This window comes from Nocardia sp. NPDC058518, assembly GCF_042719655.1.
Classification (GTDB): Bacteria; Actinomycetota; Actinomycetes; order Mycobacteriales; family Mycobacteriaceae; genus Nocardia.
On sequence record NZ_JBHXNJ010000016.1, the window covers coordinates 106,885 to 162,134 of the forward strand.

Annotated in this window: 57 protein-coding genes, 1 pseudogene and 1 riboswitch (2 of these 59 only partly in view); of the genes and pseudogenes, 27 read left to right on the plus strand and 31 right to left on the minus strand. The window is 66.6% G+C overall.

Features of this window, described 5'->3' with window-relative positions; genetic code table 11:
• Positions 1-424, minus strand: partial view of an FxSxx-COOH system tetratricopeptide repeat protein gene (gene fxsT / locus ACFWPX_RS25170; RefSeq protein WP_378929577.1) — the beginning only. The gene continues 3,248 nt to the left of window position 1, outside the view; only the first 424 of its 3,672 coding nucleotides appear in the window; it begins with the start codon at positions 422-424; its stop codon lies off the left edge, out of view.
• A gap of 309 nt (positions 425-733) precedes the next feature.
• Here fxsT and ACFWPX_RS25175 point away from each other — a divergent pair, with 309 nt between their 5' ends.
• Positions 734-925, plus strand: a complete 192-nt coding sequence (locus ACFWPX_RS25175) for a hypothetical protein (RefSeq protein ID WP_378922430.1) — start codon at positions 734-736, stop codon at positions 923-925.
• A gap of 229 nt (positions 926-1,154) precedes the next feature.
• On the opposite strand, the gene ACFWPX_RS25180 is transcribed toward ACFWPX_RS25175, so the two are convergent.
• Positions 1,155-3,311 carry an elongation factor G-like protein EF-G2 gene (locus ACFWPX_RS25180; protein WP_378929580.1) on the minus strand — a complete coding sequence of 719 codons (2,157 nt, stop codon included), beginning with the start codon at positions 3,309-3,311 and terminating at the stop codon, positions 1,155-1,157.
• A gap of 560 nt (positions 3,312-3,871) precedes the next feature.
• Between ACFWPX_RS25180 and ACFWPX_RS25185 the strand changes: the two genes are divergently transcribed.
• Positions 3,872-4,087 (plus strand): hypothetical protein, encoded by a 216-nt coding sequence (locus ACFWPX_RS25185; RefSeq protein WP_378929582.1) that lies wholly within the window; start codon positions 3,872-3,874, stop codon positions 4,085-4,087.
• A gap of 46 nt (positions 4,088-4,133) precedes the next feature.
• Here the strand turns inward: ACFWPX_RS25185 and ACFWPX_RS25190 are convergent, their stop codons facing one another.
• From ACFWPX_RS25190 to prpD, 6 genes and pseudogenes are all read right to left on the minus strand, one after another.
• Entirely contained in the window at positions 4,134-4,550 is a 417-nt protein-coding gene (locus ACFWPX_RS25190) for a hypothetical protein (RefSeq protein ID WP_378929584.1), read from the minus strand.
• Between the two features lie 201 nt (positions 4,551-4,751).
• Positions 4,752-5,192 (minus strand): pyridoxamine 5'-phosphate oxidase family protein, encoded by a 441-nt coding sequence (locus ACFWPX_RS25195; protein ID WP_378929586.1) that lies wholly within the window; start codon positions 5,190-5,192, stop codon positions 4,752-4,754.
• A 140-nt stretch (positions 5,193-5,332) separates the two neighbouring features.
• Positions 5,333-5,497, minus strand: a pseudogene (locus ACFWPX_RS25200) (biotin carboxylase N-terminal domain-containing protein); the annotation flags it as partial.
• A 136-nt stretch (positions 5,498-5,633) separates the two neighbouring features.
• Complete coding sequence (locus ACFWPX_RS25205; protein ID WP_378929588.1) at positions 5,634-6,758, minus strand: bifunctional 2-methylcitrate synthase/citrate synthase; 1,125 nt, start codon at positions 6,756-6,758, stop codon at positions 5,634-5,636.
• Positions 6,758-7,672 (minus strand): methylisocitrate lyase, encoded by a 915-nt coding sequence (gene prpB / locus ACFWPX_RS25210; RefSeq protein WP_378929590.1) that lies wholly within the window; start codon positions 7,670-7,672, stop codon positions 6,758-6,760. The genes ACFWPX_RS25205 and prpB overlap by 1 nt, the downstream gene beginning before the upstream one ends.
• Entirely contained in the window at positions 7,672-9,174 is a 1,503-nt protein-coding gene (gene prpD, locus ACFWPX_RS25215; RefSeq protein ID WP_378929592.1) for a 2-methylcitrate dehydratase PrpD, read from the minus strand. The genes prpB and prpD overlap by 1 nt, the downstream gene beginning before the upstream one ends.
• Positions 9,175-9,330: 156 nt before the next feature.
• Between prpD and ACFWPX_RS25220 the strand changes: the two genes are divergently transcribed.
• Positions 9,331-10,773 (plus strand): short-chain fatty acyl-CoA regulator family protein, encoded by a 1,443-nt coding sequence (locus ACFWPX_RS25220; RefSeq protein WP_378929594.1) that lies wholly within the window; start codon positions 9,331-9,333, stop codon positions 10,771-10,773.
• A gap of 67 nt (positions 10,774-10,840) precedes the next feature.
• On the opposite strand, the gene ACFWPX_RS25225 is transcribed toward ACFWPX_RS25220, so the two are convergent.
• Both ACFWPX_RS25225 and glyA read right to left on the minus strand, forming a co-directional pair.
• Positions 10,841-11,824: a methylenetetrahydrofolate reductase gene (locus ACFWPX_RS25225; RefSeq protein WP_378929596.1), complete on the minus strand. Its 984-nt coding sequence runs from the start codon at positions 11,822-11,824 to the stop codon at positions 10,841-10,843.
• Positions 11,825-11,850: 26 nt separating this feature from the next.
• Positions 11,851-13,152: a serine hydroxymethyltransferase gene (gene glyA / locus ACFWPX_RS25230; RefSeq protein WP_378929598.1), complete on the minus strand. Its 1,302-nt coding sequence runs from the start codon at positions 13,150-13,152 to the stop codon at positions 11,851-11,853.
• Positions 13,153-13,299: 147 nt separating this feature from the next.
• Positions 13,300-13,469: riboswitch (cobalamin riboswitch) on the minus strand.
• Between the two features lie 305 nt (positions 13,470-13,774).
• Between glyA and ACFWPX_RS25235 the strand changes: the two genes are divergently transcribed.
• From ACFWPX_RS25235 to ACFWPX_RS25245, 3 genes are all read left to right on the plus strand, one after another.
• Positions 13,775-14,248 carry a hypothetical protein gene (locus ACFWPX_RS25235; RefSeq protein WP_378929600.1) on the plus strand — a complete coding sequence of 158 codons (474 nt, stop codon included), beginning with the start codon at positions 13,775-13,777 and terminating at the stop codon, positions 14,246-14,248.
• Positions 14,249-14,390: 142 nt separating this feature from the next.
• Positions 14,391-15,611 carry a lipase family protein gene (locus ACFWPX_RS25240; RefSeq protein WP_378929602.1) on the plus strand — a complete coding sequence of 407 codons (1,221 nt, stop codon included), beginning with the start codon at positions 14,391-14,393 and terminating at the stop codon, positions 15,609-15,611.
• A 51-nt stretch (positions 15,612-15,662) separates the two neighbouring features.
• Positions 15,663-16,361 carry a lysoplasmalogenase gene (locus ACFWPX_RS25245; protein ID WP_378929604.1) on the plus strand — a complete coding sequence of 233 codons (699 nt, stop codon included), beginning with the start codon at positions 15,663-15,665 and terminating at the stop codon, positions 16,359-16,361.
• A 9-nt stretch (positions 16,362-16,370) separates the two neighbouring features.
• Here the strand turns inward: ACFWPX_RS25245 and ACFWPX_RS25250 are convergent, their stop codons facing one another.
• Together ACFWPX_RS25250 and ACFWPX_RS25255 are read right to left on the minus strand one after the other, a co-directional pair.
• Positions 16,371-17,000, minus strand: coding sequence for a TetR/AcrR family transcriptional regulator (locus tag ACFWPX_RS25250; protein ID WP_378929606.1), 630 nt, complete (start codon positions 16,998-17,000; stop codon positions 16,371-16,373).
• Between the two features lie 129 nt (positions 17,001-17,129).
• Positions 17,130-17,714 carry a TetR/AcrR family transcriptional regulator gene (locus tag ACFWPX_RS25255; RefSeq protein WP_378920608.1) on the minus strand — a complete coding sequence of 195 codons (585 nt, stop codon included), beginning with the start codon at positions 17,712-17,714 and terminating at the stop codon, positions 17,130-17,132.
• A gap of 114 nt (positions 17,715-17,828) precedes the next feature.
• Between ACFWPX_RS25255 and ACFWPX_RS25260 the strand changes: the two genes are divergently transcribed.
• The 3 genes from ACFWPX_RS25260 to ACFWPX_RS25270 are packed head-to-tail and all read left to right on the plus strand — an operon-like array spanning position 17,829 to position 19,889.
• The gene (locus ACFWPX_RS25260) at positions 17,829-18,644 is read left to right on the plus strand and encodes an SGNH/GDSL hydrolase family protein (protein ID WP_378929608.1); all 816 of its coding nucleotides are present in this window, start codon (positions 17,829-17,831) and stop codon (positions 18,642-18,644) included.
• 27 nt (positions 18,645-18,671) lie between these two features.
• Positions 18,672-19,469, plus strand: a complete 798-nt coding sequence (locus tag ACFWPX_RS25265; protein WP_378929610.1) for an SGNH/GDSL hydrolase family protein — start codon at positions 18,672-18,674, stop codon at positions 19,467-19,469.
• A gap of 9 nt (positions 19,470-19,478) precedes the next feature.
• Positions 19,479-19,889 (plus strand): nuclear transport factor 2 family protein, encoded by a 411-nt coding sequence (locus tag ACFWPX_RS25270; protein WP_378920614.1) that lies wholly within the window; start codon positions 19,479-19,481, stop codon positions 19,887-19,889.
• Between the two features lie 4 nt (positions 19,890-19,893).
• Here the strand turns inward: ACFWPX_RS25270 and ACFWPX_RS25275 are convergent, their stop codons facing one another.
• On the minus strand, positions 19,894-21,324 hold the full coding sequence (locus ACFWPX_RS25275) for an MFS transporter (RefSeq protein WP_378929612.1): 1,431 nt from the start codon (positions 21,322-21,324) through the stop codon (positions 19,894-19,896).
• Between the two features lie 83 nt (positions 21,325-21,407).
• Here ACFWPX_RS25275 and ACFWPX_RS25280 point away from each other — a divergent pair, with 83 nt between their 5' ends.
• From ACFWPX_RS25280 to ACFWPX_RS25290, 3 genes are all read left to right on the plus strand, one after another.
• Positions 21,408-22,184: a helix-turn-helix domain-containing protein gene (locus tag ACFWPX_RS25280; protein WP_378929614.1), complete on the plus strand. Its 777-nt coding sequence runs from the start codon at positions 21,408-21,410 to the stop codon at positions 22,182-22,184.
• 128 nt (positions 22,185-22,312) lie between these two features.
• A complete protein-coding gene (locus tag ACFWPX_RS25285; protein ID WP_378929616.1) occupies positions 22,313-24,187 on the plus strand; it encodes a TetR/AcrR family transcriptional regulator in 1,875 nt (624 codons plus the stop codon).
• 155 nt (positions 24,188-24,342) lie between these two features.
• Positions 24,343-26,175, plus strand: coding sequence for an acyl-CoA dehydrogenase (locus ACFWPX_RS25290; RefSeq protein WP_378929618.1), 1,833 nt, complete (start codon positions 24,343-24,345; stop codon positions 26,173-26,175).
• Between the two features lies 1 nt (position 26,176).
• Here the strand turns inward: ACFWPX_RS25290 and ACFWPX_RS25295 are convergent, their stop codons facing one another.
• Complete coding sequence (locus ACFWPX_RS25295; RefSeq protein ID WP_378920623.1) at positions 26,177-26,653, minus strand: nitroreductase family deazaflavin-dependent oxidoreductase; 477 nt, start codon at positions 26,651-26,653, stop codon at positions 26,177-26,179.
• A 254-nt stretch (positions 26,654-26,907) separates the two neighbouring features.
• Here ACFWPX_RS25295 and ACFWPX_RS25300 point away from each other — a divergent pair, with 254 nt between their 5' ends.
• Both ACFWPX_RS25300 and ACFWPX_RS25305 read left to right on the plus strand, forming a co-directional pair.
• On the plus strand, positions 26,908-27,900 hold the full coding sequence (locus ACFWPX_RS25300; RefSeq protein ID WP_378929740.1) for a catalase family peroxidase: 993 nt from the start codon (positions 26,908-26,910) through the stop codon (positions 27,898-27,900).
• Positions 27,897-28,553, plus strand: coding sequence for a cytochrome b (locus ACFWPX_RS25305; protein WP_378929620.1), 657 nt, complete (start codon positions 27,897-27,899; stop codon positions 28,551-28,553). Before ACFWPX_RS25300 ends, ACFWPX_RS25305 begins: the two co-directional genes overlap by 4 nt.
• Here ACFWPX_RS25305 and ACFWPX_RS25310 read toward each other — a convergent pair.
• The 3 genes from ACFWPX_RS25310 to ACFWPX_RS25320 are packed head-to-tail and all read right to left on the minus strand — an operon-like array spanning position 28,489 to position 30,870.
• Complete coding sequence (locus ACFWPX_RS25310; RefSeq protein WP_378929622.1) at positions 28,489-29,511, minus strand: sensor histidine kinase; 1,023 nt, start codon at positions 29,509-29,511, stop codon at positions 28,489-28,491. The two genes, ACFWPX_RS25305 and ACFWPX_RS25310, sit on opposite strands and share 65 nt — an antisense overlap.
• Positions 29,504-30,193, minus strand: a complete 690-nt coding sequence (locus ACFWPX_RS25315) for a response regulator transcription factor (RefSeq protein ID WP_378929624.1) — start codon at positions 30,191-30,193, stop codon at positions 29,504-29,506. Before ACFWPX_RS25315 ends, ACFWPX_RS25310 begins: the two co-directional genes overlap by 8 nt.
• A 32-nt stretch (positions 30,194-30,225) precedes the next feature.
• On the minus strand, positions 30,226-30,870 hold the full coding sequence (locus ACFWPX_RS25320; protein ID WP_378929626.1) for a TetR/AcrR family transcriptional regulator: 645 nt from the start codon (positions 30,868-30,870) through the stop codon (positions 30,226-30,228).
• Between the two features lie 81 nt (positions 30,871-30,951).
• On the opposite strand from ACFWPX_RS25320, the gene ACFWPX_RS25325 reads away from it, so the two are divergent.
• From ACFWPX_RS25325 to ACFWPX_RS25340, 4 genes are read left to right on the plus strand one after another with little or no spacing between them, the layout of a single operon-like run.
• Positions 30,952-31,842: an SDR family oxidoreductase gene (locus ACFWPX_RS25325; RefSeq protein ID WP_378929628.1), complete on the plus strand. Its 891-nt coding sequence runs from the start codon at positions 30,952-30,954 to the stop codon at positions 31,840-31,842.
• Positions 31,839-32,957, plus strand: coding sequence for a hypothetical protein (locus ACFWPX_RS25330; protein ID WP_378929630.1), 1,119 nt, complete (start codon positions 31,839-31,841; stop codon positions 32,955-32,957). Before ACFWPX_RS25325 ends, ACFWPX_RS25330 begins: the two co-directional genes overlap by 4 nt.
• Positions 32,954-33,205 (plus strand): hypothetical protein, encoded by a 252-nt coding sequence (locus ACFWPX_RS25335; RefSeq protein WP_378929632.1) that lies wholly within the window; start codon positions 32,954-32,956, stop codon positions 33,203-33,205. The genes ACFWPX_RS25330 and ACFWPX_RS25335 overlap by 4 nt, the downstream gene beginning before the upstream one ends.
• Positions 33,172-33,723 (plus strand): alpha/beta hydrolase, encoded by a 552-nt coding sequence (locus ACFWPX_RS25340; protein ID WP_378929742.1) that lies wholly within the window; start codon positions 33,172-33,174, stop codon positions 33,721-33,723. The genes ACFWPX_RS25335 and ACFWPX_RS25340 overlap by 34 nt, the downstream gene beginning before the upstream one ends.
• A gap of 60 nt (positions 33,724-33,783) precedes the next feature.
• On the opposite strand, the gene ACFWPX_RS25345 is transcribed toward ACFWPX_RS25340, so the two are convergent.
• Positions 33,784-34,329 carry a hypothetical protein gene (locus tag ACFWPX_RS25345; protein ID WP_378920638.1) on the minus strand — a complete coding sequence of 182 codons (546 nt, stop codon included), beginning with the start codon at positions 34,327-34,329 and terminating at the stop codon, positions 33,784-33,786.
• 449 nt (positions 34,330-34,778) lie between these two features.
• On the opposite strand from ACFWPX_RS25345, the gene ACFWPX_RS25350 reads away from it, so the two are divergent.
• The gene (locus ACFWPX_RS25350; protein ID WP_378920639.1) at positions 34,779-35,486 is read left to right on the plus strand and encodes a response regulator transcription factor; all 708 of its coding nucleotides are present in this window, start codon (positions 34,779-34,781) and stop codon (positions 35,484-35,486) included.
• Positions 35,473-36,891, plus strand: coding sequence for a sensor histidine kinase (locus ACFWPX_RS25355; RefSeq protein ID WP_378929634.1), 1,419 nt, complete (start codon positions 35,473-35,475; stop codon positions 36,889-36,891). The genes ACFWPX_RS25350 and ACFWPX_RS25355 overlap by 14 nt, the downstream gene beginning before the upstream one ends.
• A 338-nt stretch (positions 36,892-37,229) precedes the next feature.
• Here the strand turns inward: ACFWPX_RS25355 and ACFWPX_RS25360 are convergent, their stop codons facing one another.
• The 4 genes from ACFWPX_RS25360 to ACFWPX_RS25375 form a co-directional block, all read right to left on the minus strand.
• Entirely contained in the window at positions 37,230-37,895 is a 666-nt protein-coding gene (locus ACFWPX_RS25360; protein ID WP_378920642.1) for an MspA family porin, read from the minus strand.
• Positions 37,896-37,933: 38 nt separating this feature from the next.
• Positions 37,934-38,596 carry an MspA family porin gene (locus ACFWPX_RS25365; protein ID WP_378929636.1) on the minus strand — a complete coding sequence of 221 codons (663 nt, stop codon included), beginning with the start codon at positions 38,594-38,596 and terminating at the stop codon, positions 37,934-37,936.
• A gap of 326 nt (positions 38,597-38,922) precedes the next feature.
• Positions 38,923-40,173 (minus strand): NADH:flavin oxidoreductase/NADH oxidase family protein, encoded by a 1,251-nt coding sequence (locus ACFWPX_RS25370; protein WP_378929638.1) that lies wholly within the window; start codon positions 40,171-40,173, stop codon positions 38,923-38,925.
• A gap of 307 nt (positions 40,174-40,480) precedes the next feature.
• Positions 40,481-40,660, minus strand: coding sequence for a hypothetical protein (locus ACFWPX_RS25375; protein ID WP_378920650.1), 180 nt, complete (start codon positions 40,658-40,660; stop codon positions 40,481-40,483).
• A 142-nt stretch (positions 40,661-40,802) separates the two neighbouring features.
• On the opposite strand from ACFWPX_RS25375, the gene ACFWPX_RS25380 reads away from it, so the two are divergent.
• The 4 genes from ACFWPX_RS25380 to ACFWPX_RS25395 all read left to right on the plus strand — a co-directional run bounded on the left by ACFWPX_RS25380 (position 40,803) and on the right by ACFWPX_RS25395 (position 44,831).
• Positions 40,803-41,324, plus strand: coding sequence for a GtrA family protein (locus ACFWPX_RS25380; protein ID WP_378929640.1), 522 nt, complete (start codon positions 40,803-40,805; stop codon positions 41,322-41,324).
• Between the two features lie 85 nt (positions 41,325-41,409).
• Entirely contained in the window at positions 41,410-43,353 is a 1,944-nt protein-coding gene (locus ACFWPX_RS25385) for a potassium transporter Kup (protein WP_378929642.1), read from the plus strand.
• Between the two features lie 129 nt (positions 43,354-43,482).
• Positions 43,483-44,064, plus strand: a complete 582-nt coding sequence (gene cysC, locus ACFWPX_RS25390) for an adenylyl-sulfate kinase (protein ID WP_378929644.1) — start codon at positions 43,483-43,485, stop codon at positions 44,062-44,064.
• On the plus strand, positions 44,061-44,831 hold the full coding sequence (locus ACFWPX_RS25395; RefSeq protein ID WP_378929646.1) for a sulfotransferase family protein: 771 nt from the start codon (positions 44,061-44,063) through the stop codon (positions 44,829-44,831). Before cysC ends, ACFWPX_RS25395 begins: the two co-directional genes overlap by 4 nt.
• Before the next feature lie 14 nt (positions 44,832-44,845).
• Here ACFWPX_RS25395 and ACFWPX_RS25400 read toward each other — a convergent pair whose 3' ends face one another.
• Positions 44,846-45,787, minus strand: coding sequence for an SDR family oxidoreductase (locus tag ACFWPX_RS25400; protein ID WP_378929648.1), 942 nt, complete (start codon positions 45,785-45,787; stop codon positions 44,846-44,848).
• Positions 45,788-45,923: 136 nt separating this feature from the next.
• Between ACFWPX_RS25400 and ACFWPX_RS25405 the strand changes: the two genes are divergently transcribed.
• A complete protein-coding gene (locus tag ACFWPX_RS25405; protein ID WP_378929650.1) occupies positions 45,924-46,769 on the plus strand; it encodes a helix-turn-helix transcriptional regulator in 846 nt (281 codons plus the stop codon).
• Here the strand turns inward: ACFWPX_RS25405 and ACFWPX_RS25410 are convergent.
• Both ACFWPX_RS25410 and ACFWPX_RS25415 read right to left on the minus strand, forming a co-directional pair.
• A complete protein-coding gene (locus ACFWPX_RS25410; protein WP_378929652.1) occupies positions 46,750-47,565 on the minus strand; it encodes an ABC transporter permease in 816 nt (271 codons plus the stop codon). The genes ACFWPX_RS25405 and ACFWPX_RS25410 overlap by 20 nt on opposite strands.
• Entirely contained in the window at positions 47,562-48,500 is a 939-nt protein-coding gene (locus ACFWPX_RS25415) for an ATP-binding cassette domain-containing protein (RefSeq protein WP_378929654.1), read from the minus strand. The genes ACFWPX_RS25410 and ACFWPX_RS25415 overlap by 4 nt, the downstream gene beginning before the upstream one ends.
• Before the next feature lie 119 nt (positions 48,501-48,619).
• On the opposite strand from ACFWPX_RS25415, the gene ACFWPX_RS25420 reads away from it, so the two are divergent.
• A complete protein-coding gene (locus ACFWPX_RS25420) occupies positions 48,620-49,258 on the plus strand; it encodes a PadR family transcriptional regulator (RefSeq protein ID WP_378929656.1) in 639 nt (212 codons plus the stop codon).
• Positions 49,259-49,405: 147 nt separating this feature from the next.
• Positions 49,406-50,695: a DUF1214 domain-containing protein gene (locus ACFWPX_RS25425; RefSeq protein WP_378929658.1), complete on the plus strand. Its 1,290-nt coding sequence runs from the start codon at positions 49,406-49,408 to the stop codon at positions 50,693-50,695.
• A gap of 31 nt (positions 50,696-50,726) precedes the next feature.
• Here ACFWPX_RS25425 and ACFWPX_RS25430 read toward each other — a convergent pair whose 3' ends face one another.
• The 6 genes from ACFWPX_RS25430 to ACFWPX_RS25455 all read right to left on the minus strand — a co-directional run.
• On the minus strand, positions 50,727-51,386 hold the full coding sequence (locus tag ACFWPX_RS25430) for a CoA transferase subunit B (protein WP_378929660.1): 660 nt from the start codon (positions 51,384-51,386) through the stop codon (positions 50,727-50,729).
• On the minus strand, positions 51,383-52,126 hold the full coding sequence (locus ACFWPX_RS25435; protein WP_378929662.1) for a CoA transferase subunit A: 744 nt from the start codon (positions 52,124-52,126) through the stop codon (positions 51,383-51,385). Before ACFWPX_RS25435 ends, ACFWPX_RS25430 begins: the two co-directional genes overlap by 4 nt.
• Positions 52,123-52,707 (minus strand): RBBP9/YdeN family alpha/beta hydrolase, encoded by a 585-nt coding sequence (locus tag ACFWPX_RS25440; protein WP_378929664.1) that lies wholly within the window; start codon positions 52,705-52,707, stop codon positions 52,123-52,125. Before ACFWPX_RS25440 ends, ACFWPX_RS25435 begins: the two co-directional genes overlap by 4 nt.
• 27 nt (positions 52,708-52,734) lie before the next feature.
• The gene (locus tag ACFWPX_RS25445) at positions 52,735-54,030 is read right to left on the minus strand and encodes an MFS transporter (protein WP_378929666.1); all 1,296 of its coding nucleotides are present in this window, start codon (positions 54,028-54,030) and stop codon (positions 52,735-52,737) included.
• Positions 54,031-54,108: 78 nt separating this feature from the next.
• On the minus strand, positions 54,109-55,161 hold the full coding sequence (locus tag ACFWPX_RS25450) for a 3-keto-5-aminohexanoate cleavage protein (protein ID WP_378920671.1): 1,053 nt from the start codon (positions 55,159-55,161) through the stop codon (positions 54,109-54,111).
• Between the two features lie 45 nt (positions 55,162-55,206).
• Positions 55,207-55,250, minus strand: the 3' end of a protein-coding gene (locus tag ACFWPX_RS25455; RefSeq protein ID WP_378929668.1) for a TauD/TfdA dioxygenase family protein. 823 nt of this gene lie beyond the right edge of the window; only the last 44 of its 867 coding nucleotides appear in the window; its start codon lies beyond the right edge, outside the window; it ends in the stop codon at positions 55,207-55,209.

Genomic DNA, 55,250 nt, shown 5'->3' on the forward strand with positions numbered 1-55,250 from the left:
TCCCGGTCACCACCACCGACACCGGTGACGTGGCCGCACTCTGCGCGAGCATGCGCAATTGCTCACGCGCCACGAAATGGACAGGCTCAGCGGGGATCTTCCCCACCACTACAACGTCCCGGGGTTCTTCGGCAGGTGACACGATGACCGAGGAGAGCGCGGCCTCGTCTCCGGAACGGGTCACGCCGGTGTCGAATGCCCGGGCATGTTCGGATTTCGGCGACGTAGTGCGAGCTTCGGCGTAGGCGTCGGCGCGACGTTGCTTCCACCGTTCGAGCGCCTCGGGCGATAGCGGCCATGGTTTGCCCGCCATCGCATGCAGGCATTCCAGCACCAGCAGGAACTTCTCGGAATCACGCGGAATCACCGGATCGGGTTTGAGCCATTCCGCGATCGTGTTGGCCGAGATCCTCCGGTTCCTCATGCTCGAAATCCAGGATGAGACATCCTGGGGATGGGGAGATTTCGCCTCGAGTTGGAGTGTGAAGAACGCCTGGATGTAACTCGTCCGCGTGTACTTCCGGCCTGCGGGCTGGCTGTCCGTCACGGTCTGATCCCTTTCCGACTCGGCCGACTCAGAGCAGACCCTCGATGCTCAGCAAAATCGAGAAAACCCCGCTGACATGGCCTTTCAACGCGTGTTGCGATGGAGCTCACTGGACGAGGTCGGGCTCGGTCGGGCTTGCTGTTCTCGACCGACAACCCCCGGCCGAATACGGAGAACGACACACTCATGCCCACCATCACCAAGGCCCTGCTACTCACCACAGCCGTGCTGGCGGCCACCCTCGTCGCCCTCACCGCTGGCCTGCTCGCCCACACCGACGGCGCCACCCTCGCGGCCACCGCCTGCGCCGCCGGTATCGGATTCGGCAGCACCCTCACTCTGATCCTGCTCGCCATCACCACCTACAAAACCTTGTGACCCTTGCGAACCCACCCGATGCAAGTCGCTACCACACCGGACCGTACCGCTGCTCCGGCCATCACTGCGAACGATCGCGGTGATGGAAGGTATCCACAGCGGGCCAGCTGCCGAAACCCTGCCAGGGTCGGCAGCGGATCGCCTGCCGACCGGGTCCGCCGGTACACGTGCCTGTTCGGCGGTCAGATCCGGATCGTAGCCACCCCGTTTCCACGCTCGGCCCGGCGATTCAGGCCGACGCCACGGCGCTTTCCTTGCGTGCCCGCTCCGCGACGGCGGTCGGCATCGGCTCGTGCCGCAGATACCCGCGGGCGAACGACCCCGCCCCGTGGGTGAGCGATCGCAGGTCGATGACATACCTGCTCAGTTCGAGTTCGGGTACCTCGGCCCGGATCTGGGTGCGGCAGGTCTCGGCCGGTTCGGTGCCGAGAATGCGGCCGCGCCGGGTGGACAGGTCGCTGAGGACGGCGCCCAGATGGTCGTCGGGGACCGTGACCCGCACCGCGGCAACCGGTTCGAGCAGCAGGGTCCCTGACACGTCCGCCGCGTCGCGGAGGGCGAGGGCACCCGCGGTCTGGAAGGCGGCGTCGGAGGAGTCCACCGAGTGCGCTTTCCCCTCCACCAGTGTCACCCGCACATCCACCAGCGGATATCCGGGAGTGACCCCGCGGGCGGCCTGTGCCCTTGCCCCTTTCTCCACCGATCCGATGAACTGCCGCGGCACCACCCCACCGACCACCCGGTCGACGAACTCGAATCCCGTCCCCGTCGGCAGCGGTTCCACCTGGATCTGACACACCGCGTACTGCCCGTGCCCGCCGGACTGCTTCACCAGCCTGCCGCGCCCCTCGGCCGCCGCGGCGAGCGTCTCCCGTAACGCCACCCGATACGGTTCCACGTCCACCCGCACCCCGAACCGCCCGCGCAACCGTTCCAGCGCGACATCCCGGTGGGCTTCCCCCAGACACCACAGCACCAGCTGATGGGTGTGTTCGTTGTGTTCCAGCCGTAGGGTCGGATCCTCGGCGACGAGCCGGGTCAGGCTCTGCGAGAGCTTGTCCTCATCGGCCTTCCCCTGCGCCCGGATAGCCACGGGCAGCAGGGGTTCCGGCAGCTGCCACGGCTCGATCAGCAGGGGTTGCCCGGTGCCGGAGAGGGTGTCACCGGTTTCCGCGTGGCCGAGTTTGCTCACGAACGCGATATCGCCTGCGACGGCCTCGGTCAGTGGCCGCTGTTGTTTCCCCAACGGCGCGGTGACCCCGCCGACCCGGTCGTCGGCATCGTGTTCGGGTCCGCAGACGTGGACGGTGTCCTCGCTGTGCAGCGTGCCGGAGAACACCCGCACCAGCGATACCCGTCCCACATACGGGTCGGACGAGGTCCGGATGACCTCCGCGGCGAGTTCCCCCGCCGGATCGCAGCGCAGTGCGGTGGGCGCGGCGCCGTCGCCGCGCGGCACGGCCGAGAGCAGGTGTTCGATCGGTGTCGGGAACCCGGCCGTGACCAGTTCCAGCAGTTCGAGCGTGCCGAGGCCCTGTTCCGCTTCCTCGGCTGCCGGTGCCGCGAACAGCACCGGATGGAAGCTTCCGCGCGCCACGGCTCGTTCCAGGTCGTCGACCAGGGTGTCGAGGTCGACGGGTTCGCCGTCGAGGTACCGGTCCATCAGCGTTTCGTCTTCGCTCTCGGCGATGATCGCCTCGATCAACCGATCGCGGGCCGGGTCGATCACCGCGAGCTGTTCCGCGGAGGGTTCGGTGCGCACCCGTTTCCCGCTGCGATAGTCGGCGACCCGTCGCTCGAGCAGTTCCAGCAGTCCGATCGCGGGCCGGTGCCCGTCGGGGCTCTTCTGCCCGTAGACCGGCAGGTGCAGGGGCAGCACGGTATCGCTCGCTCCGTCGGTCAGCAGCGCCTGACAGGTCTGCACCAGTTCCTCGTACTCCGCCCGCGCCGTGTCCAGATGTGTCATCACGATCGCCCGCGGCATCCCCACCAGCGCGCATTCGGCCCACAGCTCCCGCGTCGCGCCCGCCACACCCTCTACTCCGTCGGCCGCCGACACCAGGAAAAGGGCCGCGTCCGCCGCCCGCAACCCGGCCCGCAGTTCGCCGACGAAATCCGGGCATCCCGGCGTATCGATCAGATTGATCTTCACCCCGCCCCACATCACCGGGACCACCGACAGCTGCACAGATCTGTGCTGTCGCCGTTCGACCTCGTCGTAGTCCGACAGCGAGGTCCCGTCCTCCACCCGGCCTGCCCGGTTCACCGTCCCGGTCGCCAACGCCAGCGCCTCCACCAGCGTCGTCTTCCCCGCACCGCTGCTGCCAACCAACGCCACGTTCCGGATGCTCTCCGGTCGCTGCGCCCCGTTCGTCCGTTCCACCATGTCGCACGCTCCCTCTGGTTAGGGCCCCGGCTCCTTCGAGCTTCCCACCGCAGGTAGGGGCACGTCCACGGTTCTGGCCGATCGATGCTGCAACCCAGCACGGAGGTCGATTGCCTCGGCACCAGCCGGCAGATCCTGGTCCGCCTCCCGCCACCTTCGTGCCTGACCGCTTCGCCGGCCAGGTCGCGGCATTCGCCGACGGTCCAGTCGACATCCAGGCAGAGGGTCTCGTCCACGCCGCCCGGCAATGTCCGGTGTTGCTCGCGGTCGACGTCGCCGGGCGGCGAAACGGTCGACCTGGTGACCGATGGCATCAAGCCTCGATTGCAGAGTGGTACTCGACAGCAAGGACCAACCGGGTTCGAGCAACACCTCTATGACGTAAGTCATATCGAGCCGACGGAACCGCGAACCGCACTCTCGCGTCAAATTCTGTAGCGGCACAACGGGATACGTTGCGGCGCGGCTGGGGTGGCAAACGCCAGGTCTAGATGAGGATCCTCAACAAGCAGAAGTGTGGACGCAAGTAGCAGTTCGAGTCGCACCGGAGGGAACCGACCATGACATCCACCGAATACAAGTCGCTGCACTTCTCTCGAGCAAACCCGGCTGGCCCCGGCCGAGCTGATGTGTCGACCCTGCTGCGTAGCGTCGCGTCGACGATCGAAGAGCTCGGTCCGGTGACCGTCTCGGACCTGATCTTGCACAACGAGGTCACGGCAGACGGAAATTGGCCGTCGATCACCGTCTACTACAGCAAGGGCACTATCGAGTAACGCGCCATCGTTGAATACGAGGGGCTGACGTGGTCAGTGCCTCCACTCAGCTGGGCCTCTGAGCTGTCGGGTCAGCCGAAGCCGGAAATCTCTTCCGGAAACGCTCGACCTCCTCCTCATCGAGTTCAGCGGAGGAACTGCCCCAGGGAATGGAGGTGGGATCGCCGACTTTCGGCCGACCACCATCTCGGTAGAATTCTGCCAACGCGGCATCTATCGTGTCCTCGATGAATCTGTCCGGCTCTGATTGCGCCGGCGGGTTAAAAACGCAACTGATCTCCAGAACCTTCCGCCGCTCCGGCAGGTCGTCCGTAGTCAGGTCCTCGTTGTATTCCAGCCACTGCCCGACCAGCTTGAAGGAATCGAACCAGTCTTCCTTCACCGAGAAATGAGTAGGCTCATCCCCGATTTCGAACGCCATACGCTTGGCGTAGATCGCAACGAGCCGGACCGCGTCGTCCATTGTGCCGTAGATGTGGACGCTTCCCCGAAATATGGTCATGGGAGTGATGTATACACCGGCCGAGTGCCATCTCAGGGACGTCGATTATCGCTTTGCCTCGCGACCGGCAAACCTATTGCCGAGGTTGTCTCCAGCTGGCCTGTCCACATCATGCTGACGGCTTCTCCGAGGTGAAACCGAACCGAAGACATACTCGGCCGATCAGCGTCTCCGGGTGACTTTTACACCGGTGCCGGGATGCCAGTGGTGAATTACGAGCAGCTCTGTTGCCGGGTCGACGTAGGTGAGAACCGCACCGGTGAGGTCGAGTCGGAAGTCGTGGACACCGGGTGGCGATCCGAAGGCGGCCTTGGCCGGTCCGGTGATCTCGGCTGCGAGGCCCATAACCTTGGCGTCACCGTCGCCGGGATGGGCGTGGATGGCGCACCGCCCGTCGCGGCGCAGGTCGGCTGCCTTCATGGCGTCTGGCATGGAACCGAACATCAGGTCAGGTCCGATGAACTCCACCTCCGATCCGCTCACTCGCGGGGCGCCATCGCGGCGCAGTGTGGCCAGCACGTGTGTTTTGTGCGCCTCGAACCGGGACCTCACGTGGGCGGCCAACTCGGGTGCCTCGTTCGCGAACTGCTGCCATGTCGCCATGGAAGCCAGGATGTCACCGCCCGCTGACAGCTCTTGTCAGGTTTTCCAGATCGATTGAGTCCAGCCAGAGGCCCGGTGCGCACGTGGTTTTCGTTCCCGTGACCGGGTGCCTGACCCGTCGGATCACCGAACGCCGACTCCGCCTCACGCGACGCCGCCTCGATCGCCGTCGCCTTATTACCCGCCATCTCCAAGATCTCGGCGGTCGGACCGATGAACGTGATGCCCTCGGCAGCACAAGCCGCGGCCAGTTCGGGGTTCTCCGACAGAAACCCGTAACCCGGATAGATCGCGGCGGCGCCCGCACTCGGATGGCGATCTCGCCGCGATTGGCTACCAGGACTTGGGAAAACATCCTCTCGGTCGACGTTGTCGAGTCAGGGCGCGGGGGTGGTGCGCCGGAACGAGACGGCGGCCCGCCGACGAGGGACTAGCTGTGGGTCAGGCGACGACCGACCGTTGCGGCACCCCGACGTACTCGCTCAGTGGCCGGATCAGCGCGTTGGACTCGCCCTGTTCGATGATGTGAGCGGTCCAGCCGGTGATCCGGCTCATCACGAAGATCGGCGTGAACACTTCGATGTCGAATCCGAGCAGGTAGTAGGCGGGACCGGTCGGGAAGTCGAGATTGGGCTTGATGCCGGTGGCCTCGTTCATGGTGCGTTCGAGGATCTCGTACATCTGGACCCACTTGTCGCCGTCGGTCGCGGCGGCGATGTCGACGAACGCCTTCTTCATCGTGGGTACCCGGGAGTCACCGTTCTTGTAGACCCGGTGACCGAAGCCCATCACCTTGTCCTTGTCGGCCAGCTTGTTGCGCAACCATTCCTCGGCAAGGGCGGGATCGCCGATCTCGAGCATGTCGTGCATGACCGCTTCGTTGGCGCCGCCGTGCAGCGGGCCCTTCAACGCTCCGATAGCGGCGGTGACCGCGCTGTAGATATCGGACAGGGTCGAGGTGACGACCCTGGCCGCGAAGGTGGAGGCGTTGAAACTGTGCTCGGCGTAGAGGATCAGTGAAACCTCGAACGCCTTCACCAGCTCCCGCGACGGGACGGTGCCGAAACACATGTTCAGGAAGTTCTCCGCGTACCCCAGGTGCGAGTGCGGCGGAATCGGGTCGAGACCCTGACGGCGACGATGATCGGCGGCCACGATCGTCGGCAGCACCGCGAGCATCCGAAGAGCCTTGGCCCGGTTGGCTTTCGCGGAGTTGTCGTCCTCGGCGGGGTCCTCTGCGCCGAGGTAGCTGATCGCGGTGCGGACGATATCCATCGGATGGCAGTTGTCGGGCATCTTCGACACCAGCGACAGCAGCGACCGATCCGCGCGGCGGGAGGCCCGCTCCTGCTGACAGAACCGTTCCAGCTCGATGTGATCGGGCAGCTCACCACGCCAGAGCAGGTAGGCCACCTCCTCGAAGGAGCAGTGCGCGGCCAGGTCCTGCACGGCATAGCCGCGGTAGGTCAGCGAGTTGGTCTCCGGCACCACTTTCGAGATCGAGGTCGTATCGACGACGACACCGGCGAGGCCCTTGTAGATGGTCGGAACGGCGATATCCGTCATCACTGATCACTTCCCAGCGCGAAATTGAAGATGTCGGAATCGAATTCGTTGTAGCGCTCGTACTGCAGCAGCTCGTAGAGGCGACTGCGGTGCTGCATCCGGTCGAGCAGACCGGACTGGGTGCCCTGCTCGTAGATCTCTCGCAGACCGGCCTCGGCGGCGAACATGGCCAAGCGCAGCGTGGAGACCGGATAGATGACGGCGTTGTAGCCGATCGATTCCAGCGTCCGGGCGGGAATCAGTTCGGACTTGCCGAACTCGGTCATGTTCGCCAGCAGCGGAGTCGCCACCGCCGCCCGGAACTTCTCGAATTCGGCTGCCTCGGACAGCGCTTCGGTGAAGATCAGGTCCGCGCCTGCCTCTGCATAGGCCTTCGCTCGCTCGATCGCGGCGTCGATCCCCTCGATACCCGCGGCGTCGGTGCGCGCGCAGATCACGAAGTTCGGGTCGCGTCGTGCCGAGACCGCCGCGCGCAACCTGCGCACCATCTCGCCGACGGGGACCACCGCTTTGCCGTCGAGATGCCCGCACCGCTTCGGGTTCACCTGGTCCTCGAAGTGCGCGCCCGCGATGCCCGCGTCCTCGAGGAAGGTGACCGTGCGCGCCGCGCTCATCGGCTCACCGAAACCGGTGTCGGCGTCGATGAGCACCGGCAGCTCGGTGACCCTGGCGATCTGCTCACCGCGCCCGGCCACCTCGGTCAGCGTGGTGAGACCGATATCTGGCAGGGCGAGGTCGGCCGAGACCACCGCACCCGAGACATAGACACCCTCGAAGCCGATCTCCTGGATCAGCTTGGCCACCAGCGGATTGAACGCGCCGGGAAAGCGCTGGATGCGGTCCGAGGCCAGTCCGGCCCTGAACGCGACGCGCTTGTCGGCGGCCGAGGTCGACGAAGCCAGCAGACCGGTCATCAGAACAGGCCCTTCGCGAGCTTCGGCGTCCGGGCCAGCACCGCATCGGAGACGGTGAAGTTCAGCTGTCCGAGTTCCTCGGCGGTCAGTTCGGGGGTGCGCTGGGCGACGTCGAGGAAGCGATCCTGCTCGACCGGCTCGATCACGCCTTCGGCCAGGGTGCGGAACTTCGCGATGTACTGCTCGCGAGCGAACGGGCGAGCGCCCAGCGGGTGCGCGTCGGCGACGGCGAGCTCGTCGACGATCACTTCGCCGCTCTTCAAGGTGATCTCGGCGCGGGCGCCGAAAGCCTTCTCGTTCGGGTCGGTGGAGTGGTAGCGGCGGGTCCACTCCGGGTCCTCGGCGGTGGAGATCTTGCGCCACAGCTCGACGGTGTCGGGGCGCTGGGCGCGCTCGGGGGCGTAGGAACGCTCGTGGTGCCAGGTGCCGTCCTGCAGGGCGACGGCGAAGATGTACATCACCGAGTGGTCGAGGGTTTCCCGCGAGGCCGTGGGGTCGAACTTCTGCGGATCGTTGGAGCCGGTGCCGATGACGTAGTGGGTGTGGTGGCTGGTGTGCAGCACGATCGTCGCGATCTGGTCGAGATCGCCGACGCGGTCACGCATTCGGCGGGCCAGGTCGATCGGGGCCTGGCTCTGGTACTCGGCCGAGTGTTCCTTGGTGTAGGTGTCGAGGATGCCGCGCTTGGGCTCGCCGGGGCCGGGCAGCGGCACCGTGTACTCCGCCTTCGGTCCGCCGAGCAGCCAGGCGATGACCCCGTCCTCGCCCTCCCAGATCGGCGAGGGGGCGCCTTCACCGCGCAGGGCGCGGTCGACCGCTTCGACGGCCATCTTCCCGGCGAAGGCCGGTGCGTAGGCCTTCCAGCTCGAGATCTCGCCCTTGCGCGACTGACGGGTGGCGGTCGTGGTGTGCAGGGCCTGCCCGATCGCCTGGTAGATCGTCTCGGTGTCCAGGCCCAAGAGGGTGCCGATGCCCGCGGCGGCCGAGGGGCCGAGGTGGGCGACGTGGTCGATCTTGTGTTCGTGCAGGCAGATCGCGCGCACCAGGTCCACCTGGATCTCGTAACCGGTCGCGAGGCCGCGGATCAGGTCGGCGCCGTCGCGGCCGGTGTGCTGAGCGACCGCGAGGATCGACGGGATGTTGTCACCGGGGTGTGAGTATTCGGCGGCGAGGAATGTGTCGTGGAAGTCCAGTTCGCGCACCGCGACACCGTTGGCCCACGCCGCCCATTCCGGGGAGAACCGGCCCGGCACACCGAACACGGCGGCGCCGGGGCCGTACTGGTGTGCCAGTGCCTGGGCGCGTGCGTTGGCCACCGGGCGGCGGGTGATCGAGGCCGCGGCCACCGACGCGTTGTCGATGATCCGGTTGACGATCATCTCCTCGGTCTCCGCGGCCACCGGCACCGCATCGGTGGCAACCTCGGCGATCCGCCACGCGAGGTGCTCTTCTCGCGGGAAGTCCTCAGCGGAACGGTGCGTACGGACGAGATGGTTCTTCACGAGTGCGGCCTCCAGGAGCGGTGAATTTCGACTGCTTCTTTCGCACGTTACACACGGGTCGTTTACCGCGAAATACACCGCAAATGCCAAATGTTGTGGATGAAATTCAGCAAATTTGCGTAAGTTGTGAAAAGGGCTGCTGATACATTTGCCGGTATGCAGAAGATGTACGCGGGCGCACGGCTGCGGACGCTGCGTGAGCTTCGTGGCCTGTCCCAATCGGGGATGGCGAAGGCGCTCGGGTTATCGGTGAGCTACGTCAACCAGCTCGAGAACGACCAGCGGCCGTTGACCGTCCCGGTCCTGCTGCGGCTCAACGCCACCTTCGACCTGGACATGGGTTTCTTCGCGGCCGATACCGACGCCCGGCTGCTGGCCGATCTGCAGGACGTCTTCGCCGACGACCCCGACGCGGCTTCGGTCACCAACGCCGAACTCGATGATCTGCTCACGCGCGTCCCCGGCGCGGCGCGGCTGCTGGTGAGCCTGCATCGTCGCCTGCGCGGTGCCACCCAGCAGATGGAACAGTTCTCCGCCGATATCGAGGGCTCGACCGTCGAACCGGGCACCGCGATGCCATATGAAGACGTCCGCGACTTCTTCTACGACCGCCGCAATCACATCCCCGAACTCGACCAGGCCGCCGAAGCACTGTTCACCCAGAACCGGCTCAGCATCGGCGGGCTGGATCTGCAGCTGACCCGGTTGCTGCACCACCGACACGACATCACCGTCACCATCCGGTCCGACAACCCCACCGATCCCGGGCCCAAACGGATCTACGACCCCGAAGCCCGCCAGATCGTTCTCGCTCGCAGGCTCTCACCGGGTCAGCGTGCCTTCCAGCTCGCTACGCAACTGGCGTTCCTCACCCATTCCGAAACCATCGACACACTGACCGCGTCGGTGGAGACGATGCCCGCCGGCTCCCGTGACCTGCTGCGGGTCGGTCTGGCCAACTACTTCGCCGGCGCATTGATCCTGCCGTACACGCGGTTTCGCGATGCCGCCGAAGAACTGCACTACGACATCGATCTGTTGTCGTCGATGTTCGAGGTCGGCTTCGAAACCGTCTGCCACCGGCTCTCGACATTGCAGCGCCCGAATCAGCGCGGAGTCCCGTTCTTCTTCGTGCGCACCGACCGCGCGGGAAATATCTCGAAACGCCAGTCCGCCACCGCCTTCCATTTCTCCCGCGTCGGCGGAAATTGCCCACTGTGGGTGGTGCACGAGGCCTTCACCACCCCTGGCCGCATCCGCACCCAGATCGCCGAGATGCCCGACGGCCGCAAATACCTGTGGCTGGCCCGAACGACCGATGAGAGCACACCGGGATATCTCTCTCCGAAAAGGGATTTCGCCATCGGCCTCGGTTGCGACCTCGCCTACGCCGAGAAACTCGTCTACTCCCATGGGCTGCCGATCCACGACGAGACCACCGCGGTGCCGATCGGCGCGGGCTGCAAGATCTGCGAACGCCCCGCCTGCGCCCAGCGCGCGTTCCCGCAACTGGGCAGGGCGATCCGCGTCGACCAGAACCGCGCGGCCAATATCCCCTACACCCCGGCCGACCAGGATCGCACCGGGCACGCGCCCTGATCGGCCAGGAGCTCCGGAGCCGCCCGCACGCTCCCGAAGGGCACCGAGTGGGCGGTCCGGTGGTGTGTCAGCGCGGCTTCGGTGCCGCCGTGACGCCGTACCCGAGGTTGGTCAGCACTTCACTGGTCGCCTTGGCGAAGTTCAGCGTGATGAAGTGCAGGCAGGGTGCGCCCTCATCGATCAGGCGTTGGGCCATCTCGGTGGCGATCTCGATTCCCTCGGCGCGCACGGCCGCGCGGTTCTCTTCCTGGCCGTCGCCCGCTGCCTTGCGCAGCCGCGCCATGACCCGCTCCGGCAGGGGTCGACCACACAGTTCCACGGCCCGGTTCACCGTGCGCAGTGAGGTGATCGGCATCAGCTCGGGGATGATCGGCTTGCCGCCCTCGATCGGGTCCAGCGCGATCACGCGGTCGCGCAGCCGCAGGTAGTGCTCGACGTCGAAGAACATCTGGGTGATCGAATACTCCGCGCCCGCACGCAGTTTCGCGGCGAGGTGACGGGTGTCGTGATCGAGATCCGGCGAGCGGTGATGGCCCTGCGGGAACGACGCCACACCGACATGGAAATCGCCCAGGTCGCGCACTATGCGAACCAATTCGTCGGCGTACCCGACCCCCTCGGGGTGTCTGGTCCACTCCCCCAGCGGATCGCCCGGCGGGTCGCCGCGCAGGACCAGCAGGTTGCGGATCCCGGAGTCGGCGTAGGAGCCGACCAGCGAGCGCAGTTCGGCGACGCTGTGGCCGACCGCGGTCAGGTGGGCTACCGGCAGCAGGGTGGTCTCCTTCGCCAGCTCGCCGGTGATGCGCACGGTCCGCTCCTTGGTGGAGCCGCCCGCGCCGTAGGTCATCGACACGAATGCCGGATGCATACGCTCGAATTCACGAACCGCCCGCCAGAGCCGAGCCTCGCCGACCGCGTCACGCGGCGGGTTGAATTCCACGGAGAACGGCACGCCGCTGCCCGCATGGGTGCGCAGGATCTGCGCCACCGAGTGCCGGGTGGCATCGGTAGTCCCGTCGCATTTCGTTCTTGCTGAACCGGTTTCGCTCATCTTTGATCTCCTGGGCCCGAGCCGGGTCAGCTCAACGTCCAGTTCTCGAGGCCCTGGTAGAGCGGCACACTCTGAGCCAGCTTGGAGACACGACCACGCAGGGTCTCTGTGTCGGAGGTCCCCGCCAACGCGGCAGCGATGATGTCAGCGACCTCGGTGAACTCGGTATCACCGAAACCACGAGTCGCCAACGCCGCCGTGCCGATACGCAGACCCGAGGTCACCATCGGAGGACGCGGGTCGAACGGGACCGCGTTGCGGTTGACGGTGATACCGACCTCGTGGAGCACGTCCTCGGCCTGCTGACCGTCGAGCTCGGAATTACGCAGGTCGACCAGGACCAGGTGCACATCGGTGCCGCCGGTGAGGACGGAAACGCCCTTGTCTTTGACGTCAGCACCGGTCAGACGCTCGGCGAGGATCCGGGCACCCGACAGAGTACGGACCTGACGGTCGGCGAACTCCTCGGTAGCAGCGATCTTGAACGCGGCAGCCTTCGCCGCGATCACGTGCATGAGCGGGCCACCCTGCTGGCCGGGGAAGACCGCCGAGTTGAGCTTCTTCGCGAATTCCTGCTTGGCCAGGATCAGGCCGGAGCGGGGACCGCCGAGGGTCTTGTGCACGGTGGACGACACGACGTCGGCGTAAGGCACCGGCGAGGGGTGCAGACCCGCAGCGACCAGACCGGCGAAGTGGGCCATATCGACCCACAGGTAAGCACCGACCTCGTCGGCGATCTCACGGAACCGAGCGAAGTCCTGATGACGCGGATACGCCGACCACCCGGCCACGATCACCTTCGGCTTGGCCTTGAGCGCGATATCACGCACCTCGTCCATATCGATACGGTGGTCTTCCTTGGACACCCCGTAGGAATGAACGTCATAAAGCTTGCCCGAGAAGTTCAACCGCATGCCATGGGTCAGGTGACCACCGTGCGCGAGATCCAGACCCAGCAGGGTCTCGCCCGGGTTCATCAACGCCATCAACACCGCGGCATTGGCCTGGGCACCCGAGTGGGGTTGCACGTTGGCGAACTCGGCACCGAACAATTCCTTGGCCCGATCACGAGCCAGGGTCTCGACCACGTCGACGGCCTCGCAACCACCGTAGTAGCGGCGGCCCGGGTAGCCCTCGGCGTACTTGTTCGTGAGGACCGAGCCCTGCGCCTGCAGGACCGCGCGCGGCACGAAGTTCTCCGAAGCGATCATCTCGAGGGTGTCGCGTTCGCGGGCGAGCTCGCCCGCCATCGCGGCGGCCAACTCGGGATCGAGCTCACCGAGAGACTGGGTATTCACCGAACTGGCGGTGGTAGCGGACTTGGCCACGATGTGTTCTCCGTCGGATGGCAGAAACGGACGCCACCCTTGTGGCGCACAACGGCGAACCCGTACTCGCACAACACGATTCGGGAGCATACCGGTGTGCACCCGATCCACGAGGCGACGACCGCCGGACGCGGCGCGCCCGGCACAGCGGCAGGTCTTCGGACTCGCGGGCGCCGACCGGGAACACCCGGACGACCTACTGACCATCGCTTCCCGGACATGCGAGGCCCAGTGCTGTTGATGGTGTTCGTTCCTGCTCACCGCTGCGGGACAGCCCCGGATTCCCACCGGGTTCCCTCTCCACCCCGAAACGCCGCCGTGCGGCGCGAGATGTCGACACCGACGACCGAGCGGGGACTCCCGACATCCAGGCCACCGGCGAACCAGCTGCCCCGACAGAATACGGCACCCCCAAAAGTCACACGACGGCTCCCTCCCGAGAGGCATCACGCGAACCGAGGGTGCGAGCACCGAACCGCCGACCTCGGCCCCACCGCCTCGCACCCACCGAAACACGCTTGACCCACCGGGGACCGCGTGCGTACGCGGGGTCCCGAGTGGGACTTGATCATTCGGCGATTCACCTCACTACACTGCTACCGTTGGGCCGAGGGGAAATGCTATGAACGACTGCAGTTCAAAGAGTCGAGAAACTGTGAGGCACTTCAGCGGGAAGTCTGTCGCCCTGTACACCGCCGCGTGCATGATTGCTGTCGGGATCGGGGGATGTTCCGCCGATCCGGGCGACGAGATAAGCCACCTGTCGACGTGTGCAGAAATATCCTTCCCCGAGGATGCGGATGTTGTGTGGTATCAGCACGACACCCGTTTCAGAGAGTCGACCTCAGCAGCCGTGGTCGACATTCCGATCGGGTCAGTCGGCGAGTTCAAGCGCCTATCCGGATTCGCGGAGTTCGCTCCCGGGGCACCCTCGTCGTGGAAGTCCTACTGGGCCGCAACGGGAATGAACGATCCGCTGACGACTGACGCCGGAAACGAGCACTCGGTCGAGGGTTACCGGGATCCGAGACGATACGTCGTCATCCACGACGGCGGCAACGAGAAACTACGGATCTTCGTTCATACGGACTGCTGATACGTGTTGAAACACGGGGATGGCGGTCAGCGAGCCAGCCGTGTGGCCCGGCCCCTAGATCAGGACTTCCTGCCGCTGGGGTGCAGAATGCACTACGCTCACGGACGCGAACTAGAACAGGTTCTCGGGGTGGGAGTGTGCCATGGAGATCGCTACATTGCGGGCGACGGTGGTCGGTGCGGTTTTCGCGCTGGTCACGGCGTGCGCGGGTTGGGCTATGGCGGTGCCGCTGCCGGAACAGGATTCGTTCTACGCTGAGCCTGCCGGTCTCGCGGACCTGGCCAACGGGACAGTGCTCGCGTCCCGGGCGATCGCACCGGAGTCGTTCATGCAGCCGCTGCCGGCGGAGGCGTGGCAGGTGCAGTACAAGACGATCGACAATCATGGGGCGCCTCGTGCCTACGTCGCGACAGTTCTCGTACCGCACGGAGAATGGACTGGAGACGGTCCGCGTCCGCTGCTGTCGTACCAGGTCGCCGAAGACGGTGTCGGGTCGAAATGCGCGCCCTCGTACGCGCTGCGGGGTGGTGGGATCGACGGCGGCCCGAGCAACGCGTATTCCGAGACCGGCGTGATTCGGCTTGCACTGCAACAAGGTTGGGCTCTGGTCGTGCCGGACTATCAGGGGCCTGACTCCGATTTGTTCGGTGCCGAGGGTTATGTCCACGGCGTGCTGGACGGTATTCGCGCCGCCAGGGCGTTCGCGCCCGCGGCTGTCGACCCGGCGGCGCCGATCGGCATGTGGGGATACTCCGGCGGGGCGCAGGCCACCGCTATCGCAGCGCAAGCGCACCGCGCCTACGCCCCTGATCTACGATTGACCGGCGTGGCGCTGGGCGGGATCGTCGCGGACCTGGAGGCCACCATGACCGGCTTCAACGGCGGAATCGCCGGCGGCGCGGCTGTGGTGGGACTGGTGGGGTTGAACCGGTCCTATCCGGAGGCCGATGTTGCCCAGTACCTCAACGAATCCGGCCGCGCGATGTTGGCCGCGAGCCAAGGCGATTGCCTGCTCAACGCCGCTCTCGCGTATCCCTTTCTCGATGTGGCGGCGCTGGAGGCTTGGCCCGGATCGATCACGAACAACACAGAACTGAGCAAGGTGGTGCGGATGGCCAGTCCCCTGTTCCGCCCGGGCACACCCGCCGTGCCGGTACTGCTCCATCACGCTGTCGCCGACGAGTTCGCGCCGATCGGCGCGGCGCGGGCGCTGGCCGGGAAATACTGCGCCGCTGGGATTCCGGTGCAGCTGGTGGAGAATCCGGTCGGCGAGCACGGGACCGAAGCCGTGGTGGGATTGCCGACGGCCCTGACCTATCTCGCCGACCGATTCGCCGCGAAGCCGGCGGCGAGCACCTGCTGAGCGGGACCGAACGACGGTTCGCTCTGGGCGCTCGGCGGTAGCGTGATCGACATGAAGAGTCCCTGGATCATCGCTTTCGCCGTGGTGGCGGTGGTCCACCTCGTGCTCAACGGCGCCGGGGCGCAGCCGTGGGAAAGCATCTCCAAGTGCCTGCTCGCTCCCCTGCTCCTCGCCTGGGTCATCGAGCAGAAGGGGCCACGCCTACTGGCGGCAGCGCTGGTGTTCTGCTTCCTCGGTGATCTGCTTCTCGAGTTCGAGGGCCTGTTCATCGTGGGGATGGCAGCGTTCGCGGTCGCTCACCTGTGCTTCATCCGGTTCTTCGTCTCCCGCGGCGCCATCGGCCGGCTCGCGCGCAAACCCTGGCTGGTCGCTCCTTTCGTCGTGGCAGGCATCGCGATGATCGCGTACGGATGGTCCGGCCTCGACGATGCGCTCGAGCCGGTTGTCCCGATCTATGCGGCGCTGCTCGTCGGCACAGCGGTGACCGCACTCGCCACCGACATCCGTGCGGGGATCGGCGGACTGCTGTTCCTGGTCTCCGACGGCATCATCCTGCTCGGTGAAGCCGGCCGGATCGACAAGGACGCCACCGGCACCGGCCTGGCGATCATGGCCACCTACATCGCGGCGATCTTCTTGCTGACCTCCGGCATCCTCGACCGCGAGAAGGTCACCATCGCCGCCGGACCCGGTTTCGACCCGACGGTCCGTACGGACTGCTGGCCGGTCTTCCCCGCCACCAAGACCTAGCGGCTCGCATCAGGGCCGATGACCGTGGAGGGTCAGGGTGTCATCGATGCAGCGAGCGATGAACTCGTCGTCGATCGCCTCGTCGCCGACCAGCAACCTGAAATATATCGGCGCGGAAAGTGTTTCGAGAACTCCGCGAGGATTCACCGTCGCAGGTAGTTCACCGCGCTCGACAGCCCTCGTCACCACCTGGGAGCTGCGCTCGAAGCGATCGTTCCAGAACCGGCGGCGCGCGACGTCGACCTCCGGATCCGACGACAGAGCCACGGTGGTCCCCACCAGACGCGCCATTCCCGGACGCGTGATCAGCTCTGATATCTGCTCCGCGAGCACCAGCAGATCCGCCCGGAGCGTGCCGGTGTCCGGCGTGGGGTTACCGACAGCGGCGAGCTCGGTGACAGCCTCGGCGATCAACGCGGTGCGCGTACCCCAACGGCGGTAGACCGTCGTTTCGGCGACACCGGCCCGCGCCGCCACATCACCGATGGTCAAGCCCTCGATGCCGTGCTCGATGACCTGGTCGAGGGTCGCGGCCAGCACCGCTTCGCGCACACGCGCCGAGCGTCCCCCGGTCCGCTTGCGCGGAGCCGTTGGTGTCACCGACTGCTCGTCGCCGGCATCGCGTCCGCTCTGATCCATGGTCCAGTTCTACTCGACGGCCGTGCCGTACACCGAATGCCCGACCGGCGGGTCCGCTACGGCCTGCACAACGAACGACACGAGTTCGGGCGGAGGCGAACTTGCGGTGTCGACGTCGGCGGCGCGCCCCTAAGAGGCGAGCGGTTCGATGAGGGTGCGGGCGAAGTTCGCTGCCGCTTCGCGGTCGTCGCGGTGACCGGGTGTGGACATGTGGCCGAGGAAGGCGTGCTGGAAGCATGCGCCGAGCAGGAGTCCCGCCGCGGCATGAACGTCGGCGTCCGGTCGCAAGCGGCCCTGTTGCTGTTCGGCTCGCAGGTATGCGGCGACTGCCTCGTTGACCTTGTGGGGTCCGGCGCCGAGGCGCACCAACTCCGCCTTGTGGGTCGCCAGCGTCTCCGGATCGGCGAACATCGAGGCGAACAGCGGGAAACCGTTGCCGTAGAAGGCGATTGCCCCTTCGGCGACAGCGGCGAGGTTGCCCACCACGTCTCCGGTGCCGACTTTGTCGCGGAGCACCTCATCGAGCCAGCCGAAGCCGGGTGACCGTTCGCGCATCACCGCGACGAGCAGGTCGGCCTTGTTGGCGAAGTGTTTGTACAGGGTCGCCTCGGTGAACCCGGCGGCCCGCGCCATCTGGCGTGTGGTCACGTTGGCCAGACCCTGCTCGGCCATTACCTCGGCTGCCGCGTCGAGGATCACGTCCCTGGTACCCATCCACTCCTCCTTCAGCACTTGACATAGTCAGTAAACGCTCACTAACGTCATTCAAGCAAGTTAGCGAGTGTTTACTAACCAAGGAGTTCCGATGAAACCGCTGGGGTACTCACCATGAAGCGAAAGATCATCGTCTTCGTGTGCCTGCTGCTGGCTGCCGCGCTCACGGGCACCGGCACCGCCGGCTACCTCGCCTTCCTGCGTCCGGCAGACAACCCACCCGCCGCCGCCTGTGCGCCGGCGAGCACATCCGACACCCGCCCCATCGTGGTCGCGGCCGGAGCCAGCATGACCAGGGGCACGCTCGGCGCGGACTGGGTGGGCGCACTCCGTACCGATCCCCGGCACCGGGGTCATCAGTTCGTCAACGCGGGCATCAACGGCAACACCACCGCCGACCTGCTCGAGCGGATCGACGCCGACATCGTGGCGTGCCGCCCCGCCGCGGTCACGCTCCTGATCGGTACCAACGACGTCCGCGACGGCCTCCCGCTGGAGCAGTACAGGGAGAACCTGCGAGCGATCGTCGAGCGCGCCAAGACGCGCACCACCGCCCGGATCGCGCTGATGTCCCTGCCGCCACTCGGCGAAGACCTGGACACACCGATCAACCACACCCTCAGCGGCTACAACGCTGTGATCGAGCAGATCGCGGCCGACACGGGCGTGAACTATCTCCCCCTGCACGAGCACATGACCGAGGTACTCCGGCAGGTCGACACCCCCGGGCCGGAGTACTCCTTCAGTTTCGCCGGCGCCCTCGCCGCGGCGACCCGGCACTACCTGTTCGGACAGAGCTGGGATCAGGTCGCCCGCAACGGCGGCATGCGCCTGCTCGTCGACCACATCCACCTGAGTGACCGAGGCGGCGCCATCGTCGCCGATCTCACCTCGACCTGGCTCTCGTCGCTCCCCCGCGTTCGCCGCTGAAACACCTCACCACACCAGGAGAACACCATGGCCCTCACCATCACGCTGGTCCCGCTCGCACTGCTCGCCGCGGGACTGTGCGCCCTTATGTACGTCGCCTTCAGGCGCCCGGCCACCAACGCGCCGAAGAAGTTCCTCGCCAAGGGTCGCCGTCCCGGCTCCCACACCGTCATGGTCGCCTTCGGCGACAGCATCACGCATGCCACCCTCAGCGCCGACTGGGTCGGCGCCCTGCGCGACCGATTCGGCCCCGGCGGGTACGAGTTCGTCAACGCCGGCGTCAACGGCCACACCAGCACCGATCTTCTCCGCAGGCTCGATGAGGTGGTGGCCTGTCGCCCGGACGCCGTGGCGATCATGGTCGGCACCAACGACGTCCGCAACGGGATCCCACTGGCGCGGTTCCGCGCCAACCTGGAAACGATCATCGGCAGGCTCCAGACCCACAGCACCGCCCAGATCGCGCTGCTGTCAGCCACGCCCCTGGGCGAGAACCCGGCCGACCCGGCCAACCAGACCCTCACCGACTACAACACCGCCGCGGCGCGCATCGCCGACCGCATGGGCGTCGGTTATCTGCCGGTACACGAGCGGATCGCCGAGCACCTCGGCTGCGGCACCGCCACGCCGAAGTTCGCCTTCAGCTTCGGCCTGGCAATGAAAGTCGCGGTCCAGCACTACGTGTTCCGCCGCTCCTTGGACGACATCTCCGGCGGCAACGGCCTCACGATGCTCACCGACCACATCCACCTCAACGACCGGGCAGGCGCGATCGTGGCCGACCTCGTCGCGAACTGGCTGTCCCGCATCCCCGCCCCGCACTAACGTACTGATATGCATCCCTTCCGAACTGCCGTCGAGACCCGCGACACCGACGCGGTGGAGGCCCTGCTGGCCGACAATGTGGTGTTCACCAGCCCGGTGGCATTCCAGCCGTATCCGGGCAAGGCCATCACCGCCGCGATCCTGCGCGCCGTCATCCGCGTTTTCGAGGACTTCCGCTACGTCCGTGAAATCGCCGACGGGCCCGACCACGCGTTCGTCTTCGAGGCGACCGTGGACGGCAAGAAGATCACCGGCTGCGACTTCCTGCACTTCGACGACGACGGCCTCATCGACGACTTCATGGTGATGGTCCGTCCGCTCTCGGCCGCCACCGCGCTCGCGGCCCGGATGGGCGAGCAGTTCGAGCAGATCAAAGCCGAAGCGCTTGCCCAGGTCGAGCGCGAGGCGGCAGGCGGGTAACCGACTACGGTGCCGACCGGCGATCGCGCAGCATCGTGGCGATCAGGATCGCTGCCAGGATGACGAGGGCCGCCGCGATGGTGAGCGCGTAGGAGAACGCTTGCGAGGCGGCCTGTTGATGATGGATCGAGTCGCCCAGCTCGTCGTCGCGTCGCGTCGCAAGAGTGACCAGAACGGCCAAACCCACTGCGCCGCCTAGTTGTTGGACGGAGGTGAGGACAGCGGAGCCGATCCCAGCGTTGTCCCCGGTGGTGCCGGTGAGCGCGGCGACGGTCAGGGCGGGCATCACCATCCCGCAGCCGAGGCTGGTGACGAGCAAAGCGGGCAGCACGCCCGGGGCGTAGGCGTCGTGGCCGTCGATGCCCGTCATCAGCAGCAGACCCGCCGCGCTGATCAGCAATCCGGTCACCAGCGCAGCACGCGCACCGAGCAGGTTCACCGCCCGCGACGACAGCCACATCCCGGCGAGGATGCCCGCCCCGAACGGGAGATACGCCAGACCGGCGGTGAACGGCTCGTAGCCGAGGACGGTCTGGATGTGCAGCATCAGCAGGAAGGCCATGGCGTAGAACGCCGCGGAGAACAGCAGCATGGCGGCATTGGCCACCGCACGTGGCCGAAAAGCCAGAAAGGACAACGGAACCAGCGGTTCATCGGTGCGCTTCTGCACCGCGACGAACGCCGCGGCCAGTAGCGCGGCGGCGAGCATCGCCACCGTGGAACCGATTTCACCCCAACCGGTTTCGGCTGCGCGCAACAGTCCGTAGACCAGCAGTACCGGAGCGCCGGTGATGAGCACGGCGCCGGGCAGGTCGATGCGCGTACGACGATCGCTGCTGCTCTCCGCGACCACGTGTGGCAGTAGTACCGAGACCACGACGACGACCGGCACATTGATCAGGAAGATCCATCGCCACGAGGCGAACTCGGTGAGCGCACCGGAGATCACCAATCCCGAGGTGGCACCCACCGCAGCCGTCGCACCCCAGACGCCGATCGCCTTGGCGCGTTCCCGCGCACCCGGATAGAGCAGGGTGAGCAACGCGAGTGCGGCCGGACTCGCCATCGCGGCCCCGGTTCCTTGGATGAATCGGCCCGCCACCAACTGCCACGGTTCCCGCGCGAGCCCACACAACACGCTCGCCACCCCGAAAAGCGCTACGCCACTGAGGAATATCCGACGCCGGCCGAGCAGATCGGCCACCCGTCCGAACAACAACAGAAATCCGCCGAAGGCGAGGATGTAGCCGTTCACGACCCACGCCAAACCGGCGGTGCCGAATCCGAGGTCATCGCGCAGGGTGGGTAGCGCGACACTCACCACGTTGTCGTCGAGATTCAGCATGAACTGGACCAGGCAGAGCATGATCAGCACCGCCCGGCGGCGGGCAACGCCTCCTGGTGAGGCTGATCTCATCGTGGAAATCGAAGTCATCCATCGACGGTAGGTAGCGATATCGATGGCCGCTATACGTCACCGGGCCAGGTAATAGCGTGTTGAGGACATAGCCTGGTGGCATGTCCGCACCTGCTTTCGAACCCGCCCCGCTCGGCGTCGGCGCGATCGTGGTCGGCAGCTTCCCGCTCGCGGCCGGACAGTGGACCCACGAGCACTATCACCCGCAGCACCAGCTGGCCTGGACCCGCACCGGCGTACTGGGAGTCTCTGTGGGAGAGGCGAATTGGGTCGTGCCGCCGACTCGCGCGTTGTGGCTGCCCGCGGGAGTCGTGCACAAGACCGGCGCCAGCCGCGATGCCGTGCTGTGCAGCCTCTATTTCGAACCGGACCGTTGCGACGTGCCATGGACCGAACCCACCGCGGTCCGGGTCGACGGCCTGCTGGCGCACTTGATCGCCCACCTCGCCCAGCAGCAATTGGCCGATGAGCACCGGATACGCGCCGAGGCGGTCGTTCTCGACCTGCTGCAACCGCTGCCTGCCACCCCGATCGATGTGCCTCGCCCCGTCGACGAGCGAGTGCTCGCGGTCGCGGACGCCCTGCTGGAAAACCCGGCCGATCCACGAAGCCTCGAGGCGCACGCCCGGTCCGTCGGTGTCAGCCGTCGCACCATGACGCGCTTGTTCGTGCAGGACACCGGGATGAGCTTCGACCGCTGGCGCACCCACGCACGACTCCAGGCCGCACTGCCACTCCTCGCCGACGGCCAGCCCGTCTCCCGCGTCGCGCACACCGTCGGATACGCCACGGCCAGCGCATTTCTCGCTGCCTTCCGGCGAACGGTCGGCACCTCGCCGAGGCATTATCTCGGCGGCGATTCCTTCACCGGACTTTGATCCTTCCGCCTCCAGAACACTAGCGAAGTCTGAATATTGCTGTATCCAAACTTCCGAATCGCGACTACATTCGAGTGAGCGCGTCCACGGCGCGAACCAGAACGACAGAGGCAGAGATCGGGGAATCGGTGGCGAGAATCACGCCGTCAGCAGGTCGCTACGGGGGCCTGACAGCCGACGAACGGCGCACCGAGCGCAGGGATCGGCTGTGCGAGACCGCGCTGGAGACCTTCGGCGCGGGCGCCGGATACCGGCACACCCGCCTGGTGGATCTGTGCCGCGCCACCGGCCTGTCCACCAGGCAGTTCTACCAGGAGTACGACACGCTCGAAGACCTCCTGATCGAGCTGTACCTGCACATCGACGACATGGTCGAACAGCAGGTACTCGGCGAGGCAGGCCGCACCAAGGGCCAACCGCTGGCCGACCGATCGGCGGCGATGATCCACGCCTATCTGGCCACTTTCGTCGATGATCGGCGCCGCGCCAGGATCGCCTTCGTCGAGGTGATCGGCGTCAGCGATCGCCTCGATACCCAGCGGGCGCGGTGCCGCTCACGTCGGCTCGACCTGCTGTGCGACCTGTTCGACGACTTCGCCGCCCGCGGGGAGATCGCGCCGCGCGACTTCCGGCCCACCGCCGCCGCCTTCGCGGGCGCGCTCAGCGGCCAGATGCACGACTGGTCGATGGGGTGGGTCGACGCCACCACCGACGAGTTCGCCGAGTCCATGCTGCGCATGCTGCTGGGAATTCTCGGCGCGGCCGACCGGACGGCCGCACCGTCGCGTCCCGGTACCGAGGTCACGCGGCCACCGGTGCGCCGCAGGCCACGCAATCGCCGCGCGACCATTCTGCAGGCGGCCACCAGCGCCTTCGCCGAGAACGGCTATCACCGCACGTCCATGGCCGATATCGCCTCGGCGGTCGGGATCACCCACGCCGCGCTGTACCGGCATTTCCGCACCAAGCAGGACCTGCTCGGATCCTGTCTGCGCGAGAGCCTCGACTTGATCATCGACCGGGTCGGCGGCACGCGAGAAAGCGATGCGGCGCTGGCCGAACTGGTCCGGGTCGCCTTGGAGATCCGGGGGCTGACCCGGCTGTGGCAGCTCGAATTCCGCAGCCTGACCGAGGCCGACCGGGTCGGCGTCCTGAGCCGCGCGGTTCGCCTGACCATGCTCATCCGGCAGGGCATCCGGGCCCGCCGACCCGACCTGAGCACCGCGGATCACGAAGCGCTCAGCTGGATCGTGCTGTCGGCGGTGACGAGCACGTCCAACCACCGCACCCAGCTGCCCGCGGACCGGTTCGTCCAGGTACTCGGCGGTGTGGTGGATGCCGTCATCGATATCCCCTTCGGCGGCGGCGAAGCGCTCCCCCTGCTCGACCGCGCCGGTGCCGACGAAGCGAGAATCCAGTCCGCGCACGACCCGCGCGGGGAACAGATGATCATCGCCGCCGCCCGGTTGTTCAGCGAGCGTGGTTTCGGCGCGGTGAGTATCGAGGACATCGGCGCCGCGGTCGGCGTCAGCGGTCCCGCGCTGTATCACCATTTCGCAGGCAAGACCCACCTGCTCACCGAGATCATGGACCGCAACAGCCAGTGGATCGAGATCTTCACCCAGCGCGCTCGCACCGAAGCCAGGGACCCGCAGGCCTCGCTACGCCTGGCGTTGCGGTACTACATTCGATTCGCCATCGACCAGACCGACCTGGTGAGCACGGCTTTCAGCGAGATCGGGCACCTGCCCGACGACGCGGCGGCCCGGTATCGCCAGATCCACCGCGAGGGCAATATCGGCTGGGCCCGTCTGTTGCAGACCATCCGTCCCGAGCTGTCGATGGCCACCGCGCGGGTGCTGATCCACACCATCACCACCGTGCTCACCGATACGGTTCTCAACCCGCGACTCGCCCGCCGCGCCGACCTGCCCGACCTGCTGTTCGTCCTCGGCGAGCGGATCGCCCTTGCCGAAATACCACCAGAACTTTGTGATGAGTGACTTGCTGCATTGACAGAAGCAATCGAGCCAGTTCAAGCACTATAAATGCCCTTCAAATCCCCTTATCGGCGCGTTACTTAGTTTGCACGAGCGGATCTGCTGCGACATCATGGCTCCGCGGCATGTGCCGTGCTTCCCGTCGAGAGGTGAGGGCCGTGGGCCACTACAAGAGCAACGTTCGCGATCTGCAGTTCAACCTGTTCGAGGTGTTCGGCCTCGACGCCGTTCTCGATGCGGGCGCCTTCGGTGACCTCGACGGCGATACGGTGCGGACGATGCTGACCGAGGCGGCGCGGCTGGCCGAAGGCCCGGTCGCCGATTCCTTCGCCGAAACCGACCGCACCCCACCGGTGTTCACCCCGCAGACCCACTCCGTCCAGCTGCCCGAACCGTTCAAGAAGTCGGTGCGGGCCTGGCAGGACGCGGGCTGGTGGCGCGTCGCCAAGAGTGAGCAGATCGGTGGCGTGCCCGCGCCGTCGATGCTCGGCTGGGCGATCAGTGAGCTGCTACTCGGCGCCCAGCCCGCGGCCTACATGTACCTGACCGGCCCGGGGATGGCCGATATCCTCACCCGCATCGGCACCGAGCAGCAGCAGCGCTGGGCCACCCACATCGTCGAGCGCAACTGGGGCGCGACGATGGTGCTGACCGAACCCGACGCCGGATCCGATGTCGGCGCCGGCCGCACCAAGGCCGTCGAACAGGAAGACGGTTCCTGGCACATCGAGGGGGTCAAGCGGTTCATCACCTCCGCCGACTCCGACGACCTGTTCGAGAACATCGTCCACGTCGTGCTGGCCCGCCCCGAGGGTGCTCGACCCGGCACCAAGGGCCTGAGTCTGTTCATCGTCCCCAAGTACCACTTCGATGATCACACCGGCGAACTCGGCGAGCGCAACGGTGTCCTGGTCACCAATGTCGAGCACAAGATGGGCTTGAAGGCCTCGGCGACCTGCGAACTGACCTTCGGCGGCGACGGTGGGCCCGCCGTCGGATACCTCGTCGGCGAGATCCACAACGGCATCGCGCAGATGTTCGAGGTGATCGAGGAAGCGCGAATGATGGTGGGTACCAAGGCCATCGCCACGTTGTCCACCGGCTATCTCAATGCCCTCGAGTACGCGAAATCCCGGATTCAGGGTTCCGACCTGGCGCAGGGTGCGGACAAGGCGGCGCCGAAGGTGAGCATCATCCACCACGCCGATGTCCGCCGGTCGCTGATGATGCAGAAGGCTTACGCCGAGGGCCTGCGCTCGATCTACCTCTACACCGCGGGCCATCAGGACCAGGTCGTCGCCCGTCATATCTCCGGCGCCGACGAGAACATCGCGGCCCGCGTCAACGATCTGCTGCTGCCGATCGTCAAGGGCGTCGGCTCCGAACGCGCCTACCAGTACCTCACCGAATCACTGCAAACCTTCGGCGGATCCGGGTTCCTGCAGGACTACCCGATCGAGCAGTACATCCGCGACGCCAAGATCGACTCCCTCTACGAGGGCACCACCGCCATCCAGGCGCAGGATTTCTTCTTCCGCAAGATCGCCCGCGACCGCGGCGTGGCGCTGACCCACCTGCTCGACCAGGTGCGCGCCACCGTCCACTCCCATGCCGACGGTGGACGGCTCAAGGGCGAGAAGATCCTGCTCGCCCACGCACTCGAGGATGTGCAGGAGATCGCGGGCGACCTCACCACACACCTGCTCGCCGCGGCCGAACAGCCGTCCGAGCTCTACCGGATCGGCCTCAACGCGGTCCGGTTCCTGCTCGTCGTCGGCGACCTGCTGGTGGCATGGCGACTGCTCGTCGCCGCCGAAATCGCCTTGGCCGCACTCGATGCCGACGAGACCACCGACGCCGCCTTCTACCGAGGCAAGATCATCGTCGCGTCGTTCTTCGCGACCACCGTTCTGCCGCACCTGACCGCGGAGCGAGCCGTCATCTCCGGCACCGACCTCGCCGTGATGGATCTCGACGAAGCGGGTTTCTGATTCAGCGCGGCGACAGGCGGACGAAGGGCAGGTGCCGCCCGACCTCGCGGTAGTCCTCCTGGGAGCCGTCGGTGGCAAAGCCCATGAAGCGCACGAGTTTCCGGGCCGCACCGGGGTGACGAGGGGCGTAGCGGGCCATGAAGTCGCCGCCTTCGTCCGTGCCGAGCGGACGGGCGGTGACCGGGATCGTGCGCACGCCGGCTCGGATGCTGGTCTCGGGCGCGGCGAGGATGTTCTGGTACCAGGCGGCTTCGGGGCCGAAGCCCGAGCACACCACGTAGCTGCCGTCGGTCCGGTCGTGCTCGACGACCTCGAGCACGACCTGGCGCTGCTTGCCCGAGACGCGTCCCCTGTGGTTCAACAGGAGCAGCCGATCCCCGAAGACCCAGCCGAGCCGGAGTCGGTACAGACGGATCGGGGCCCGGAACAGCAGGCGCCGGATACCGGTCGGCGGCGCGGGGCGTTTGACGATCTCCATGGTGTCGCCTTTCAGTTGTGGACGGGCGCAGAACATTTCACCCTCCCAGGGTTCCACACAGAAGCTGCGGTCGGGAAATAATGAACAATCCATGACGTACCCCCGCGATACCGGCGGAACGATTGATTCCCACGGTCTTGGACCAATACAGTCTGGGCGAGTTGTCAGGCATGACAAGACGAGCACAGAAACGGATCCCTACTGTGGACAGGCGAACACTCCTCGGTGCGATGGCAGTCGCGGGCACGGGGGCAATGACCATCGGTGGATTTCTCTTCGCCGAAAGCCTTATCGGACCGGAACGGCTCACCGCGCGGCGAGTCGTGGATCGCCTTCAGAATATCCATGGCACCCATTCTGGATTTCGCCGCAATCATGCCAAGGGCGTTGCCGTCGAGGGCTATTTCGAAAGCAATGGGAATGGCACGCAATTGTGTGCCGCGTCCGTTTTCCGAACGGGCAGGTACTCGGTGCGGGGGCGGTTCTCGTTGTCGGGCGGCAATCCCCACATCGCCGAGGATCCAGGCATCGTGCGCGGTCTCGGTCTGCAGGTCGGACTTCCAGCGGGCGAGCAGTGGCGGATGGCGATGATCAATCTGCCGGTCTTCCTCGACCCGACACCGCAGGACTTCCACGACCGTGGCCTTGCCTTCGCCAGCGACCCGGCGACCGGCAAACCGAACCCGCGGCTGGTATCGGACTACCTCGCCACGCATCCGCGCACCGCCGCGGCCATGAAGATCGCGAAATCCGTGGCCCCCGCTCCCACCTTCGCGACCACCACGTTCCACGGCCTGAACGCGTTCGAATTCACCGACCCGGATGGCACGACCATCCCGGTCAGGTGGAAATTGGTCCCCGAAACCGAGTCGATCCCTGGCGACGATCCCCGCCCCGCGAGTCTGTTCACCCAGCTCACGAACGATATCCGGCAAAGTCCGTGCCGCTGGACGATGATGGTCACAAAAGGCGTTCGGGGACAGGACCGAACCGACGACGCCTCCGTGCCGTGGCCGAGCACGCGTCCCACGGTGAATGTCGGCACCCTGGTGCTGACCGGTATCGCCACCGAGACATCGGACAACGTCCGCACGGTGAATTTCGACCCGCTGGTACTGCCCAACGGCATCGCGCCGTCCGACGATCCGTTGCTCTCGGCGCGATCGGCCGTCTACGCCGAGTCCTTCCGTCGGCGGGCAGGCGAGCCGGACAACCGCGGCTCGGTGGAAACCGAGGGCCGGGCGTGAATTCACCGGCGACACCACCGGCGAGGTTCGGCATCACCGCTCGAATCCTGCACTGGACAATGGCCGTACTGATCGTGGGGATGATTTTCCTCGGTGCCGCACTGGTCGGCTCGCTCGGCCATTATCACAGTATTCTGATCCTGCACCAGACTGTCGGTGTTGCGATTCTTGTGCTGGCGCTGATCAGAATCGCGAATCGTCTCCGTGATACGCCACCACGGCAACTGGATTCGATCGCACGGCCCGAGCGAATAATCGCGGCGGCTTCCGAATATTCGATGTACGCCTTGTTCATCGCCCAGCCCGTCGCCGGATGGGCGCTCGCCTCGGCGTCCGGCACACCGATCCGCCTGATCGGCGGCATCCGAATACCGGCCATAACCCCGACCGATGCGCACCTCTATTACGCATTGCGCAATCTGCATACCGTTCTCGCTGTCGGTCTACTGGTCGCCTTTACCGCACATATGTGCGCAATCCTCGCCCACACCTTGATCCTGCGGGATCAGCTGTTGGACCGCATGCTGTTCAGCGCGCGCCGACGACGAGCGGCGCCGCCTGCCGACGAACCCGAGCCGCCGCAGCTGGTCAGTTCGCCACCAGCGGTAGCCGCACCTCGAATCGACACCCCAGGTCCCGATTCTCCACCGTGATCTCGCCTCGATGCGCCGCCATGAGGCCCGCCGCGATCGCCAGGCCCATACCGCTGCCGGTCGGCGTGCCCGCGGCGGCGACCGGCGAGCGTGCTGAGGTGCCCCGGTAGGCGATTTCGAAGATGCGTGGGAGGTCCGCTTCGGCGATTCCGGGTCCCGTATCGTCGACTCTGGCCCACGCGTGGCCGTCACATGACCCGGCGGAGATCGAGACCTGACCGCCGGGCGGGGTGTGGGCGATCGCGTTCGACACGAGGTTGGTCAGCACTCGGGTGAGCGCGCGGTCGCTGGCCGTGACTTCGATGCGCGACTCCGGTTGTTCGGCGTCGAGCGCGACGCGAGCGCGGTCGGCGCTCGGCCGGTTGGCGGCGAGCACTTCGTCGATCAGCTCGCGCAGGTCCACCGGCTCCAGCTCGAGCCGCAGGGCGCCCGCGTTGATCTTCGACATCTCGAACAGATCGTCCACCATCGCCGCGAGCCGATGGGTCTCGCAACCGATCTGATCGGCGTAGCGGGCGACGTCGGTCCGACTGCTGACCACACCGTCCGACAGCGCCTCGGCCATCGCACGAATACCGGCCAGCGGCGTGCGCAGATCGTGGCTGACCCAGGCCACCAGCTCCCGTCGCGAGCGCTCCGCGCTTCGCTCCTGCTCACGGATCTGCTTTTCCCACACGGTCTTTCGTGCCTGGTCGCGGCCGAGCAGGATCGCGGCGGGCACCGTGACCGCGGCGACGACGGCGAGGACGATCGCGGTCCGCCGCAGCCCGTTGGACATCAGCCCACTCACCCCGACGATGCCTGCCAGCGCCGACAGCGTCGGAATCAGCACCAGCACAGCCATACTCGTCGTCAGGGAACGATTGCTGGTGGCACGCAGAACGAGAGCGCCGATCACCACCACCGGCACCGTGCATGCCAGGGTCAAGACGATCAGCTCACCGGCGTCCTCAGGCATCGTCGCGAGCCCAGACATACCCACGGCCCCATACCGTTTCGATCCGGTGGCGGTCGCCGAGTTTGGCGCGCAGCCGCTTGATGTGCACGGTGACAGTGGACAGATCGCCGAATTCCCAGCCCCACACCAGGGCGAGCAGCTCGGTGCGGCTGAAAACCCGCTGGGGGTTCTCCAGCAGGAACACCAGCAGATCGAACTCGCGTGCGGTCAGCTCGACCGCGTGGCCTGCCACCGACACCGATCGGGAGTCCAGGCGAACCTGGACCGCGCCGTCGCCGAGGACCTCGGGTCGAGGATCCTGCGCCGTATGTGCCCGCCGCAGCACCGAGGCCACCCGCAGCGCCAGTTCACGCGGGCTGAACGGCTTGGTGACATAGTCGTCGGCCCCCGCCTCCAGCCCGAGCACCCGATCGTCCTCGTCACCGAGCGCGGTGAGCAGGATGATCGGGGTGTCCGGACGCGGGCCGGACCGCACCGCACGACAGATCTCGATGCCGTCGGGTGCAGGCATCATCACATCCAGCACGGCCAATTGGACCTCGCCACCGTCCCCCCGCACCGCCAAGGCGGCCAGCGCGGCGGGACCATCGGCGGCTTCGATGACAGTGCGGCCGTCGCGTTCGAGATAGCGGCGCACCACATCCCGGACCATCGGGTCGTCGTCGGCGATCAGAACGGACATCGGCGTCACCACTTCGTCTTCGATCGGGTCCGTTACTGCTCGTGACGCCGTTGGAAGGCGGCGGTGAACAGAGACGCGCAGGTCGCGGTGAGTTCGTCGGGATCACGGTGCCCGCCCTCCATCAACCAATACACGAGCAGGTGGTTGACGCCGCCGACGAGCGCGACGGCGGTGAGGTGATCGCGTTGCGGTGCCAGCTCGGTATCCAGCGCCGACCACACGCTCATCACGATGTCGGCGAAGTCGCGCAGAACGCCGTGGCGCCGTTGCTCCATGGCCGGTGAGACGCCGACGACCTCGACGAGCACCACGCGGGCCCGTCGCGGGTCGGCGGTGAGGTATCCGATGAAGCCGGCCAGGCCGCTGCGGGCGATCGCGGCGATATCCGTCGAACCGGCCTCGGTGGTCTCGGCGATCGCGGCCAGGGTCGCCGCCCGCATGTCGCTCACGATGCCGTCGTAGAGCGCGGCCAGGCATTCCTCGCGGTCACCGAAGGACTCGTAGAAATAGCGCTCGGTGAGACCCGCCTGCTGGCAGAGCCGTTTGACGGAAGTCCCCTGGTACCCGTCGACGCCGAACAGTTCCAGGGCGGCCTCGAGCAGCGCGATGCGTCGCTGCCGGGTGCGCTCCACCGGCGCGAGGCCGTTGTATCGCCGCCTGACTGGCACTTCGGTCATGACACTCCTTCTACTCCCGTATCAGGGTACCCAGCTCCATTTTGACATGCTATCGTGTCAAAACAGGCGAACAGGAGACCCATGCGCACTCGATCCGGGCAGCCGGTAGCACTGAAAGGCCAGGTCGTGGCCGTGACCGGCGCCGCGAAGGGCATCGGTCGCGAGATCGCCCGCGCACTCGCATCGGCAGGCGCCCGCGTCGCTATCGGCGACCTCGACGCGAAGGAGGTGCGCGCGACGGCGACTGCGCTCGACGGCGAGATCGCCGGATCGTCGACCGGCGCCGTCGAAGCGTTCGACCTCGACGTGACCGACACCGCGTCCTTCGAGGCATTCCTCGCGGGCATCGAGTCCCGATGGGGGCCGATCGATGTACTGGTGAACAACGCCGGGGTGATGTGGGTCGGCAGTTTCGACGCCGAACCCGAGAACGCGGCCCGGCGTCAGCTCGAGGTCAACCTGCACGGTGTGATCAGAGGCGTCAAACTCGCCGCCCCGGCCATGCGAAACCGGGGACACGGTCACATCGTCACCATCGCCTCGGCCGCCTCGAAGCTCTCCCCCGCGGGCGAATCCACCTATGCGGCAACCAAACACGGCGTGTACGGCTATCTGAAAGGTGTGCGCGCCGAGCTCGCGGGCTCCGGCGTCCAGATGTCGATCATCATGCCGGGCGTGGTGGACACCGAGCTGGCGGCGGGCACCGCGACCGGCGCCGCGAAACTGCTGCGGCCCACCGACGTCGCGGGCGCGGTCGTGTCGGTGATCGAACGGCCTCGCTTCGAGGTCACCCTGCCCGCCTATGTCGGCCCGCTCGCCCGCTGGGCCGAGGTCCTGCCGCAGCGTGCGCGCGACTTCCTGTACCGCGCGATGCTGCCCGACCAGGTGGCCGCGGTCGCGGGAACCTCCACCCGCGAGACCTACGAATCACACCTTCTCAGCGACGACGGCCCCACCCGAGGAGAATCATGACCGACACAGCCCCTTCGCCCCTCGACACCGTGCGTCCCATTCCGGAATTCGATGGTGTGCACCAGATCTGGCCACGGGGCGACCGACTGGCCGCGGTGCGCAGCGCCGCCGAGCGGTACCGCGCGCGATTCCTGGCCCAGGGCCAGGTCCGCGCGATCAAGAGCTTCGACATCGCGGCAGCGCCGTATCCGGCGCGATTCGCCTTCCAGGGGTACTCGGTCAACCTCAACCCGATGATCTCGATCATCAACCGGATGTTCGTGATCCAATTCGAAGGATTCGACGGCACGCTCAAGACGCTGGTGTGGGAGCCCACCGTCGCGGCGGGCTCAGCGGAAGCGCCCTTCTACGGCAAGCTCCAGAAGCTCTCGCGCACGCTGCGCGCCGAGAAGCTCTTCGTCACCTACTACAACGATCCCGACAGCGTGCTCCCCCGGTTGGGACTGCGCAATTCCGACGTCGACTATCTCAGCTTCGACCACCTCCATGTGCAGGACGTGCGCATGATCATGGGTTCCGACACCCCGATCGAGGGTGAGGCCGAACCGCGAAAGCCGTTGTTCCCCAATGCCAAACTGCTGGTGCACCGCAAGGAGCTCGGCACCTTCGAGTCCATGCACCCGATGCAGTGGGCGTGGTACGTCGAGCACGGGATGGACGGCGTCCCCGCCGACCGGCTCGAGGTCTTCGACGGCGATGTCGAACTCGGCGTCGGCGTGAGCCTGCTGTGGACCCCTGGGCACACCGACGGCAATCACTCGCTGGTCGTCAACACCCCCGACGGTGTGTGGGTGTCCTCGGAGAACGGGATGGCCGCCGACAGCTGGCAGCCCGAGTTGTCGAAGATCCCCGGCGTCAAGCAGCAGGCCGACTTCTACGGCCGCGAGGTGGTGCTCAACAGCAACACCCTCGAGGATTCCCTCGACCAGTACGACTCGATGGTCAAGGAGAAGACCTTGGCCTCGCCGTCGCCCAAGGATCCGAAGTGGCTCCAGATCATCCCGTCGTCGGAATGCGCGCCGTGGAAGCGGCAGTGGCCGGTGGTCCCCACCCACAGCCACGGCGGCCTCGACTACGGCACCATCGTCGTACCCGAACGGTCGGGCGAACTGTGACAACCGATCTACATTTCCACAGCACAGCCAGCCGACGCGCGACCCTGCTTTATGTGCTGGCGCGGGTGATCCTCAAACCGTTCTATCGAATCTGGCCGCTCAACGATCACGGCCTGAGGGCACTTCGGCTCATCGATACGACGCTCGGCCTGCTGCCGTACGCGAAAACGGTGAGCCTCGAGCGGTTCGCGATGCCTACGACGCCTACCGCGCACTGCTCGGTGTCGCGCCCGACCCGGACAAGGTGATCCTGATCGGCGACTCGGCGGGCGGATTCCTCGCAGCCAAGATCTGCGAACTCGCGCACCGCGACGGAATCACCACGCCCGCGGCCTTCGTCGGCTACTCACCGCAGCTGACTCTCGACCTCGACCGCATCGACCCGGCGCTGCTGCGCGGCGACGCCTACCAGCCGATCAGCGCGGTGCGGCGCGCCGCGAAGCGCTGGTCGAGCGGCCCAGTCCTGCTGGAAGGGACAGCCTCGCCCGCCGACGGCATCGCGCCCGTCGCCTTCCCGCCGACCTTCCTCACCGGCGTGGCACGCGAACTGCTGGAGCCCGATATCCGAACCCTGACCGGCAGACTGTCGGCCGCGGACCGGACCGTCGAAACCCATATCTGGCGCCGAGGGGTGCACGCCTTCCCCGTCCTCGACACACTCCTGCCCGAAAGCCGACACGCACTGCGCCTGACCGGCGAGTTCCTGCGCCGCGTTCTCGCACCCGAAGCCGACAACGAGACCGACCAGCTCAGCATGCACGGCTGAGCTGGTTGGCAGCGGACAATCCGGCCGGGAGTTCTCGCACCCGGCCGGATGTCTCGAAGGTCAGACCAGTTCGGGAACCCGCAGGTGGGCGAAGCCGAGCCGGAACTCCGCTACCTCGAGAACCTCAGCTTCCATGGTGCGGGTCGCCGCGGCCCGCATTCGATCCACCTGTTCGCGGCTGTTGTCGAGCTCCTCTCGGCTCGCCCAGACGGTCGATCCCACGGCTCGCCCGGTTTCCCGGTCGACGAACAGGCTGGCGCTGCGGAATCCTTCGATCTTCTCGAGCTCCGGCAGCAGGGTGTTCTTGAACGTCTGGATCGCCAGGTCGACGCCGGACGGGTCGACCTGGACCCAGGTACACCGGGTACAGGCACTCGCACCGGCCAGATGATCGCGGTGCATGACCGCGACTTCCCACTCCTCGATATTGTCGACCGTGCCGTTGAGCGCCTCGGCCAGACCATCGCGCAGAGATCGGACGCGCATTCTGCTGTCGTGCAGCGCGGCCTCGGATTCCCACGCGGTGGTGGCGATGCATCGGCCTGTCGCCCTGTCCACCATCAGCGACATGCCTACCCACCCGTCGAGCTCGGGCATATTCGGCATCACCGCATTGTGGAGGTATGCGATACCGCGGTCGATCGAGGACCGCTGAGCCGCAAATGTGCTGGAACGTGCGTACACGGGGCCACCTCCTACTTCAGGAAGGGCGGCGCCCCGGTGGGCGCCACCGGACACATCTACTGTCCTCCGATGCGGGGATCGACACAATGCGATGGACGGTCTCATAACACCGATAATTTCGCCGTATTCATTGGCGCGAAGGTATTGACATCGAGCAAATCAGGAGAAGACTGGATAGATACCGGAACACCGGAAATGAGCCGCACTGCCGACGAAGACGTTTGCCGACGGTTGTGACGTAATTTTCAGGATCTGGCTAAGCCCCCGGCAAGCCAGTCGAATAACCGGAGTTGTCAGCGACGACTGAACTCATGGTTTTCGATGGAGACTACCGGGGACTGTTCTGTGTGGGGGCCGATAGGCTCCCCACCATGAACGCGCAGTTGATGATCGTCGAGGACGACACCCGGGTTCGAGCGTCACTGCGGCTCGCGATGGAAGACGAGGGCTACACCGTCGCCGAGGCGGACTGCGCCGAGAACGCACTCGATCAGGTCCACAGTCTCGGTGCTCCCGACGTGATGCTCGTCGACCTCATGCTCGGCGGAATGGACGGATACACCTATATCCGCGAGGTGCGTCGTGCTCATGACGTGCCGATCATCGTGGTCAGCGCCCGCGACGACACCCATGACGTGGTCGCCGCACTCGAGGCGGGCGCCGACGATTTCGTCACCAAGCCGTTCGAGGTCAAAGAACTCTCCGCACGCATCAGGGCGCTGCGCAGGCGTACCAGGACCATGACCGACCGCGAGGTCACCGAGATCGTCCTCGACGCGGCACCGCACCGCAGGCTGATCCTCTCTCCGGAGCGAGGCGCGCTGCGGCTGGCAGGCGAGGACGTGCATCTCACGCTCACCGAGTTCCGGCTGCTGTGCGAGCTGGCGCAGAACGACAGCCTGGTGCTGAGCAGGCAGGTGCTGCTCGACAAGATCTGGGATCGCGGGTTCTTCGGCGACGAGCGCATCGTCGACGTTCATGTGCGCAGGCTGCGTACCAAGATCGAACGGGATCCCGCCGACCCGCGGCTGATCGTCACCGTGCGCGGTCTCGGCTACCGGCTCGATGTCCAATCCTGAACGCGGGCCACGTTTTCCGTCACGGTTTCGAGGGCTGCGCGGCCGCGTCACCGCGATGTTCGTGCTCAGTGCCAGCCTGGTAGCCGTTGTGCTGTCCGGATCGGTGTACGGCATCAGCACCGGTTACATGGAGTCGCAGCGGACTCGCACTGTCGAACGGGCGGTGGGGGTGCATGCCGAACTGTTGCGTCTGCGGCTGGCCGGCGCGGATGTCACCGGTGATCAGGCCATGGACGCGCTCCATCTGCCGAGCGGCACCATCGCGATGTTGCGTCAGGACACCGGATGGTCGCTGGTCGGGACCGATGTCGATCTTCCGTCGGCGTCGGCACTGCCGCTACCCAGCCCGGTCGAGGCGGTGAACAGCACCGCCACCCGGGTGCGCATCGGCGGCCAGCCCTATCTCCGGGCAGGGGCGGTCGTCGAGAACGGCACCATCCTCTACGAGTTCGCACCACTGTTCGAACTCGAGTCCAACCTCCGGATGCTGCGCACGATCCTGCTCGCGTGCTCCGTGCTCGCCGTGGCGATCGCCGCCGCGATCGGCGCCTGGGCCGCTCATCGCGCACTGAGCCCGCTGCGTCAGGTCGCCGCGACCGCTTCCCGGATCGCGTTCGGTGAGCACGAGCTGCGGCTGCCGCGTACCGACGACGAAGAACTGTCGGCCACCGTCGACGCGTTCAACGCGATGGTCGACTCACTGCATCTGCGCATCGAGCGCGAACGGCGCCTTGTATCCGATCTCAGCCACGAGCTGCGCACGCCACTGACCACCCTCACCACCACGGCGACGGTGCTGACCGGGCACCGCGACGAGCTGTCCGAACGACCTCGCGCCGCGCTGGGCCTGCTCGTGGAGGAGACCGCATACCTGCGCGGACTACTCGACGACATGCTGGCCCTTGCCCGCGTGGAAGCAGGGATCCACCGTTCCGACCAGATCCCACTCGAGCTGGCGGAGCTGCTCACCCATCTACTCGCCGGTCGTGGTGTGGCGCCGGAGCTGCTCGACATCCGCGACCCAGGGACGATTCGCGGGCGGCGCACGGAACTCGAACGCGCACTGGTCAATCTGCTCATCAACGCCGAACGCCACGGTGGTGGGGTGACCGGTGTCGGCGTCGGCCGCGACGGACCCGACATCGTGGTGACGGTCGACGACGCGGGCCCCGGAGTGGCTCCCGAGAACCGCGAACGGATCTTCGAACGCTTCGTCACCGCGTCGCGCGCGACCGCGGGCACCGGCATCGGTCTCGCGCTCGTCAGCGAAACCGTCCTCGGCCACGGCGGCACCCTGCGCTGTACGGAAAGCCCCCACGGCGGCGCCAGATTCGTACTGACGATTCCCGCCTTGACCGTCGGCCTTCACGAGATCGCAAAGGACCGACCGGAACCCTCGCAATGATCGCCTGCGATTCTCTGTTCGTGCCGCAGCCGAGCACCGCGTGGTGTTCTCGGCCCCTTTGGACCGCCGCCACGCGGGACAACGATGAGGGTCACGTTCTGTGCCAGGAACGACGATCCACCGGGGCCCGGTCGCGCACACTCCGGTCACCGGGATCGGCGCTGTCATTCCACGGCACCGGTCCGGAGGAGGACAACCCATCGGGCGGTTCGACATTGCCGTCCGATGGCCGACGTCCGGTTGTCAGCGGGCGACACCCGATTCCGGTGACCTGATACCCACCGACGCGTCGAGGCCCGGCGCACACCGCGCCGGGCCTCGATACCGGTCCGATCAGATCAGCCGATGCTGAACGGCTGACCCCACAGCGTGACGACCGAGGTCACGTTGTCGGTCTCGACCTTCACCTTCACGAAGGCACGCGCCTGCGCGTAGCCACCACAGCCGGACAGACCGATGGTGGTGTCGGCCCAGGTCACCGAGCCGCTCTTGCCCTTGAACTTGTTGTCCTTGCTGTGGGCCTCGTCGCCGTAGTCATCGGCCTTCTCGAGGTCGAGAATGTAGAACGACTCCGCCTGGCCCGGTCCGAGACTCAGCTCGGCGCCGGTGTCGGCACCCACACCGGGCTTCTTGCCCGCCCAGTCGCTCTCGCCTTCGACGCCACCTTCCACGCCGCCGCCGTCGATGTTCACCTGGCAGCCGACCACGTAGCCGGGACGGATCTTGCCGCCCTTGGCGTTACCCGACACCTCGACCTGCGCACTGCCCGACACCCACGCGTTGCGGTGCACGGGGGTCGAACCCATCGACGGGTTGATGTTGGCCGACTCCCCGACCAGCCGCACGGTGACGGTGGTGCCGTCGGACAGCGTCTTGACGATCTCACCGCCGGGCAGCGGAATGAAGGTGTCGGCGTTGGCCGCACCGGCCGACAGCATTCCGACGGTGACGGCGCCTGCGCAGGCGATACCGGCCAGACGCGCCGCATTCTTACGGTCGAACATATATTTCATCCTCTGATCTGAAGTCTGGTTCGGGCGGGTCAGCCGATGCTGAACGGGGCACCATAGAGGGTGGTCTTGGAGTAGTGGTCGCCGATGATCTCGACCACGGTGTACGAGCGGGCCTGCGCGTATCCGGCGCAGCCCTGCACCTCGATTTCGACGTCCTGGTACTCGATCGAGTAGACGCCCGGCTTCAGGATGTCCTTCTTCTCGAGCTGGACGAACTCGACCTCACCCGGGCCGAGCTCGACGCCCGCCGAGCCGCCGACACTGAAGCCGGACAGGTCGATGCCACCGGACAGGCCCGCGGCGATCGCGTCGTCGCCGATCGAGACCTGGCAGCCGATGATGTAGCCGGTGTTGAGCTGTGAGGCACCGTGGGTGGAGGAGTTGTTGGTGCCGTTGTTGCCGGACGGACCATTGGCCGGACCCACCTCGCCCTCTGGCGTGATCGTCACGTCGGCGGTCACGTTCGCCGAGACCCACGCGACCCGGCCCGCGCCATTGGCGGCCATCGACGGGGAAACCACGGCGTGTTCACCGGTGCGCTTCACCGTGACACCGTGGCCCACCCGCTCGCCGTCCGGCAGTGGGACAAAGGCATCGGCACCGGCGGTACCGGCCACGAGCGCACCCAGTGCGAGAACGGCCACGCCGGTGCCGACAGCATGCAGGCCACCACGGATTCGGTTGATATTCATACTTCCCCTCATCAGGTTCGAGCAGTCATCCCACGGCGGCGCGAGCGCGTGCCGAGGGCTCGACCGAGCTTTCCCGGGAACCGTGGCGTGCCAACGCCCGTGCGAAAGCCCACTGATGAAAGTCGCACTACGAGAACATTTCCGGCTCTTTGCAGTGACATAACAGCGGCTGTAAACAGTTCGCAACAATTCACCCCGCCACGCCGCTCCGCGGTGAACTCAGGCCGGGCTGGTCTTCACCATGATCATCCCGTTGGAAGTAACCTCTCTGGTCGCGCGAGCGGTTGACGCGCCTCGGCGATCGGATGGTGCGGTCGAGTCTGCTGTTATCGGGCGCCGCCGCCGCGCTTGGGGCGTAGGGAATCGGCGCCGTTGCGCCACATCGTGCTCATCGCGGTCTGCCACCACGCGCGGTCCGGGTCGGGGGTCTTGCCGTTGCCGAGGCGGTGCAGCTGGTCGGTATGCCACTGCAATTCGACCAGGCTCTGCAACTGGCGCATCATCGGCGTACTCGCGAACGGCACGCGGACTTCGCCGACGGCCAGTCGGCTGTGGGGCTGCCGCAGCACTGTGGTGGCCGCGTCGGGGTCGAGGCAGGTCGGTCTGCCGAGGCCGATGAGGTCGCAGTCGCCGGAGGATACGGCGTCATGCATGGCCGTCACGGTGCGGAAACCGCCGGTGACCGCGACGGGCACCGGGCCTGCCAGTTCGGCCACGGTGCGCGCGTAATCGAGGAAATACGCCTCTCTGGCCGCGGTGGACGCCCGCACCGGGCCCAGCATCGCGGGACTCTCGTAGGAGCCGCCGCTGATCTCGAGCAGGTCGATGCCCTCGGTGACCAGTGCCGACACCACGTCGCGGGATTCGTCCTCGGTGAAACCGCCCCGTTGGAAGTCCGCCGAGTTCAGTTTGACCCCGACCGCGAATTCCGGGCTCACCCGATCACGAATCGCGCGAACGACTTCCAGCAGGAATCGCCGTCGCCGCACCGGGTCGCCACCCCATTCGTCGTCACGACGGTTCGTCAGCGGCGACAGGAACTGGGTGATGAGGTAGCCGTGCGCGGCGTGGATCTGCACACCGGCGAAGCCCGCTGCCTCGCATACCGCGGCGGATTCGGCGAATCGGGTGATGATCTCCTCGATCTGCGGTCCGGTCAGCGCCGTCGGCCGCGACGCGCCGGGAACATCGGCCGCGATCGCGCTCGGCGCCACCGGCCTGGTCCGTGCCAGCGGGTTCGACTGGCGCCCTGGATGATTGAGCTGCACCCAGCAGGCGGTGTCGACGTGGTCGAACGCGCCGGCCAGGCGTCGGAGCCCGGCCATGTGCCGGTCGTCTTCGACGACGAGGTTGCCCGGCTCACCGAGGTGACGCCGGTCGACCATCACATTGCCCGTGACGACCAGGCCGAAACCGCCGTCGGCCCACCGTCGATACAGCCGCTCGAGGGCAGGGGTCGGGGCGTTGCCCGCATCCGCGAGCCCTTCGCTCAGCGCGGACTTCACGATCCGGTTCGCCAGGGCGGCGCCACACGGCAGGGCGATGGAATCGGCCAGTGCCGCAGTGGTATTCGACATCGGTTTCCCTCAGTTCTTTCCGCGTACCAGTGCACGCACCGCCGGGTGGAGACCGGCCAATTTCTCGTAGATGCCCGCGGCACCGAGCAGGAACGCCGCGCGATGCCGTCGACATGCTGTGGGAGATCCACAACCTGCCCATCGCGCACATCATCACCGAATTGCTCCTCGCCGCGGGAGTCGACACCGCACACGCGCTAACCATCGCGATGGCCGAGGCCCCAGGCGCGAACGCTCCTGCTCAACGCGATCTCGCAGCACTGAGCCCCGCCCCACCGAGCCCGGGGCGCGCATCGCGTTCGCAGCGTCAGTGTGAGTAGTCCCGGAACGTCATGACGCCGCCGACCAGGACAACCATCACCGTGAGTATGTAGACGGTGACGCGGACCCAGGTCGGCCCGTAGTAACTGACCGCCATCGACGCGCCGAGCGCTGCCAGAATCAGCACCACCCCGTAGAAGGGTGTGCGTTGCTCCCTGTCAACCATCTCTCCAGTGTCCGCCGACCGCGCCCCGGGTGCCATCCCTAGTACGAAGATCGACCACACTTGTTTATACGTATACATCTACGTATAGTCACAAGCGTTGCCAGGCATCCCGCCGAATCCCGCACGCTTGATCGGAACGAACATGACCGCCCCGCAGATCACCCGCCCGGGAATGCTCCCCACCAGCGTCTACACCGCGTGGGCCGGTCCCGTGCCGCGCATCGATCTCGTCCGCGTGCTGCGATACCTGCGCGGCGACCACGCGTTCGCCCAGCTGATCCGCTTCGCGCTGGTCGGCGGTGCCAGCAACATCGCCTATGTGCTGCTGTTCATGGCCGTGCACGACAGCGGCCCGCTGGTCGCCAATGTCGCCGGGTCGATGGTGAGCACGGTGATCGCGAACGAACTGCACCGGCAGCTCACCTTCCGGGCGGGGAGCCGGGTCGACGGGTTCACCGCGCAGTGGGAGGGCGGCGGGCTGGCGCTGCTCGGCCTCGGGATCAGCACGGCGGCGCTGGCCGGATTGGATTTCCTGGCACCGGATCTCGGCGAAGCCGCGCAGGCGGGCGCCGTGATCGCCGTCATGGCCGTGGTCGGCGGACTGCGCTTCCTGGTCCTGCGCAGTTTCGTCTTCGGCGCCGACACCCGTATAGATCGCGTATAGATCGCTTGTCGGCCTTCGGATTCGCCGTCACAGCGGTTATCGTCACGGCGGCCCGCGTCGGGTGCTCGTCCACGGAAGGAAAACTGTGACCGCAACGCCGCCGTCCACCTCCTCCGCTACCGGACACGGGACAGGTCGTGAGGTCGTCCGTCTTGCCACGATCGTCGCGGCGCTGGGCGTGGTGTTCGGCGATATCGGCACCAGCCCGATCTACACCCTGCAAACCGTGTTCAATCCCGCCGACCCGCATCCGGTGCCGGTGAGCAAGGACAACGTGTTCGGGATCGTCTCGCTGATCTTCTGGTCGGTGACCGTCATCGTCACCGTCACCTACGTCGCGCTGGCGATGCGTGCCGACAACGACGGCGAGGGCGGCATCATGGCGCTGATCACCCAGCTGCGCCGCTGGAGCGCGCCGGGCGGCAAGCGGACGGCGGTATTCCTCGCGGCACTCGGCATTTTCGGAGCGTCGTTGTTCTTCGGCGATTCCATGATCACCCCGGCGATCTCGGTGCTCTCGGCGGTGGAAGGACTGAAAGTCGTCGAGCCGTCGTTCGAGGAGTTCATCATCCCGATCACCGCGGTGATCATCGTGGGACTGTTCCTGGTGCAGCGCAAGGGCACTGCCGTCGTCGGACGGGTGTTCGGGCCGGTGATGATCGCCTGGTTCACCGCGATCGGGGTGTGCGGCATCGCGGGCATCAGCGACAACCCGGAGATCCTGAAGGCGATCTCACCCACCTACGCGCTGGGATTCCTGTTCGGCCACTTCGGGATCGCGTTCTTCGCGCTCGCCGCGGTGGTGCTCGCGGTGACCGGCGCCGAAGCGCTCTTCGCCGACATGGGCCACTTCGGGCGACGACCGATCACCCGCGGCTGGCTGTTTCTCGTGTTCCCGGCCTGCATGCTCAGCTACATGGGGCAGGGCGCGCTGATCCTCACCGACCCCACCGCCGTGTCGAGCCCGTTCTTCCTGCTCGTCCCCGGGTGGGGCCGGCTGCCGATGGTGCTGCTGGCCACCGCCGCGACGGTCATCGCCGCGCAGGCCGTGATCACCGGCGCGTTCTCCGTCGCCTCGCAAGCCGCTCAACTCGGCTATCTGCCGCGACTGCGGATCGTGCACACCTCCGAATCCACCATGGGTCAGATCTATGTCCCGTGGATCAACTGGCTGCTCATGGTCTCGGTGCTGACCTTGGTCTTCGCGTTCCGCAGCTCCCACGCGCTGGCCTACGCGTTCGGGATGGCGGTCACGGGCACCATCACCATCACCACGCTGCTGTTCTTCTATGTCGCCCGCGCCCGTTGGCGTACCCCGATCTGGCTGCTCGCGCTCGGCGCGGTGCCGCTGCTCGGTATCGATCTGCTGTTCCTCGGGGCGAACCTCACCAAGATCGTGCACGGTGCGTGGCTGCCGCTGCTCATCGGCGTCGTCGCGTTCACCGTCATGACCACCTGGGAACGCGGCCGCGACATCGTCACCGCGGCACGCGAACAGCGCGAGGGCCCACTGCGGGAGTTCGTCGCCGAACTCCGCGAAGGGCGACCGAGCACGTTCGAGGTTCCCGGCACGGCGATCTTCCTCAATCGCGGCAAGAAGACGACCCCGCTGGCCATGCGCGCCAATGTCGAGAACAACCACATCCGGCACCACCACGTCGCGATCGTGAGCATCGCCACCGACCCGGTGCCCCGAATTCCGGCGGCGGAGCGCCTGAGCGTGGACCACCTCGGGCACGGCGGCGACCGCATCGTCCACGTCACCGCCCGCTACGGCTACGCCGAACGTCCCGACATTCCCGAGGCGCTGCGGCTGCTCGATTCGTCGGCGACCGAAGGCCGACTCGACCTCGACAATGCCTCCTATTTCGTCTCCAAGATCGAACTCCGCCGCAGTGATCAGCCGACCATGGCGACCTGGCGCAAACGGCTGTTCATCGCCACCTCCTACATCACCGCCGATGCCGCCGACTACTTCGCCCTGCCGCGCGACAGAACGGTCATCATGGGCTCCCATATCGAGGTCTGAGCGCCGATTCATTATCAGTGGCACCGGATCCGTTATCGGCCCAGGACGAATTCCTTTGGGCAGCAGGCGTTTACGTAGCGATCGTGTAATCGATACCCCCGCATAATTTCGCCCTGTCAGAAATGTCTGATGAGCGACGGGCCCTGTAGACCGGGTGGGACAGTTCTACTGACCGGACTGCCGAGTTCGGGAAAAACCACCATCGCCACCGCTACCCGCACCCGCGTGGCCGAGGCCGGATACGCGGTCGAGGTACTCGACGGTGACGACGTGCGCGGACGGCTGTGGCCGGAACTCGGCCTGACCCCCGACGACCGCAAACAGAACCTCGGCCGGATCACCACCCTCGCGCTGATGCTGGCCCGCCACGGCGTGCTGGTCCTCGTGGCAGCCATCGCGCCGTACGCCGCCGATCGTGAGCTGATGCGGGTCCGCCACGAGGACGCCGGCCTTGACTTCGCCGAAGTCCATGTCGCAACCGCGCTTTCGGCCTGCGAACAACGCGACGTCAAGGGCCTCTACGGGCGGCGGGCGCGGGGTGAACTCACTCAGCTCACCGGGGTCGACGCGGTCTACGAGGAACCACTGCTCCCCCATCTGCGGATGGACACCGCTGCCGAGACGGTCGACGAATCCACCGACCGCGTGCTCGACCTCCTGCTTCGCCGGGAACTGATCGCCGCACCGCCCCTGCGGAACGGGCGACCGTGAAGCAGGCGACCACCAACCGCCTCGTGCCCGCGCCGATCTTCATCCTGTCCGCGCCCCGATCCGGTTCCACCCTGCTGCGTTCGGTCCTCAACAGCCATGCGCGCATCCATGCCCCGCACGAACTGCACCTGAACCTGCTGACCGTCCAGGAACTCGAGTGGGCCGCCGACGACATCACCGAGCGCTACGCGAGCATCTCGCTGGACGCGCTCGGCCTGACGATCCGCGAGCTCGAGCACCTCCTCTGGGACCGCCTGCTGCACCACGAGCTGGAACGCAGCGGCAAGGACCGGATGGTCAACAAGACGACCAGCAGCGTGCTGACCTGGCGACGGATCGCCGCGTGCTGGCCCGATGCCCGCTATGTGTTCCTGTTGCGCCACCCGATGCAGATCGCCGACTCCCTCGGCCGCGCCTGGGCACAGCGACACGAAATCGACCCGGTGCGGCGGACTTTGGAGTTCGTCGCGGCGATGAACGAGGCCAGGGTAGCGCTGAACGGCCACGAGGTGCGCTACGAGGACCTGACCCACCGCCCCGAGGAAACCGTGCGCGGCCTGTGCCGCTTCCTCGACGTCGAGTGGCAGCCCTCGATGCTGGACTACGGCCGTTTCGACCACGGCAGCTATGTCCGCGGTATCGGCGACTGGAGCGACACCATCCGCTCCGGCGTCATCCAGCCCGCCCGCCCGCTGCCCGCCGATCCGGCCGTCCCCGACGCACTGAAGTCGGCGTGCCGGGAATGGGGCTATCCGGCTCGTCCGTAGGCGACCGGTCCGGGTCAAGCCGAGATTCGGACGTCGGTGAGGTCCTCGGAGACCTGCCAGATGCGCTGAGCGTCCTCGTGGTCGCGTAGTCGGCCGTAGAGCTTCTGCTCGGCGGGAGGGCCGCCGAGGTGGCCGGGTCCGCTGGGTCCGTAGAAGCGTTCGGTCTCCGCGGCAGGCGAGGTGGCGGCGTAGAGGGCGGGCAGTTTCGCCGACTCGACGGTGCCGAGCAGGATGCCGCGGGCCGAGAGCCACCGGATGACCTTGACTCCGGTGGTGTCCTCGATGCGCCCGACCTCGGGCCGGGCGGCGAGGAGATTGGTCGGCGCGACGCCAGGGTGGGAGAGATTGCTGGTGATCCCCCATCCGTGCGCTCGGCTGCGCCTGCCGAGTTCGAGCCCGAACAGACCGAAGGCGATCTTGGACTGGCTGTAGGCGTGCCTGCCGTTGTAGGAGCGTTCCCAGTTCAGATCGTCCCAGTTGATCCGGTGCTGGTTGGCCGCGACGCTGACCTGCGAGGTGACCCGTGCACGCCCCGCGCGGAGCAGGGGCATGAGGTGTCCGACCAGGGCGAAGTGCCCGAGGTGGTTGGTGCCGAACTGCACTTCGAAACCGTCGGCGGTGACCTGTCGATCCGGTGGGGTCATCACGCCCGCGTTGTTGATCAGCAGATGGATCGGGCGATCCTCGGCTCGCAGGGTCTTGCCGAGCGCCGCGACGGAAGCCAGGCTGGACAGGTCGAGCTCGCGCAGCGAGACCTCCGCGTCGGGGCTCGCCTGCCGGATGGTGGCCAGCGCCGCCTCGCCCTTGCGCTGATTGCGCACCGGGAGAACGACTTCGGCCCCGGCGGCCGCCAGGCGCGACGCGATCCCGATCCCCATGCCATCGCTGGCTCCGGTGACCACCGCGCGTTTACCGGTGAGATCGGGAACGGTGATATCGGGCTGCCGACGTGGCATGTCGCTTCTCCTCTGGGTGCTGGGCTGGTGTCTGATATCCACGATCGCCCGGTCGAGAGGTGACATCCAGGGACTGTCGATCAGTGGATACCCGCAGGCCCCGGCGGTAGAACCGAACACAGGAAGGAGATCTCTGGTGATCGATCGTACGGAGCTGGCGGAGTTCCTCAGACAACGCCGGGAGTCATTGCAACCCGAGGATGTCGGACTTCCGCGCGGGCGGCGGCGCAGGACGAGCGGGTTGCGCCGGGAGGAGATCGCCGTCCTGTGTCATATGTCGACCGACTACTACGCCCGGCTGGAGCAGCAACGAGGCCCGCACCCGTCCGAACAGATGATCGCGTCCATCGCACAGGGCCTGCACCTGTCCCTCGACGAACGCGACCACCTGTTCCGCCTCGCCGGACACAGCCCGCCCGCACGCGGCGCGGTCAGTGAACACATCAGCCCCGGCCTGCTGCGGATCCTCGACCGGCTCCACGACACGCCTGCCGAGATCGTCACCGAGCTCGGGGAAACGCTGCGCCAGACACCGCTCGGGACTGCCCTCACCGGCGACACCACCCGCTTCACCGGCCCCGCTCGCAGCATCGGCTACCGCTGGTTCACCGACCCCGCCGAACGCGAGCTCTACGCGCCCGAAGACCACCCGTTCCTGGGACGGATGTTCGTCTCCGGACTCCGCGAGGTCGCCACCCGGCGCGGTCCCGATTCGCGCGCCGCGCAGTACACGACCCTGCTCCTGGCCGATTGCGCGGAATTCCGGACCCTGTGGAACACCCGCGAGATCGGGGTGCGACCCCGGGAGGTGAAGCGATTCCGCCACCCCGAGGTCGGCCCCATGGAACTGAACTGCCAAACACTGCTCGACCCCGACCAGTCACATCTGCTGCTGGTCTACACCGCGACACCCGGCAGCGAGAGCTACGAGAAGTTGCAGCTGCTCTCCGTGGTCGGCGCCGCTAGCGGCTCAGGTCTCTGAACCTGCGCACCGCCAGTGGGAAGAACACCGCGATCAAGACCAACGGCCAAGCCACCGCCAGCATTTCGGCGTGTGCCGCGGCCCAGGAGTCGCCGACCGCACCCGGATTGCCGAACAGGCCGCGCACCGCCGTGGCGGTTGCCGACATGGGGTTCCACTCGACGACCGCACCCAGCCAGGACGGCATCGCTTCGGGCGAGGCGATGGCATTGGAGAGGAAGCTGATCGGCCAGACCAGGATCTGGACCGCCTGCACCAGTTCGGGCTTGCCCGCGACCATCGCCAGATAGATGCCGATCCACAGCATCGCGAACCGGAACAGCAACAGCAGTCCCACGGCCGCCAGGAACGAGGCGGCGCCGTCGTGCCAGCGCCAGCCGATCGCGTACCCGACCGCGATCATCACGGCCAGCCCGACCACCGACTGCAGCATGTCGGCGACGCTGCGCCCCACCAGGACCGCGGCCGAGTTCATCGGCATCGAGCGGAACCGATCGATGACCCCCTTGCCGAGGTCCTGGGTGACCGCGAGCATGGTCGATTCGAGGCCGAATGCCATTGTCATGGTGAGCATTCCAGGGACCAGATAATCCTTGAAGTCCCCGTCGATGCCGCGCCCGCCGCCGATCAGATAGGTGAACATCACCAGCAACATCACCGGGAAGACCAGCCCGACAACCACTTGAACGGGCTGGCGGGCCCAGTGCGCCAGCTCGCGTCTGGTCATCGTCCAGGAATCGGTGAGCGCCGTGCTCAGTGTCGAAACCGGTTGGTTCGTCGTGTAAGTCGCGCTCATGCCGCGTGCTCCTTGGTCAGGTGCAGGAAGACTTCGTCGAGTGTCGGGCGCCGGATCGCGATGTCCTCGGCTTCGATGCCGTTCGCCTCCAGCGCCCGGACGGTCTCGGTCAGTGCCACCATCCGGTCGCCGACCGCGGCACTGATCAGCCGCCGGTCCTCATCGACCACCGCCTCGCCCGGGATGAGCGCGGCAGCGCGTGCCAGCTGGGTGACGTCGTGCAGGACCACGTCGATGCGGTCGCCGCCAGTCTTCGACTTCAGCTGGTCGGCAGTGCCCTCGGCGATGACCTTCCCGTGGTCGATCACCGAGATCTGGTCGGCCAGCTGATCGGCCTCCTCCAGGTACTGGGTGGTCAACAGCACGGTGGTGCCGCCGTCGACCAGGGAACGCACCGAACTCCACACCTCGGCGCGGCCGCGCGGATCGAGCCCGGTCGTCGGTTCGTCCAGGAACAGCACCTGCGGTTCGGAAATAAGGGACGCCGCGAGGTCGAGCCGCCGCCGCATTCCGCCGCTGTACTGCCTGACCGCCTTCTTTCCGGTGTCCGCGAGCCCGAATCGTGCAAGGAGCTCATCGGCTCGGACGCCCGCACGGCGCGCCCCGAGGTGGTAGAGGCGCCCGAACATCTCCAGGTTCTGCCGCCCGCTGAGCTCCTCGTCGACAGCCGCACTCTGGCCGAGCAGCCCGATTCGGGTGCGCACCTCATCGGCTCGGGTGCGCACATCGATGCCCGCCACCTCGACACGCCCAGACTCCGGGCGGAGCAATGTGGACATGATGCGCACGGCCGTGGTCTTGCCCGCGCCGTTCGGGCCGAGAACCGCGTGCACGGTACCGGCCCGGACAGCGAGATCGAGTCCGTCGAGTGCCTGCTTCGCCCCGTACTTCTTCCGCAGGCCTTCGACGACGATCGATAGATCGTGGTCAGTCAAAACACCCTCCAACGCCTAGTGATCAAACTTGACTAGACGACCAAAATACCGAGCCCGATTCGGTTAGTCAAACTTGAATACTGCTACTTTGGTCGCACTCGCTCGGAAGGGAGACGTCCATGTCAGCGATCCGGCTGCTGGTCCTCGGCGCGGTCCGTCAGCACGGACGCGCACACGGCTATCAGGTTCGCAACGACCTGGAATTCTGGGGCGCCCACGAATGGTCCAACGCCAAGCCCGGCTCGATCTACCACGCACTCAAACAGATGGCCAAGCAAGGACTCCTCCTCGCACACGAAGTCGCGCCGAGCACCGTCGGCGGTCCGCCCCGCGTCGAGTACGAGATCACCGACAAGGGCACCGAGGAATACCTCGCGCTGCTGCGCGAGGCCCTGACCTCGTACGACCAGAAGATGGAGATGCTCTCGGCCGGCATCGGTTTCATCGTCGACCTACCACGTGCGGAGGCCGTCGCACTCCTGAAGCAACGGATCACCGGCCTCGAACAGTGGCGCGGCTCGGTCACCGAGTACTACACGCCCGAGGAGGGCCCGGGACAGCTCGGACACATCGGCGAGATCATGAACATGTGGGTGCACTCCGCCGACAGCGAAGCGGCCTGGACCCACGGCCTCATCGAACGCATCGAAGGCGGCGCCTACACCTTCGTCGACGAGGGCGAACCCTTCGTCGGCATCCTCGCCCAGGACGAGCCGAACCCGTTCGCGACCGGACCACACCCCGACGACCTCCACTGACCGGGGCACCGCGAGTCCTTCCGGTCCTTCGATTTCATCCTCGCAGGGTGATGCACGGCGAGGACCGGATCGGGAGTATTCCGGAGTTGGGCATTGCCGATGGTGGCCGTGCCGGTCCACCCGTGTCTATCCGAGGGAGCGCACACGATGGCGACGTGGAAACCGTCCGAGGACGACATCCGGCAGGCCTACATCTATCTGCTGGCGCGGTTCCTGGTGATCCGGCAGGAGCACACCGACCGGGCCGGGGACGGATTCGACTACAACCAGATCGAGTACAACCCGCTCGGCTCCGCCGATTTCGTGAACCCCAATTTCGACGTGGCCTACCTGGAAGCCTGGTTCGCCGCCGACGACGACACCGCGGTTCTGCTCGAGGTACCCGAGGTCACCGGGCGGTACTACACCGCGCAGGTCCTCGACGAGTGGGGCGAGGTCGTCTTCAACATCAACGAACGCACCACGCCATCGAAGCCCTTCGGCACCTTCGCGTTGGTGAAACCCGGCACCTACCCGCCGATTCCGGACGGCGCGACCCGCATCGAGTTGCACTCCGCCAAGGCGAAGATGCTGGCGCGAGTGGAACTGGGCGACGATCCCGACGGTGCGGTCGCGTTGCAGCACAAGTTCTCCGCGACGCCGTTGGGCGACATCACCGTGGCAGCGCCGCCCGCGATCCCCACCTTCGACAACACGAACCTGCTCGGGGCCGACATCTTCGACAACCTGGACGCGGTACTGGGCAGCGCGCTCGATGTCTCGCCCGCGGCGTACCGGATGCAGGTCCTCGCCCAGTCGATCGCGGCGTACCGGATGCAGGTCCTCGCCCAGTCGATCGCGGCGTACCTCGCCACGGACCCGACTGCGCGCGACGGGATCGACACGTTCCTCCGCGAGACAGTGGTCCCGAAATTCAAGGAATTCGCGCTCACCGAGAGTGCGCCGTATGTGAACCGCTGGGTGGGCGGCAAGCCCACCGGCAACTACTGCGGCGACTACACCACTCGCACGGTCGTCGACCTGCTCGGAATCTGGGCCAACACCGCCGAGGAAGCCGTCTACTTCAACACCAGCCGCGGCGCCGACGGCAAGCCCTTCGATGGCGGTCAGAGCTACGTCATCCACTTCGCGGCCGACGACCTGCCCGGCTCTGTCGTCGACGGCTACTGGTCGGTCATCCTGGTCTCCGTCCCGGACTTCCGCGTGATCCCGAACTCGTTGCACCGCTACAACTTCAACGACTACTCACCGCTGACCTATGAAACCGACGGCTCACTGAAACTGGGCATCGGCCCCGCGCCGGTGCCGGGCGTGCCGGAGTCGAACTGGCTGCCCTCAGCCGAGGGCAAGCCGTTCTCCCTGACGTTCCGTTGCTACGTGCCGAAGAGCTTCGTCGGTAATGGCGGTTGGGCGCCGCCCCCACTGGCCGAAGCCTGAACCACCTCGCGGCGGCCGTGACCGCCGAAGGTCATCGGCCCGACGTGAGCGGTGCTGCGGTGACGGCGCGGACGTGGTCCTCGCTGATGCCCGGTGCGCATTCGCGCAGGATCAGGCCCGCCGGTTCGACGTCGATGACGGCCAGGTCGGTGATGATCCGATGGACGACGCCCGCACCGGTGAGCGGCAATGTGCAGGCAGGAACGATTTTCGGGGTGCCTGCCTTGTCGGTGTGGGTCATCACCACGATCACGCGGCGGGCGCCGTGGACCAGGTCCATCGCCCCGCCCATGCCCTTGACCATCTGACCGGGCACCATCCAGTTCGCGAGGTCACCGGCGGCCGAGACCTGCATTCCACCGAGGACCGCGGTGTCGATGTGACCGCCACGGATCATGCCGAAGCTCAGCGCGGAATCGAAGAACGAGGCGCCGTCGGCGACGGTGACGGTCTCCTTGCCCGCGTTGATCAGGTCGGCGTCGACCTCGTCGTCACGGGGGTAGGGACCGGTGCCGAGGATCCCGTTCTCCGAATGCAGGGTCACCTCCACGTCCGCGGGCAGGTGATTGGGGATCAGGGTCGGCAGCCCGATGCCCAGGTTGACATACTCGCCGGGCCGCAGTTCCTGTGCGGCGCGGGCGGCCATCTCGGTGCGCGTCCAGCCGAGCGCCACGGTGGTCGATGCGGTCATGACACGGTCCGCCTTTCGATGAGTTTGATCTGCGGTCCCGTGTGCACGATCCGGTCGACGAACACGCCGGGCAGATGCACCTGTGCCGGGTCGAGGGAACCGGCGGGCACCAGCGTCTCGACCTGTGCGATGCACACCTTCCCCGCCATCGCGGCGAGCGGATTGAAATTGCGGGCCGCCTTGTTGAACACCAGATTTCCACGGGTGTCACCGATCAGGGCGTGCACGAGCGCGTAATCGGCGGTGATGGATTCCTCGAGCACGAACCGGCGGCCGTGGAAGGTGCGGACCTCTTTGGCGGGCGAGGCGACCGCGACGGACCCGTCGGCCCGATACCGCCACGGCAATCCCCCGTCGGACACCGGTGTGCCGACGCCCGCGGCGGTGAAGAAGGCCGGAATCCCGGTCCCACCGGCCCGCAGCTTCTCGGCGAGAGTGCCCTGCGGTGTCAGTTCGACTTCCAGTTCACCGGACAGATACTGGCGCGCGAACTCCGCGTTCTCACCGACGTAGGACGCGGTGACCCGACGGATGCGCTTCTGCGCCAACAGGATCCCCAGTCCGCGGCTGTCGGTGCCGCAGTTGTTGGAGAAGATCTCGAGCTGGTCGGCCGTGCCCGCCGCCAGTGCGGCGACGAGTGCGTCGGGGATGCCGCACAATCCGAAACCACCGACGGCGAGCGAGGATCCGGAACCGATATCGGCAACGGCGGCGGCAGCCGTCTCGAACACCGTCGTCATCGGGCGAGCTCCCCGGTCATGTCGAGGAGTTCGTCGAGCAGCTCCTGGGCGCGCGGCCACGGACCGTAGCCCGCCGCCGGATTCAGATGCCCGACATCGCCGAGGTCGACCAGCCTGCTCCCCCACACCTCGGCCATGCCTGCGACACGGCGAGTCGTGGCCAGTGGGTCGGTGCTACTCGCCGCCACGATGCTCGGGAACGGCAGCTGCCGCCGTGGGATCGGCGTCCAGCCGTTGGTCGCGAGTTCGTCGGCGGTCGGATAGCCCTGCGGCAGTGGGGTTTCGAAGTCGGGCGGCGTCGCGAGCAGCGCGCCGCGCACCGGCCGGTCGGACTGTTGCGCCCAGTGGACGGTGATCATCACGCCCGCGCTGTGCGCGACCAGGACGACGGGGCCGTCGATCTCGGTGAGCACCGCGTCTAGTGCGCCGACCCGCGCGGTCAGACTCAGGCCGTCACGTTCCAGTGGCGGCACGATCGCCACCTTCCAGAGGGTGTCGGCGAGCAAGGTCTGCCAGTGGACGGCGACGTGATCGCGCAGCCCGGGGACGATGACGAAGGTGGGTTCGGGAACAGATTTCATGATGTGTGGCAATCCTTTTCGAGGCGATCAGTGCGGGGCGTGCACGGTGGCGAGCTGACGCAGCCCGAGCGGGTAGACACGGCGGCCGAGGAGCAGGGCCGCGATGGCGAGCACCGATACCACCGGGGTGATGCGCAGCGCGTTCTGCAGGCCGAGGTGATCGGCGAGAACGCCGACGACGAACGGGCCGAGCGCCAGCCCGAGCAGGCTGTTGGCGAGGGTGAGGGTGCCGAACGCCGACGCGCGGACCGAGGGGTGGGTGAGATTGGCGACCATGGCGACGGTCGGACCGGCCGAGCCGCCGGAGAAGAACGCACCGATACCGAGCAGAATCAGTTGCGGCACACCGGTACTCATGCTGAAGCCGATGCCGAGGGTGACGAGCGAGATCAGACAGAACACGATCGCGGTGGTCCACTTGCGGGCCATCTCCGAACGTCCGACCCGGTCGGTGATCACCCCGCACACCACCATGCCGGTGCCGACGAGCGTCACGATCACGGCCGCCAGACCAGCGGCCCGATCCGGCGCCAGCCCGTAGTAGCGGTTGAAGAAACTGGGCATCCACGACAGCAGCACCGCGGCGGTGAACATCTGCAAGCCGCTGCCCACGTAGGCGCACAGCACCGCCGGATTGGTGAACAGGGTCGAAATCGGTGCGCGGAAGGCGACTTCGGGAGTTGGTTCCGCGGCGTGTTCGGCGTTGCGATGCTCCTTGACCACCGCCCAGAACGCCACGGCAAGCACGAGACCGAACACCGCCATCGTCGCGAACGACCACCGCCACCCCAGGTGCACGGCGATCACCCCGCCCGCGGCGACGCCGAGCACCGATCCGAACGAACCACCGGCCATGAACGCGCCGCTCAGCGCGGCATGCCTGCGCGCGGCGAACACACTGAGCACCAGCGCGATGCCGACGCTGCCGTACGCGGCCTCACCGACACCGACGAAGAAACGCGCCGCCAGCATCTGCGGATAGTTTCCGGCCAGTGCGCACACCAGTGTCGCGATACTCCACACCACCGCCATCAGCACCAGGCTCTTGACCCTGCCCCACCGGTCGGCCAGCACCGACAGCGGCAGGGTCAGCAACCCGACCATCAGCGCGACCACACTGCTCAGTGACGCCAGCTGCGAATCCGACAGCGTCCATTCGGTTTTCAGAAAGGGAAAGACCGCGCTCAGCACTTGCCGGGACATGTAATCGGCGAGCAGAAGGCCGAAGGCGAGTGCGAACACCAGCCAGGGATAGTTGCGGCGGATGGTCGAGGAACGGCTCGGCGCCTGCGCGGGTTTCGCGGCGGTGGTGGTGAGGTCCATGGGTGCTCCTGCGCACCGGTGGACGTCGTCGCTGACGTCCACCGGGTTGTCGAGAGGGGAACGGGATCCCCGAGAGGGTCAGGCGTGGTGGGTGAACCCGACCTGGCCGGGCTGACGGTTCGGGGCGAACCCGATCTTGGCGAGCGTCTCGTCGGCGTCGGCGTAATGCGCGTCGAGCTTGTAGATCTCGCGCGCTTCCTTGCCGGTGGCGACCTCACGGCCGAGCTCACCCGCGATCCGGACCAGCTGCTCGACCTGCTGCACCGAGGTCATCTTCTCGCCCTTGCGACCCCACAGGGTGTCCTCGTTGCCGCAGCGCGCGTGCAGACCCATCGCGATGGCCATCGTGTTCACCGGCAGCACGCTGCGCATCAGCGTCTCCAGGGTGAGCACGGCGCCGTCGGGAGTGCGGCGGATGAACTCCATCATGTTGTACGGATTGGGGCCGTCGAAGCCGCCGCCGATGCCGACCCAGGTCAGCATGAGCGGACCGGTGTACACGCCGCGCCGGATCAGCCGCTCGACGGTCTCGAGCTGCGGGATGCTCGACAACTGGAAGTGCGGCTGAATGCCGTTGGCCTGCAGGCGCTTCAGGTGCTCGGCCACCCAGGTCGGCCCCGCCGGGACGAACATCTCGCGGTACGCCTCGTACACCTCGGGCCGCTCGAAGGAGGTGCCCGCGATGTCGTCTTCGGTCATCAGCTCGACGATGTTCATCTGACTGGTGTTGATCGCGATGGTGACCTGATCCGGCTTGGGATCGAGCTCGGCCAGCATGTGCCTGGCGTCGTCGGTCAGCCACTTCGCATCGGCGCCTTCGCCTTCGGGCGAGAACGAGATCGAGCCGCCGACCTGCAGGATCATGTCCGGCACTGCCTCGCGCAGGCGGCCGAGCAGTTCGTTGAACTTCGACAGGCGCTTGGAGCCCTTGCCGTCGAGTTCACGCACGTGGATGTGCAGCACGGTGGCGCCGGCTTCGTAGCAGTCGACGGCCGCCTTGACGTGCTCGTCCATGGTCAGCGGCAGGTCGTCGCGGAAGTCGTCGGGTTCCCATTCCGGGCCGTACGGTGCGACGGTGATGACCAGCTTTTCCTGGTTCTCGGGGAACAGTGCGTCGTCGTGAAAATGCATGGGGGTGCTCCGATCAGAATTGCGGGGGTTATGGAAAAGTGAAAGTCAGAAAGGGCGGTCGCCGATGATCCCGGCGCGCTCCATCTTGC

What these genes read in the sequence shown, in the direction of transcription:
- ACFWPX_RS25325 (WP_378929628.1), top strand. Translation starts at nt 30,952, where the DNA reads ATGCGCACTCGATCCGGGCAGCCGGTAGCACTGAAAGGCCAGGTCGTG.
- ACFWPX_RS25360 (WP_378920642.1), bottom strand. Translation starts at nt 37,895, where the DNA reads ATGTTCGACCGTAAGAATGCGGCGCGTCTGGCCGGTATCGCCTGCGCA.
- ACFWPX_RS25240 (WP_378929602.1), top strand. Translation starts at nt 14,391, where the DNA reads ATGGAGATCGCTACATTGCGGGCGACGGTGGTCGGTGCGGTTTTCGCG.
- ACFWPX_RS25370 (WP_378929638.1), bottom strand. Translation starts at nt 40,173, where the DNA reads ATGTCGAATACCACTGCGGCACTGGCCGATTCCATCGCCCTGCCGTGT.
- ACFWPX_RS25205 (WP_378929588.1), bottom strand. Translation starts at nt 6,758, where the DNA reads ATGACGGATATCGCCGTTCCGACCATCTACAAGGGCCTCGCCGGTGTC.
- ACFWPX_RS25300 (WP_378929740.1), top strand. Translation starts at nt 26,908, where the DNA reads ATGACCATCGGTGGATTTCTCTTCGCCGAAAGCCTTATCGGACCGGAA.
- ACFWPX_RS25180 (WP_378929580.1), bottom strand. Translation starts at nt 3,311, where the DNA reads ATGGTGGAACGGACGAACGGGGCGCAGCGACCGGAGAGCATCCGGAAC.
- ACFWPX_RS25380 (WP_378929640.1), top strand. Translation starts at nt 40,803, where the DNA reads ATGACCGCCCCGCAGATCACCCGCCCGGGAATGCTCCCCACCAGCGTC.
- ACFWPX_RS25375 (WP_378920650.1), bottom strand. Translation starts at nt 40,660, where the DNA reads ATGGTTGACAGGGAGCAACGCACACCCTTCTACGGGGTGGTGCTGATT.
- ACFWPX_RS25320 (WP_378929626.1), bottom strand. Translation starts at nt 30,870, where the DNA reads ATGACCGAAGTGCCAGTCAGGCGGCGATACAACGGCCTCGCGCCGGTG.
- ACFWPX_RS25185 (WP_378929582.1), top strand. Translation starts at nt 3,872, where the DNA reads ATGACATCCACCGAATACAAGTCGCTGCACTTCTCTCGAGCAAACCCG.
- ACFWPX_RS25225 (WP_378929596.1), bottom strand. Translation starts at nt 11,824, where the DNA reads ATGAGCGAAACCGGTTCAGCAAGAACGAAATGCGACGGGACTACCGAT.
- ACFWPX_RS25400 (WP_378929648.1), bottom strand. Translation starts at nt 45,787, where the DNA reads ATGCCACGTCGGCAGCCCGATATCACCGTTCCCGATCTCACCGGTAAA.
- ACFWPX_RS25260 (WP_378929608.1), top strand. Translation starts at nt 17,829, where the DNA reads ATGAAGCGAAAGATCATCGTCTTCGTGTGCCTGCTGCTGGCTGCCGCG.
- ACFWPX_RS25195 (WP_378929586.1), bottom strand. Translation starts at nt 5,192, where the DNA reads ATGGCGACATGGCAGCAGTTCGCGAACGAGGCACCCGAGTTGGCCGCC.
- ACFWPX_RS25255 (WP_378920608.1), bottom strand. Translation starts at nt 17,714, where the DNA reads ATGGGTACCAGGGACGTGATCCTCGACGCGGCAGCCGAGGTAATGGCC.
- ACFWPX_RS25190 (WP_378929584.1), bottom strand. Translation starts at nt 4,550, where the DNA reads ATGGACGACGCGGTCCGGCTCGTTGCGATCTACGCCAAGCGTATGGCG.
- ACFWPX_RS25250 (WP_378929606.1), bottom strand. Translation starts at nt 17,000, where the DNA reads ATGGATCAGAGCGGACGCGATGCCGGCGACGAGCAGTCGGTGACACCA.
- ACFWPX_RS25365 (WP_378929636.1), bottom strand. Translation starts at nt 38,596, where the DNA reads ATGAATATCAACCGAATCCGTGGTGGCCTGCATGCTGTCGGCACCGGC.
- ACFWPX_RS25245 (WP_378929604.1), top strand. Translation starts at nt 15,663, where the DNA reads ATGAAGAGTCCCTGGATCATCGCTTTCGCCGTGGTGGCGGTGGTCCAC.
- ACFWPX_RS25430 (WP_378929660.1), bottom strand. Translation starts at nt 51,386, where the DNA reads ATGACCGCATCGACCACCGTGGCGCTCGGCTGGACGCGCACCGAGATG.
- ACFWPX_RS25275 (WP_378929612.1), bottom strand. Translation starts at nt 21,324, where the DNA reads ATGACTTCGATTTCCACGATGAGATCAGCCTCACCAGGAGGCGTTGCC.
- cysC (WP_378929644.1), top strand. Translation starts at nt 43,483, where the DNA reads ATGAGCGACGGGCCCTGTAGACCGGGTGGGACAGTTCTACTGACCGGA.
- ACFWPX_RS25280 (WP_378929614.1), top strand. Translation starts at nt 21,408, where the DNA reads ATGTCCGCACCTGCTTTCGAACCCGCCCCGCTCGGCGTCGGCGCGATC.
- ACFWPX_RS25345 (WP_378920638.1), bottom strand. Translation starts at nt 34,329, where the DNA reads ATGCCGAATATGCCCGAGCTCGACGGGTGGGTAGGCATGTCGCTGATG.
- ACFWPX_RS25330 (WP_378929630.1), top strand. Translation starts at nt 31,839, where the DNA reads ATGACCGACACAGCCCCTTCGCCCCTCGACACCGTGCGTCCCATTCCG.
- ACFWPX_RS25420 (WP_378929656.1), top strand. Translation starts at nt 48,620, where the DNA reads ATGTCAGCGATCCGGCTGCTGGTCCTCGGCGCGGTCCGTCAGCACGGA.
- ACFWPX_RS25410 (WP_378929652.1), bottom strand. Translation starts at nt 47,565, where the DNA reads ATGAGCGCGACTTACACGACGAACCAACCGGTTTCGACACTGAGCACG.
- ACFWPX_RS25310 (WP_378929622.1), bottom strand. Translation starts at nt 29,511, where the DNA reads ATGCCTGAGGACGCCGGTGAGCTGATCGTCTTGACCCTGGCATGCACG.
- ACFWPX_RS25315 (WP_378929624.1), bottom strand. Translation starts at nt 30,193, where the DNA reads ATGTCCGTTCTGATCGCCGACGACGACCCGATGGTCCGGGATGTGGTG.
- ACFWPX_RS25220 (WP_378929594.1), top strand. Translation starts at nt 9,331, where the DNA reads ATGCAGAAGATGTACGCGGGCGCACGGCTGCGGACGCTGCGTGAGCTT.
- ACFWPX_RS25445 (WP_378929666.1), bottom strand. Translation starts at nt 54,030, where the DNA reads ATGGACCTCACCACCACCGCCGCGAAACCCGCGCAGGCGCCGAGCCGT.
- ACFWPX_RS25355 (WP_378929634.1), top strand. Translation starts at nt 35,473, where the DNA reads ATGTCCAATCCTGAACGCGGGCCACGTTTTCCGTCACGGTTTCGAGGG.
- prpB (WP_378929590.1), bottom strand. Translation starts at nt 7,672, where the DNA reads ATGACCGGTCTGCTGGCTTCGTCGACCTCGGCCGCCGACAAGCGCGTC.
- ACFWPX_RS25295 (WP_378920623.1), bottom strand. Translation starts at nt 26,653, where the DNA reads ATGGAGATCGTCAAACGCCCCGCGCCGCCGACCGGTATCCGGCGCCTG.
- ACFWPX_RS25235 (WP_378929600.1), top strand. Translation starts at nt 13,775, where the DNA reads ATGAACGACTGCAGTTCAAAGAGTCGAGAAACTGTGAGGCACTTCAGC.
- ACFWPX_RS25350 (WP_378920639.1), top strand. Translation starts at nt 34,779, where the DNA reads ATGAACGCGCAGTTGATGATCGTCGAGGACGACACCCGGGTTCGAGCG.
- ACFWPX_RS25440 (WP_378929664.1), bottom strand. Translation starts at nt 52,707, where the DNA reads ATGAAATCTGTTCCCGAACCCACCTTCGTCATCGTCCCCGGGCTGCGC.
- ACFWPX_RS25425 (WP_378929658.1), top strand. Translation starts at nt 49,406, where the DNA reads ATGGCGACGTGGAAACCGTCCGAGGACGACATCCGGCAGGCCTACATC.
- ACFWPX_RS25265 (WP_378929610.1), top strand. Translation starts at nt 18,672, where the DNA reads ATGGCCCTCACCATCACGCTGGTCCCGCTCGCACTGCTCGCCGCGGGA.
- ACFWPX_RS25270 (WP_378920614.1), top strand. Translation starts at nt 19,479, where the DNA reads ATGCATCCCTTCCGAACTGCCGTCGAGACCCGCGACACCGACGCGGTG.
- ACFWPX_RS25435 (WP_378929662.1), bottom strand. Translation starts at nt 52,126, where the DNA reads ATGACGACGGTGTTCGAGACGGCTGCCGCCGCCGTTGCCGATATCGGT.
- ACFWPX_RS25175 (WP_378922430.1), top strand. Translation starts at nt 734, where the DNA reads ATGCCCACCATCACCAAGGCCCTGCTACTCACCACAGCCGTGCTGGCG.
- ACFWPX_RS25450 (WP_378920671.1), bottom strand. Translation starts at nt 55,161, where the DNA reads ATGCATTTTCACGACGACGCACTGTTCCCCGAGAACCAGGAAAAGCTG.